At 58.8% G+C, this 57671-nt stretch carries 51 protein-coding genes (1 of these 51 only partly in view); 19 read left to right on the forward strand and 32 right to left on the reverse strand.

What is annotated here, in order from left to right; genetic code table 11:
* The 4 genes in view from CQ009_RS18975 to CQ009_RS18990 are tightly spaced (at most 48 nt apart) and all read right to left on the reverse strand, a layout consistent with a single transcriptional unit that may run on beyond the window.
* Positions 1-728: the 5' portion of a phenylacetate--CoA ligase family protein gene (locus tag CQ009_RS18975; protein ID WP_105708149.1), read on the reverse strand. 574 nt of this gene lie to the left of the window's left edge; 728 of the gene's 1302 nt are visible here — the first part of the coding sequence; the start codon lies at positions 726-728; its stop codon lies off the left edge, out of view.
* A 48-nt stretch (positions 729-776) separates the two neighbouring features.
* Positions 777-3179 (reverse strand): aldehyde dehydrogenase family protein, encoded by a 2403-nt coding sequence (locus CQ009_RS18980; RefSeq protein WP_105708151.1) that lies wholly within the window; start codon positions 3177-3179, stop codon positions 777-779.
* 1 nt (position 3180) lies between these two features.
* The gene (locus CQ009_RS18985) at positions 3181-4311 is read right to left on the reverse strand and encodes an acyl-protein synthase (RefSeq protein ID WP_105708233.1); all 1131 of its coding nucleotides are present in this window, start codon (positions 4309-4311) and stop codon (positions 3181-3183) included.
* A 47-nt stretch (positions 4312-4358) separates the two neighbouring features.
* Positions 4359-5579 carry an MdfA family multidrug efflux MFS transporter gene (locus CQ009_RS18990; protein ID WP_105708153.1) on the reverse strand — a complete coding sequence of 407 codons (1221 nt, stop codon included), beginning with the start codon at positions 5577-5579 and terminating at the stop codon, positions 4359-4361.
* 537 nt (positions 5580-6116) lie between these two features.
* Here CQ009_RS18990 and CQ009_RS18995 point away from each other — a divergent pair.
* The gene (locus CQ009_RS18995; protein ID WP_064391103.1) at positions 6117-6305 is read left to right on the forward strand and encodes a hypothetical protein; all 189 of its coding nucleotides are present in this window, start codon (positions 6117-6119) and stop codon (positions 6303-6305) included.
* Between the two features lie 18 nt (positions 6306-6323).
* On the opposite strand, the gene CQ009_RS19000 is transcribed toward CQ009_RS18995, so the two are convergent.
* Positions 6324-6701, reverse strand: a complete 378-nt coding sequence (locus CQ009_RS19000; RefSeq protein WP_064391104.1) for a fe2+ zn2+ uptake regulation protein — start codon at positions 6699-6701, stop codon at positions 6324-6326.
* 302 nt (positions 6702-7003) lie between these two features.
* On the opposite strand from CQ009_RS19000, the gene CQ009_RS19005 reads away from it, so the two are divergent.
* Positions 7004-9349 (forward strand): acylase, encoded by a 2346-nt coding sequence (locus CQ009_RS19005; protein ID WP_105708155.1) that lies wholly within the window; start codon positions 7004-7006, stop codon positions 9347-9349.
* Positions 9350-9576: 227 nt separating this feature from the next.
* On the opposite strand, the gene CQ009_RS19010 is transcribed toward CQ009_RS19005, so the two are convergent.
* Positions 9577-10578 carry a FecR family protein gene (locus CQ009_RS19010; protein ID WP_105708157.1) on the reverse strand — a complete coding sequence of 334 codons (1002 nt, stop codon included), beginning with the start codon at positions 10576-10578 and terminating at the stop codon, positions 9577-9579.
* A gap of 152 nt (positions 10579-10730) precedes the next feature.
* Here CQ009_RS19010 and CQ009_RS19015 point away from each other — a divergent pair, with 152 nt between their 5' ends.
* Positions 10731-11000, forward strand: coding sequence for a PepSY domain-containing protein (locus tag CQ009_RS19015; RefSeq protein ID WP_064391107.1), 270 nt, complete (start codon positions 10731-10733; stop codon positions 10998-11000).
* A gap of 56 nt (positions 11001-11056) precedes the next feature.
* Here CQ009_RS19015 and CQ009_RS19020 read toward each other — a convergent pair whose 3' ends face one another.
* Positions 11057-15874: a dermonecrotic toxin domain-containing protein gene (locus tag CQ009_RS19020; protein ID WP_105708160.1), complete on the reverse strand. Its 4818-nt coding sequence runs from the start codon at positions 15872-15874 to the stop codon at positions 11057-11059.
* A 234-nt stretch (positions 15875-16108) separates the two neighbouring features.
* On the opposite strand from CQ009_RS19020, the gene CQ009_RS19025 reads away from it, so the two are divergent.
* Complete coding sequence (locus CQ009_RS19025) at positions 16109-17149, forward strand: Ldh family oxidoreductase (protein WP_064391109.1); 1041 nt, start codon at positions 16109-16111, stop codon at positions 17147-17149.
* Positions 17150-17221: 72 nt separating this feature from the next.
* On the opposite strand, the gene CQ009_RS19030 is transcribed toward CQ009_RS19025, so the two are convergent.
* Positions 17222-17539: a YqjD family protein gene (locus CQ009_RS19030; RefSeq protein WP_016982860.1), complete on the reverse strand. Its 318-nt coding sequence runs from the start codon at positions 17537-17539 to the stop codon at positions 17222-17224.
* 154 nt (positions 17540-17693) lie between these two features.
* Here CQ009_RS19030 and CQ009_RS19035 point away from each other — a divergent pair, with 154 nt between their 5' ends.
* Positions 17694-17948 carry a hypothetical protein gene (locus CQ009_RS19035; protein ID WP_007917411.1) on the forward strand — a complete coding sequence of 85 codons (255 nt, stop codon included), beginning with the start codon at positions 17694-17696 and terminating at the stop codon, positions 17946-17948.
* Between the two features lie 6 nt (positions 17949-17954).
* Here the strand turns inward: CQ009_RS19035 and CQ009_RS19040 are convergent, their stop codons facing one another.
* Positions 17955-18863 (reverse strand): LysR family transcriptional regulator, encoded by a 909-nt coding sequence (locus CQ009_RS19040; protein ID WP_105708162.1) that lies wholly within the window; start codon positions 18861-18863, stop codon positions 17955-17957.
* Positions 18864-18947: 84 nt separating this feature from the next.
* Between CQ009_RS19040 and CQ009_RS19045 the strand changes: the two genes are divergently transcribed.
* The gene (locus tag CQ009_RS19045; RefSeq protein ID WP_105708164.1) at positions 18948-19871 is read left to right on the forward strand and encodes a carbon-nitrogen hydrolase family protein; all 924 of its coding nucleotides are present in this window, start codon (positions 18948-18950) and stop codon (positions 19869-19871) included.
* 180 nt (positions 19872-20051) lie between these two features.
* Here the strand turns inward: CQ009_RS19045 and CQ009_RS19050 are convergent, their stop codons facing one another.
* The 3 genes from CQ009_RS19050 to CQ009_RS19065 all read right to left on the reverse strand — a co-directional run bounded on the left by CQ009_RS19050 (position 20052) and on the right by CQ009_RS19065 (position 23174).
* Positions 20052-20525 carry an LEA type 2 family protein gene (locus CQ009_RS19050; RefSeq protein WP_105708166.1) on the reverse strand — a complete coding sequence of 158 codons (474 nt, stop codon included), beginning with the start codon at positions 20523-20525 and terminating at the stop codon, positions 20052-20054.
* 68 nt (positions 20526-20593) lie between these two features.
* A complete protein-coding gene (locus CQ009_RS19055; RefSeq protein ID WP_105708168.1) occupies positions 20594-22060 on the reverse strand; it encodes a nucleobase:cation symporter-2 family protein in 1467 nt (488 codons plus the stop codon).
* 187 nt (positions 22061-22247) lie between these two features.
* On the reverse strand, positions 22248-23174 hold the full coding sequence (locus CQ009_RS19065; protein WP_105708170.1) for a LysR family transcriptional regulator: 927 nt from the start codon (positions 23172-23174) through the stop codon (positions 22248-22250).
* Positions 23175-23273: 99 nt separating this feature from the next.
* Between CQ009_RS19065 and CQ009_RS19070 the strand changes: the two genes are divergently transcribed.
* Entirely contained in the window at positions 23274-24365 is a 1092-nt protein-coding gene (locus CQ009_RS19070) for a polyamine ABC transporter substrate-binding protein (protein ID WP_105708236.1), read from the forward strand.
* Positions 24366-24381: 16 nt separating this feature from the next.
* Positions 24382-25341 carry an agmatinase gene (gene speB, locus CQ009_RS19075; RefSeq protein WP_105708172.1) on the forward strand — a complete coding sequence of 320 codons (960 nt, stop codon included), beginning with the start codon at positions 24382-24384 and terminating at the stop codon, positions 25339-25341.
* A gap of 81 nt (positions 25342-25422) precedes the next feature.
* Here speB and CQ009_RS19080 read toward each other — a convergent pair whose 3' ends face one another.
* A complete protein-coding gene (locus tag CQ009_RS19080; protein WP_105708174.1) occupies positions 25423-26475 on the reverse strand; it encodes an aldo/keto reductase in 1053 nt (350 codons plus the stop codon).
* Between the two features lie 224 nt (positions 26476-26699).
* On the opposite strand from CQ009_RS19080, the gene zapE reads away from it, so the two are divergent.
* The 3 genes from zapE to CQ009_RS19095 all read left to right on the forward strand — a co-directional run bounded on the left by zapE (position 26700) and on the right by CQ009_RS19095 (position 29116).
* A complete protein-coding gene (gene zapE / locus CQ009_RS19085; protein WP_105708176.1) occupies positions 26700-27818 on the forward strand; it encodes a cell division protein ZapE in 1119 nt (372 codons plus the stop codon).
* Between the two features lie 17 nt (positions 27819-27835).
* Complete coding sequence (locus CQ009_RS19090) at positions 27836-28417, forward strand: DinB family protein (RefSeq protein ID WP_105708239.1); 582 nt, start codon at positions 27836-27838, stop codon at positions 28415-28417.
* Positions 28418-28618: 201 nt separating this feature from the next.
* Positions 28619-29116, forward strand: a complete 498-nt coding sequence (locus tag CQ009_RS19095) for a GNAT family N-acetyltransferase (protein WP_064391118.1) — start codon at positions 28619-28621, stop codon at positions 29114-29116.
* A gap of 85 nt (positions 29117-29201) precedes the next feature.
* Here CQ009_RS19095 and CQ009_RS19100 read toward each other — a convergent pair whose 3' ends face one another.
* From CQ009_RS19100 to CQ009_RS19115, 4 genes are all read right to left on the reverse strand, one after another.
* Positions 29202-29411 (reverse strand): hypothetical protein, encoded by a 210-nt coding sequence (locus CQ009_RS19100; RefSeq protein WP_064391119.1) that lies wholly within the window; start codon positions 29409-29411, stop codon positions 29202-29204.
* A gap of 226 nt (positions 29412-29637) precedes the next feature.
* Positions 29638-31884, reverse strand: coding sequence for a TonB-dependent siderophore receptor (locus CQ009_RS19105; RefSeq protein ID WP_105708178.1), 2247 nt, complete (start codon positions 31882-31884; stop codon positions 29638-29640).
* 180 nt (positions 31885-32064) lie between these two features.
* Complete coding sequence (locus tag CQ009_RS19110; RefSeq protein WP_064391121.1) at positions 32065-33813, reverse strand: phosphoethanolamine transferase CptA; 1749 nt, start codon at positions 33811-33813, stop codon at positions 32065-32067.
* A 199-nt stretch (positions 33814-34012) separates the two neighbouring features.
* Positions 34013-34195: a DUF6026 family protein gene (locus CQ009_RS19115; RefSeq protein WP_064391122.1), complete on the reverse strand. Its 183-nt coding sequence runs from the start codon at positions 34193-34195 to the stop codon at positions 34013-34015.
* A gap of 273 nt (positions 34196-34468) precedes the next feature.
* Between CQ009_RS19115 and gnd the strand changes: the two genes are divergently transcribed.
* From gnd to CQ009_RS19130, 3 genes are read left to right on the forward strand one after another with little or no spacing between them, the layout of a single operon-like run.
* On the forward strand, positions 34469-35449 hold the full coding sequence (gene gnd, locus CQ009_RS19120) for a phosphogluconate dehydrogenase (NAD(+)-dependent, decarboxylating) (protein ID WP_008082539.1): 981 nt from the start codon (positions 34469-34471) through the stop codon (positions 35447-35449).
* Complete coding sequence (gene zwf, locus CQ009_RS19125; protein WP_105708180.1) at positions 35446-36969, forward strand: glucose-6-phosphate dehydrogenase; 1524 nt, start codon at positions 35446-35448, stop codon at positions 36967-36969. The genes gnd and zwf overlap by 4 nt, the downstream gene beginning before the upstream one ends.
* On the forward strand, positions 36966-37787 hold the full coding sequence (locus tag CQ009_RS19130; protein ID WP_105708183.1) for an HAD family hydrolase: 822 nt from the start codon (positions 36966-36968) through the stop codon (positions 37785-37787). Before zwf ends, CQ009_RS19130 begins: the two co-directional genes overlap by 4 nt.
* Positions 37788-37911: 124 nt before the next feature.
* On the opposite strand, the gene nhaB is transcribed toward CQ009_RS19130, so the two are convergent.
* From nhaB to CQ009_RS19150, 3 genes are all read right to left on the reverse strand, one after another.
* Positions 37912-39414, reverse strand: coding sequence for a sodium/proton antiporter NhaB (nhaB, locus tag CQ009_RS19140; RefSeq protein WP_105708185.1), 1503 nt, complete (start codon positions 39412-39414; stop codon positions 37912-37914).
* Positions 39415-39488: 74 nt separating this feature from the next.
* Positions 39489-40778: a hypothetical protein gene (locus CQ009_RS19145; protein ID WP_105708187.1), complete on the reverse strand. Its 1290-nt coding sequence runs from the start codon at positions 40776-40778 to the stop codon at positions 39489-39491.
* 282 nt (positions 40779-41060) lie between these two features.
* Positions 41061-41327 (reverse strand): hypothetical protein, encoded by a 267-nt coding sequence (locus tag CQ009_RS19150; protein ID WP_064391127.1) that lies wholly within the window; start codon positions 41325-41327, stop codon positions 41061-41063.
* Between the two features lie 355 nt (positions 41328-41682).
* Between CQ009_RS19150 and CQ009_RS19155 the strand changes: the two genes are divergently transcribed.
* Positions 41683-43008, forward strand: coding sequence for a sigma-54 dependent transcriptional regulator (locus CQ009_RS19155; RefSeq protein WP_064391128.1), 1326 nt, complete (start codon positions 41683-41685; stop codon positions 43006-43008).
* A 104-nt stretch (positions 43009-43112) separates the two neighbouring features.
* Here the strand turns inward: CQ009_RS19155 and CQ009_RS19160 are convergent, their stop codons facing one another.
* The 9 genes from CQ009_RS19160 to CQ009_RS19200 all read right to left on the reverse strand — a co-directional run bounded on the left by CQ009_RS19160 (position 43113) and on the right by CQ009_RS19200 (position 51325).
* Positions 43113-44429 (reverse strand): hypothetical protein, encoded by a 1317-nt coding sequence (locus CQ009_RS19160; protein WP_105708189.1) that lies wholly within the window; start codon positions 44427-44429, stop codon positions 43113-43115.
* 45 nt (positions 44430-44474) lie between these two features.
* Positions 44475-45221, reverse strand: coding sequence for a hypothetical protein (locus CQ009_RS19165; RefSeq protein ID WP_064391130.1), 747 nt, complete (start codon positions 45219-45221; stop codon positions 44475-44477).
* A gap of 43 nt (positions 45222-45264) precedes the next feature.
* Positions 45265-45945 carry a C39 family peptidase gene (locus CQ009_RS19170; RefSeq protein ID WP_064391131.1) on the reverse strand — a complete coding sequence of 227 codons (681 nt, stop codon included), beginning with the start codon at positions 45943-45945 and terminating at the stop codon, positions 45265-45267.
* 63 nt (positions 45946-46008) lie between these two features.
* Entirely contained in the window at positions 46009-46998 is a 990-nt protein-coding gene (locus CQ009_RS19175) for a hypothetical protein (protein ID WP_064391132.1), read from the reverse strand.
* Between the two features lie 73 nt (positions 46999-47071).
* Positions 47072-47647 carry a hypothetical protein gene (locus CQ009_RS19180; protein WP_064391133.1) on the reverse strand — a complete coding sequence of 192 codons (576 nt, stop codon included), beginning with the start codon at positions 47645-47647 and terminating at the stop codon, positions 47072-47074.
* Between the two features lies 1 nt (position 47648).
* Positions 47649-48098 (reverse strand): hypothetical protein, encoded by a 450-nt coding sequence (locus CQ009_RS19185; protein WP_064391134.1) that lies wholly within the window; start codon positions 48096-48098, stop codon positions 47649-47651.
* A 357-nt stretch (positions 48099-48455) separates the two neighbouring features.
* Entirely contained in the window at positions 48456-48980 is a 525-nt protein-coding gene (locus CQ009_RS19190; protein WP_064391172.1) for an AAA family ATPase, read from the reverse strand.
* Complete coding sequence (pnuC, locus tag CQ009_RS19195; protein ID WP_105708191.1) at positions 48977-49540, reverse strand: nicotinamide riboside transporter PnuC; 564 nt, start codon at positions 49538-49540, stop codon at positions 48977-48979. The genes CQ009_RS19190 and pnuC overlap by 4 nt, the downstream gene beginning before the upstream one ends.
* Before the next feature lie 150 nt (positions 49541-49690).
* Positions 49691-51325 (reverse strand): methyl-accepting chemotaxis protein, encoded by a 1635-nt coding sequence (locus tag CQ009_RS19200; protein ID WP_064391136.1) that lies wholly within the window; start codon positions 51323-51325, stop codon positions 49691-49693.
* A 304-nt stretch (positions 51326-51629) separates the two neighbouring features.
* On the opposite strand from CQ009_RS19200, the gene CQ009_RS19205 reads away from it, so the two are divergent.
* Positions 51630-52460, forward strand: a complete 831-nt coding sequence (locus tag CQ009_RS19205; RefSeq protein WP_105708193.1) for an undecaprenyl-diphosphate phosphatase — start codon at positions 51630-51632, stop codon at positions 52458-52460.
* Complete coding sequence (locus tag CQ009_RS19210) at positions 52457-52888, forward strand: DUF1294 domain-containing protein (protein ID WP_105708195.1); 432 nt, start codon at positions 52457-52459, stop codon at positions 52886-52888. Before CQ009_RS19205 ends, CQ009_RS19210 begins: the two co-directional genes overlap by 4 nt.
* Before the next feature lie 118 nt (positions 52889-53006).
* Here CQ009_RS19210 and CQ009_RS19215 read toward each other — a convergent pair whose 3' ends face one another.
* Positions 53007-53366 carry an MmcQ/YjbR family DNA-binding protein gene (locus CQ009_RS19215; RefSeq protein WP_064391139.1) on the reverse strand — a complete coding sequence of 120 codons (360 nt, stop codon included), beginning with the start codon at positions 53364-53366 and terminating at the stop codon, positions 53007-53009.
* Complete coding sequence (locus CQ009_RS19220) at positions 53363-54271, reverse strand: LysR substrate-binding domain-containing protein (protein WP_064391140.1); 909 nt, start codon at positions 54269-54271, stop codon at positions 53363-53365. The genes CQ009_RS19215 and CQ009_RS19220 overlap by 4 nt, the downstream gene beginning before the upstream one ends.
* Before the next feature lie 128 nt (positions 54272-54399).
* Between CQ009_RS19220 and CQ009_RS19225 the strand changes: the two genes are divergently transcribed.
* Together CQ009_RS19225 and CQ009_RS19230 are read left to right on the forward strand one after the other, a co-directional pair.
* Positions 54400-55011, forward strand: a complete 612-nt coding sequence (locus CQ009_RS19225) for an FMN-dependent NADH-azoreductase (protein WP_105708197.1) — start codon at positions 54400-54402, stop codon at positions 55009-55011.
* A gap of 236 nt (positions 55012-55247) precedes the next feature.
* Positions 55248-56285: a dienelactone hydrolase gene (locus CQ009_RS19230; RefSeq protein ID WP_064391142.1), complete on the forward strand. Its 1038-nt coding sequence runs from the start codon at positions 55248-55250 to the stop codon at positions 56283-56285.
* 92 nt (positions 56286-56377) lie between these two features.
* Here the strand turns inward: CQ009_RS19230 and CQ009_RS19235 are convergent, their stop codons facing one another.
* On the reverse strand, positions 56378-57565 hold the full coding sequence (locus tag CQ009_RS19235) for an MFS transporter (RefSeq protein ID WP_064391143.1): 1188 nt from the start codon (positions 57563-57565) through the stop codon (positions 56378-56380).
* Between the last annotated feature and the right edge of the window lie 106 nt (positions 57566-57671).

The following is a 57671-nucleotide window of genomic DNA, read 5'->3' on the forward strand; positions in this document are numbered from 1 at the left end:
CGCTCGAGCATGCGGTGTTCGTCCAGGGCACAGTCACGGCTGCTGAAACCGATAAACCCAGCGTCGACACTGGCGTAACCGATCGAGGCGATTCGGGCGTTGGGAAAGACCCGGCGCAACAACAGCAATTGCCCGCCGAACAGGCTTTCGCCGCCATAAAGCAGGGTGTCGATACCTTCGAGCGTGCGCGATTGGCGCTCCAGCCAGGCGGCAAACGTCAGCAGGTGCGCCGGTACGCCGGCTAAAACGTTGATCCGGTATTGAGCAATCGAATCGGCCAACACTGCAGAATCGACGCTTCCGGTAAACGGAAATTCGGTGACGGCACTTCCCGTATGCGCGAGCGTATCGTGGACGAACACGAAACTGGCATACAGGTCGCCGACGAAAAACAGATTGGCAATGCGGTCGCCGTCATTCAGTTGTGCGGTGAGCTGAACGCCAAAGTCGCTGACCAGTGTCTGCCATTCGTCGCGGGTGAATACCGACAGTTTGCCGTTGCTGGTAGTGCCACCGGTCTTGAACACCAGCGCCTTGGCGAAGTTGCCTGTCAGTACTGGCCATTGATCAAGGTCATGGCTTGATTGCCAGTAAGTGTGCGGATCAATCAGCGGTAATTCACAGAGGCTCGTCAAACAGGACGGAACATTGTGTAAATGTTCGCGATAATAATTCGAATGCGCTCGAGCAAAGCCGACCAACTGGTTCAGTTTTATTGCAGCTGTCATGGTGTTCTCTTTAAGTAATGGCGCCAGTCCGGGTGCGGTGGCTGCACTTCAACGGCGCGCATCAATCAATAAAGGGGTTTTGCCGCTGTGCTTGTTGCGGTGGAATAACGCCGGTGGGCAGACCTCGACCTCCAGCTTCAGCAGTCCGCTGCGCACCAGGGTTGCCAGAATGGAATAGCCTTGCAGGCGTTCGAGCACATCCGCCGGTTCGCGGGAACTGCGAATCAGCAGGCTTTCAACGCCGTCAGGCGCGTGCGCCATCAGCAATTGGAATTCGGTTTGCAGATGCTCGGCCAAGGTGTTCAGGCAAATGAAATCGGTGCCGATACGCACCAGACGGCCATGTCGCTGCAATAGTTCGAAACGCGGCGACGTCAGGCCGCAATCACATGGGCCGGACAACCAGCGACCGCTGTCACCCACGTCATAACGCTGGATCGGCTGGCCTTCACGCGCTTTCGAGCTGAATAACAGTCGGCCGACTTCGTCGCCGACAACCGGCACATCTTCATTGAACGCGACAATTTCCAGCGACTGGATATCGCTCAGCAGATGAAAAATGCCATCGCCCGTCGCGGCGCAGGCGTGGCCAAGCGGACCGGCATCGACGCTGCCATAAACGGCCGAACGCACGCTCTTGACGCCGCAACTTTGCAGCAGCTCACGGCAGGGCTCATTGAGGTGTTCACCGCCAAGGAAGACTTTTTTGATCCCGTCGTAGTCGCGCAACGTTTGCTGCTCGTTGAGGAACAAGCGGTGCAGGGTGCTCGGCATGCCGATCAACACTGTTACACGTTGTTCAACGATCAGTCGGGCAATCTCGCTGTAATCATCATCGGCCGGTGCGCCCATCGGCAGGTGCGTGGCGCCCAGCAATTCCAGCACTTTGGCGAAACTGAAAAAACCGCCGTAGAGGCCGCCGCTGAAGAACAGGTTCATCACCCTGTCGTGGCGTGGATCGAGGCCTGCGGCGAACAAACCGTCGGCGGTCGCACGCATTTGTCGCTGGAAGTCGCGATGACTGAAGCCTGACAATGTCGGCGTGCCACTGCTGCCTCCCGAACGGAAATACAACTGCGCTGCCGCGTTGGCCGGCCGATCGATGAAGGCTTGTTTATCCATGATCGGCAGGCCGCTCAGACCTGATGCCTCAGGCTGCGGATCGAGCGTCGCGTGAGTCGTCAGCAAGGTTGCCGGCAAGCTGACCGAGACGCGGCGGCTCAGGCGTTGCAGGGCATACACGCCGTCATGGGGTTCGCCGTCGTAACCGTCATGAATGGCATTGATCGGCGCAATGCGCGTGACGCCAGCAGCTATCAAGGCGCGCGACAGTTCGCCGATCTGTGCCTGGGGACATATCAGCGCACAGCTCTGCAGCACGTTTCGCCAATCCAGCAGGACGTGTGCCAGGCGTGAACGCGGCAGCGGCTTGAGCAGCAGCGTGCGAAACAGCGGGGAGGGGCTCAGCGCCTGATCGTGAGTCCAGATCACGCGCCAGCCAGGTGCGCTCCAGACTTCGGCGGTCAGCTCGGAAAAACTCTGGCCGAGCCGCGTCATCGCTACACGGCTGGTGATTTCCGAAGCCTCCTGCAGCGTCGGCAACAACACTGGCCAGCGTTCGACACGCCGGACGAATGCTTCAGCCAATGCCGCGCCGATGTGCTTGAGCACGTCCGGCTCGTCACTGTCGACCAATAGCCACTGGGGGCTCGAACACGCCTGTTGATCGAGTCGGCAGACTTCGTCGACGATGGCATCCAGCGCTGTTTCGGAGGCCGAATCGGGCGTCATGTAGACGAAACTGATGCGATGTCCCCAGTCGATCCAGCGGCACCCGGAAGGCAGGTGTTGACGAATGGCCTGCAACGCCGCTGCGCCACCCCATGCGGCAACGCCGTTGGCCCGCTTGCACAGTTGACCGATTTGCGCGGTGGTCACCGGCAACACAGCGAGGTAATGACCAAGCTGACCGCTTGGATCGCATTGCACCAGTGCGTTGAGCAAGCGTGCACTCAGGCCTTGATCGCTGCTGCTGGGCCGCAGCCAGTTGATGTTGCCGGCCAGCAGGCTCTCGATGATTGCACAGAACGCCAGCATTGGCGCGTTCGCCGGGGTGATGTGCACTACCAGCCCGAGCGGGCTCCAGTTCTCGAAACGCGCTTGCGTGTAATCGAGGCGCCGCAGGGAGCCAGGTTGGTCGCCGAGTTCCCGTTCAAGTTTGCTCTGCAGCGCCTGAGGCTGACAAAACCCGATCAATGCCTGGCGCTGTTCTTCATCCAGCACGACGTTGCTGTCGCCGCTGCACAGTCGCTCGGCAAACCGCGCTGCCGCTTCAATTACCGTGCTGCTGTGCAGAGGGGTGGCCAGATGATGCGGCAACGCGTCATGCAGTTGTTCCAGAGCCATGTCGAGAGCGTAATCGGCGTGCAGTTGTCCGTTGATCAAATACATATCAATGCCCTCCGAGCAATTCAGCCGCAGCCATCGCGCAGCTTCTGCTGGCGCTGGTGCCGGCACGTCCGTGCAGTTCGAACCAGTCGGCGCTCAATCCGCAGCCGCAGCTTGTACCGGCATGCAGGGTGGCGAGATCACTCATGACCACCGCATGGGCAGGGCTTGAGGAGATGAAAGGTGAAACGAACCCAAGCAGGCCGCGCCGGCCATAGGGCAAGACGCTGAAGTCGACCGGGTCGCGTACATAGGCTTTGGCATACACCGGTACATGGAAGTGGTGGTGACTGCATTCGATATATGGCACTGCATGTTCGACCGCGCCGTAGCCATCACGGCAATGCGCGCCATCGATGCCCAATTGCTGGTGGATGCGTGCATACAGCTGCGCTTTGGGGACTTCCTCGGTGGCCCGGGTTTTCCAGCCTCCACCAAAAAACGCCAGAGAGCCTGATGGCAATTGCAGGTCTTTCACGGAGGTTGCCTGCATATGCTCGAGGGTCTGCCAAAGGAAGGCGGGGAAACCGAAAATCCGTACCGGCAAACCTTCATCGGCAAACGACTGCAAAGCGGCGGTCACTCCGAACACATCGAATTGATGTCCGTCGCCAGTGTTGCGCAACGCATAGGCGACTCGATTGGTTTTGGCAAAACGACACAGGAACTGGTCGGTGTAGGAGGTTCCCAGGCTGATTTGCCCCTGCGGTTCATAGCTCAACAGCAGGTAGTTGCACGGTGTGTCCGGGGTGTTCCAGCCGTAATGCTGGAAAATTCGCTCGACCATGTATTGCGCACCGGCAATGCTGCGCTCGTCATAGCGCATACGGCTTTTCTGGCCGCTGGTGCCGTAGGAAGTCAACTCCATGGCGTTCTCTCCCGTTGAGCTGAGCAGCAATTTTTGCTTGAAGAAGTTGGCGAAGATCGCCGGCAAACGCGACCAGTCATCGAGACTGTCCAGATCGCTGGCCTGCAAGCCGTTGGCATTCAGCCAGTGCTGGTAGCCCGGTGTCTGCTGACAATGAAAGTGACTGATTTCAGCCATCGCCCGGTCGAACAGACCGGCCGGCACGGAATCGGCGCAATAGGGCTGCGGCAACGCACACAGCGCATCGCCCAGGGGGAAGTGATTAATCATCAATATCCATCATCCAGAAGGAAGCAGGGGTGAGTGCACCCCGGTCAGGTGCGTAGAACCCGCTGCAACAGGGGCAGGCACAACAGGCCACCGATGGCGGCCCACAATCCAAAGAGTTCGAGGCTGGCGCCGCCTCCGAGTGTCGCCATCAACCAGCCGCCAGCGCCCATGACCGCGATCGAAAGCATGCCGATCATGGCTGACACCAGGCCTTTGCTGTCATCGCTGGCAAACAGGGCGATTCGATACAGCACCGCGTTGCTCATGCCCAGGCCGACCGCATACACCGCCAGCGCTGTGACCAGCGCCGGCACGGATTCGTCAGTCAGCATCGAGCCGAGCAGGGCAAGCAACCCCAGGCAGTAAGGCCAGAGCGCCAGGCGAACCAAGCGCGGTAGTGCGTGGGTTGGCAGCAGTCGATCCAGTAGCAGGTTGCCGACAATGACGGCGGCAAACACCGGTATTTGCCACAGGCCATATTCCACGGCAGACAGGCCTTTCCATTGCATCAACAGCAGGGGGGCAAGGCCGATCCAGGCAATCAGTGGCAGGCTCATGAAACCCAGCGCAAGGCTTGCGCTAAGGAAGGTGCGATTGTGCAGTAGCGCTGCGTAGCGTCGTAAGACGTGCCTCAATGACAGCGGCGTTGGCGCCAGGTGCACGCCATCATTGCGCTGCGCGCCAATGGTTTCCGGCATGCACGACAGCAATAACAGCCAGGCCAATGCGGTGGCAAACCCCAAGCCGAAAAACAGCTGCCGCCAACTCAACCATTCCAGCAACAGGCTGCCCAACAAGGGTGCGAGTAGCGGGGACAGCAATGCAACGTTGCCGAGCAACGCCATGAGTCGCACGGCATCGCCCTCGCGAAAAACCTCCTGCAGTGCCGGATAGCTGACGGCGACGACAAAACCCAGGCCCATGCCCTGGATCAGGCGCAATACGTTGAATGCTTCGATCGAGCGCGTTGCGGTGGCCGCCGTAATGGCTACACCAAACAGAGCGCAGCCGATCAACAACAAGCGTCGTCGTCCAAAACGATCGGATAACGGCCCGATCAGCCATTGCAGGCAGACTCCGCCGATCAGGTAAAGATTGAATGCATTTGGTACGTGGCGGGCGTCTGCTTCGAACTCCTGAACCACGCCGAGCATGGCTGGCATGATCATGTCGCTGGCCATGTAGGTCAAAAGTTCGAAGAGAGTAATGGCCAGGCAAAATCCAATGATTTTTACCGGACCAAGGACGATGAGTGTTCTCTGCATTGCAACCTTTTCTCTTCTGTCAAAAACCTGTTGCATAGCCTAGGAGTGCTGGGTTTGGTGGCATAACACTTTGCTGCGACAGAAGATTTCAAAAAGTACCTGCTTGTTTCGGCACTCCTCCGCGCTCGCTGGCGGCTCCTTGATAAAATCTGAAGCAAAAAAAATGCCCACCAGAAGGCGAGCATTTTTTGCTTTTGAATCAATGGGAGCAGCCATCACTCAGCGGGGCGAGCAATCCTGTTCTATCGATGGTAGTAGCCAGGACCACCGCCATAATAGCGATGATGGTCAGCGTGCCACCCGCCGTGGGGAAATATGATGCAACCACTCAAGGTCAGCACGGCAAGCAGGGGAATCAGCCAGGCGATTCGACGGAACATTTCTACAATCCTCATGGTTACGCCGCCATGAAGCCAAAACTCTTCAGCGGCTGTAACATGAGACTCCGGCAATTGCCGCGCATCCCCGAAACAAGGTATGTGCCTGGCATGCAAGCGGATACGAACCGGATACATTCCAACGCTTCAGGAAACTGCAATGACTCAGTCGCAACGCTTGAAATACTCGATTCTGATCGCCCTCATGGTGCTGGCGATCATGCTCGGCCTGTCCTGGCTGCAAAACGCCGGGACGATCAGTGAGAAAACGTTCCAGTACATCGCCATTGGTGTGGCGGTAATCGTGGTAGTGATCAACGGCGTGATGCGCCGCAAGGTCAAACCCTGACGGCGACTGCGCTTTGCATCACTCGTTGTCGAGAATCGCAGCAGCCTGCGGGTGCAGGCTGTAGCTCTTGTCGGCGTTGATGGTGATCACGCCTTCGGCGCACAAACGCTTCAATACTTCGCGCACGCTGAGAAACGACAACGGAATGTCCAGGTCGAGCAATTGGCTGTGCACGCCACGTACGCCAAGGCGACGCTGGCTTTGCGCAGCGCTCAGCAGCGCGTCAATGACCTTCAGACGAATCAGGCTGGTGCGCAGTCCGAAGCTCTTGAGCAGCAGGCGGATTCGCTCATTGCCGTGACGCTCGATCCTTTGTCCGAAATCGCTGGCGCTGGGGCCCATGGAAGCTCCTTGTGGCGCCTGGCTACCTTCCGTTGGTAGTTGCGAGTTGTACATACGGTGACTCCTTTTCAGGACCTGATCAGGAAAGGGTTTTTTAGTGCTCTCTCTAAACAAGACGTTTCAGCACGGCAAATCATGAAGGGCAATATGTATAAAATTTGTCGCTTATTTGTCGTTTCCCCGTAATCACGGCACCACATTGCTGTCGGCCTGCCTAAATTTTTTTTCGCCGATTCGTTTCCTGAACAGCCGCAATGCGCCCAGGCGCGTGCATCAATTTCAGATCGGCTCCGGCGAAACAGGTATTTTCAACGCCATGCCCGGGCCGATCCTTGCCTTATCGATCAGGAGCGAGCGTGATTATTTCCAGGCAGTTAACCGGGTTGGCCCTTGCTGGCATGTTTCTCGGGCTGAGTCTGTCAGCCCATGCGCTCAGTCCCGCCACGCAGGCCAGCGCCGATATTCGTCGCACCGCTTTTGGTGTGCCGCACATTCGCGCCGAGAACGAGCGCGGCCTGGGTTTCGGTATTGGCTACGCCTATGCGCAGGACAACCTGTGCTTGCTGGCCAATGAGATCGTTACAGTGAACGGCCAACGCTCGCGTTATTTCGGCCCGGACCAGTTCACTGTCGAGGAGCGTGAAAACCGGGTCAGCGATGTGTTCTTCACCTGGCTGAACACGCCCCAAGCAGTGCAGGCATTCTGGCAGGCACAACCCACCGAGGTGCGCGACCTGATGCAGGGTTATGTCGCCGGCTATAACCACTATCTCGCCGAGCGTCGTCAGCAAGGGTTGCCGCAACAATGCCAAGGTGAATGGGTCCGTGATATCGCCACCGAAGACCTGGTCAAACTGACCCGTCGTCTGCTGGTTGAAGGCGGTGTCGGGCAGTTCGCCGAGGCTCTGGCCGGCGCCACACCGCCGCAATCCAGTGCGCAGGTCGTGCAGCAATCACACGCCTGGCAACTGGCCGATACGCGTCAACAACGCTTTGCCCTGGATCGCGGCAGCAACGCAGTGGCGGTGGGCAGCGAGCGCTCTTTCAATGGCCGAGGGATGTTGCTGGCCAACCCGCATTTCCCTTGGGTCGGTGGTATGCGTTTCTATCAGATGCACCTGACCATTCCTGGCAGACTCGACGTCATGGGGGCTGCGTTGCCGGGGTTGCCAATGATCAACATTGGTTTCAATCAACATCTGGCCTGGACCCACACGGTCGACTCTTCCAAGCACTTCACCCTGTATCGCCTGCAACTCGATCCGAAGGATTCGACGCGCTATCTGCTGGACGGCAAATCACTGCCGCTGAACAAGCAGACGGTGACCGTGCAGGTCAAACAGGCGGATGGCCAGGTCGTGCCAGTGTCGCGTGATATCTACAGCTCGCAGTTCGGGCCTATCGTACAGTGGCCGGGCAAGCTTGACTGGGATCATCAATACGCGTTCAGCCTGCGCGATGCCAACCTCGAAAATGACCGGGTGCTCAATCAGTGGTATGCGATGAACCGGGCCGCGAATCTCAAGGATCTGCAGGATTCGGTACACAAGATTCAAGGCATTCCGTGGGTCAATACACTGGCGGTAGATGACAAGGGCCAGACGCTGTACATGAACCTGTCAGTAGTGCCGAACGTCAGCGCCGACAAGCTCGCCAAGTGCAGTGATCCGCGTGCCGGCTTGCGGATGATCGTGCTGGATGGTTCTCACAGCGGCTGTGCCTGGGATATCGATCCGCAAGCCGCGCAGCCGGGCATTTATGCCTCCAGCCAGTTGCCGCAATTGCTGCGAAAAGACTTCGTCCAGCATTCCAACGACTCCGCGTGGCTGGCCAACCCGGTGCAACCGCTGACAGGTTTCTCGCCGCTGATCAGTCAGGACAGCCAACCGCTGGGCATGCGCTCGCGCTTCGCCCTGAATCGCCTCGCCTCGCTGGAGAAGAAAGGTCCGTTGGCGGTGCAGGATCTGCAACAGATGGTGATGGACGACAACGTCTATCTGGCGAGCCAGGTATTACCGGACCTGCTGAAATTCTGCGCGAATGACCTTGGTGCGGACGCGAGCAAACTGAAGCCGGTCTGCGCCAGCCTCAAGGCCTGGGACGGCCGCGCGAACCTGGACTCCGGCAGCGGCCTGGTGCATTTCCAGAACATCATGCAAACCCTGCAGGAATCACCGCAGATCTGGCGTGTCGCGTTCGACCCGAAGGCCGCGCAAAGCACGCCGCGCGGGCTTGCCATCGAACAGCCTGACGTCAGCAAAGCCGTGCGCGAAGCGATGTTGGCCTCGCTCGAACTGAGCAGCAAAATGGGCATCAAGCCTGATACCCGCTGGGGCGATATTCAAGTGGTCAGCAGTGGCGGTCAGCAAACCGCGATTCATGGCGGGCCAGGTACTCTCGGCATCTACAACGCCATTCAGAGTGTCCCGCGTGAAGACGGCAAACTCGAAGTGGTCAGCGGTACCAGCTATCTGCAAGTGGTGACCTTTGATGACAAAGGGCCGCACGCTCAGGGGCTGCTGGCCTTCTCGCTGTCCAGCGATCCGGCGTCGAAATACTCGCGTGACCAGACCGAAGCGTTTTCGAAGAAACAATGGAGCGTCTTGCCCTTCACTCAACAGCAGATCGAAGCCGATCCGCAGTATCAGGTACAGACCATCAGCGAAGCGGCAGATAAAGCGGCGAAGGTGGCTGCGCAATAAGCCTCTGCACCGGTATGAGAAAGCCGCCGTCCTCTGATTGAGGGCGGCGGTTTTTTTTACTGACAATTGTCTGTGGCGCCGGACCTGGTCGGCATGCAGTGCACTGTATTTGGGCTGTGCAGCAGCTGGAACATTCGAGGTGGCGAAGGATTTGAAGGGCTGAACCGAGATTTGCATGGGGCTGCTGCGCAACCCATCGGGGATAAATCCCCACGCCACAGGTGCTGTCAGGGCTTCGGTGGATGCTTGGGAATCGAGTTGATTACCGGATTGCCTTCAGCATTGCGGGTCAGGTAGACCGGCAACACTTTGGGCAGGGAGTTGACGAGGCCGTTGATCTCTTTGATGTTGTAAACGCCGCCCACGCGGATCGCGCCGGTGCTGGTGTCGGCGAGCATCAGCGGGTTGTTCAGATAGCGGTTGATCAGGGGGAGCGCTTCGTTCAGTGCGAGGTTGTCGAGGACCAGTTTACCGTTGCGCCAGGCCATTGAGTTGTCATTGGCGTAGGTCTGGCTGATTTGCGGCGTGTAGTCGCCATGCCTGTACTGCGCCCGCATCGACGGGCCGAGACGCAGGCCATCGCCGTGCAATGCCGTGTTGCTGGTGACCAGCACCGAGCCTTCGACCAGATTGACGCGTACCAGATCTTCGTACATCCACACGTTGAAGCGAGTGCCGGTGACGCGGATTCGACCTCCGGCAGCCTTGACGATGAAGGGGTGCGTGACGTCGTGACTGACGCTGAAAAACGCTTCGCCCTTTTTCAGGGTGACCTGGCGCTCGTCCTTGTAGTTGCTGTAGGTCAGCTCAGTATTCAGGTTCAGCTCGACCTGACTGCCATCGTTCAAAGTGACCTGGCGGACATTGTCCCTGGCTTCGAAATGCTGATAGCTGTTGGGCAGCCAGCCCATGTTCCATCCGGTGTAGGCGGCCAGCGGCAGGCCCAGCGCGAATACGCAGGCGGCGACGGCGTATGGATGCCAGGCCGGGGCCGGTTTTAGGGCCGGCAGCGTTTCGACGGGTTCCGGACGCGGCAGATGCTCGGCGACGTCCCAGATTTCCAGCATGGCTTCATATTCGAAGGCATGGAGCGGATGCGCATCGCGCCACTGCTCGAATGCCAAACGCTCCTCGGCGGAGCAGTCGACTGCGTGCAGACGCATGCACCAATGCGCGGCGGCATCGGTGATCGCATCGTATTCGGCTTCCGAGAGGGTGTCTTCGGTCATTGACTCATCCTGGTTTGCTGCATTCTAACCTTGCGAACCGTTGGTCGAGAACAACCGTCATGGCAATTACCCATCAATTTGGAACTTATTTTCCTCGCCGACACCCAAAAACAGGACGTCTGAGGAACATCATCCATAAATGGAGTGAAAAAATGATCAAAAGAACCTTCGCAGCTTTCGTGGCCACTGCCGCCTTGTTGAGTGCCGGCGCGGCCATGGCCGACCGACCGGGTGCGGGATGGATCACCATCGAGAAGGCTATCGAGATTATCAAGACCAAGGCCGGTTACGTCGAAGTGTATGAGATAGAAGCCGACAACAACGGTTACTGGAAAGGCGAGGGGCGCAAAGCCGATGGCGTGGTCTACGAGTTCCGCATCGACGGTGCCTCGGGCAATGTGTTGCGCGATCAGAAAGACTGATATCACCGCGTAATAAAGCGATGCGCAGGCACCCTTGCCTGCGCATTTTTTGTCTGTCAGCTCAGCGCTTCATTCGGGCTGGTAACCGGGTCAAGTTGCCGACCCATTTCGCAGATCAGAAAAGCGATCGAATCGGCGTTGCGCAAAATTGTGTCGATGCGCGGGTGTGGATTGGATCTGCTCAGAAATGCCGTTCGCGCATCCTCGACGGTTGGGCTCTGCGTGACTTTGAGAATTTCCTTGGCGACATGCTCGATACCTGGAATCTCATCGAAGCTGATCCACTCCTGCAGTTCATTGCTCCAGCGTGCAAACAGCTCCTCGCGCGGTGTTTCGAGTGACAGGGCTTCGCGCTGGAATCGCGTCTGGTTTTCTTTCATCGCCGCGCCGTAACCGGTAATGGTGGCAATCAGGTCACTGAACGGCCGCCGGGCTTCGAGGGACGCGATGTCCACTGCCTTGTTGGCCTGATGGGCGAATTCATGGATCAGCGTGGATGCCTGGGCATGCCCCTCGACGTTGAACGGCTGGGTGAGGCCGACCTTGTACCAGTCGAGTTCCTGGTTGAAGAACTTTTCGGTGAAATGCACCATTTTCCGCGAGTCGTCATCAAGCACGAAGGCGATCAGCCCGCTGTTGCTGTATTTGTTCGAGCCGACGACGAAGCGGTCGGTGTTCATCAGGTCTTCGGTAGGGTCGACCAGGGCATTGCAGATCGGCACGATGGTCTTTTTGATCTTGGCGAGAATGTCGGCATCGATGCGTTGCACGCCGAAGAACGATTTGAGGAACGTGTCCAGTCGCGTCCCGGGGGCGTGGTTTTTCAGTTGTGCCATGTTGTGCAGGCTGTTGAGCGCATAGTACCGGGCCATGTCGACGGCCTGGGTCAACATCCGTGCCTTTTCCGGGTGCCTTGCGCGAATCTCGGCCATGCCCTGAGCCTGGATGTTCAACCAGACCCGGGCTTCTCGCTCGTTGGCGTGGCGGTTGTACATTTTGGACAAGGCTTTGCCGAAATGCACGGTGTGCCGGTCGGTATCGATAATCAGCTGTCGGGATGCCGTGTGTTGCAATACCGGGCCTGCCTGTTCGGCTCCCTTGATCTGCCAGACCGCTCCAGGCTTCTCCACTGGATAGACCTTGCCGGCGATCGGCGCATAGAGGGTTTTCGTCGGCAGATCCTCATAGGTGCCATCCGCCACTTTATGCGTCAGGTCTTTCAACGCAACCGTGGGTGTTTCGAACGTTTGCAGATTAGTGCGAGACGCCGCAGTGGGGCGAATCTCCTGCCATTTGGGCGCGCTGGGCGTTGTTGCGACGGGCTCCTGCTGAATCGATGCTTCTTTTGTAATCAATGTCGATTCCAGTGACAGCCGACCGAGAGAGATCATTTCCGCAGCGCCGGCAATGAACGTTTCCAGTGCGCGCTTCCAGTGATGATCCTGTAGCGCCTCGGCGGAGTTCATGGCGTCCTTGAAGGCTTGCCAGAGAAACTGCACATAGGCGAGTTTGCCCGGCAGCAGTCCGCGAACGAGTTTGATGCCGGAGCTGAAAAGGTTTTTCGCCACTTCCCAGTCCTCTTGTGCCGACGGCAACGAATGACTGCTCAGCAAGCGTGGCAACAACGCAAGGTTGTCACTGAACAGTTGCATCAGCGCATTGCCGTCGACAGCTTTTGACGCCAGGGTGATTTCGCTGGTTTGCCCGATACTGTCCTTGAACAGCGCGCCGAATATCGATTGTTCGCTGGCGGGCAACCGTCGCAGCAGCAAGTTCTGTAGTGCCCCCGGAATGTTGAGGGCGGAGATGACAGCAGCTTCATCGGCAAATTCGCTGAACGCTTGTTCACCGTGGTACGGCGTATACAACACTTGTGGCCCGGGTTTGCCGGATGCGGGGCCGATCAGGTACATGCCAAGAGCGGTGACGGCTTTTGCTCCGGCGGTTTTGATCAGCGCCAGTGGACGCAACAGCGCATCGGCCCCCGGCACCCTTGCGCGCGCGGTGGCATCCGGCATGTCGAGTACCTGAGTGATCAGGTCGAAGGCCATAGCGCTCAACCGCTGTTGCAGTTTCAATTGATGAGCGTGTTGCAGCAGTTGCCAGGGCAACTGACGGACATAGCGCTGTTGGCGCGCTTGGGCATCGCTATTTTTGGCTGAGAGTGCGCTGGTAAGCTTGTTGGCGAACGTCGAGCCGATATCCAGCGATAGCAGCAGACTGCGGATTGCTTGCTGGTCGATATTCTTCGGCAGCACGGCGTTCGTACCCGACGTCACCTTGAAGCTGGTTTGCTGGGCGGTGTGGCTATGATTCAGGGCGAAATCGGTGAGGCTCATGGCAGGACCGGCCAAGGCCAGCACCGGGGTGATCGCGATGTGCCGGGGATCAAGGTCCGGTGCCTGGAAACGGCTGGACAACAATGACTGCAGGGTTTGCTGAACATAGTCATGCAGGGTCGGCAGCCCGTGCAGATAGTCTTTGTCATCAGTGACGCTGTTGCACCACTGCTCAAGTATTTCGAGGTGCAGTTGCTGATCGCCAAGTGCGGCCATGCCCAGCCATACCGGCAGCGACTGTTGCCTGCCGAGGGCTTTGGCCAATGCGCTGGCGTGATGCAGATTGCTGTCGATCACTTGCAGGCTCAGGGTCTTGAGTGCTTGATCTTCTACCGATTTCTGCAGTTTCAGGTCACGTAGCCATTTACCTCGCTGGAGAAAGTGTTCGATCGTCGATTGCATGCGGTCATGCAGCACGTTTTCGCTGATCAAATGGAAGTCAGCGAAACGGAAATTCTGGTGAAAACCTTGGCTGAGTGGTGAGAGATTCTCCAGCAATAGCAGACGTTTTTCCGGGCTGAGCAGGCGCTGGTTCAAGGCTTGCCGCGCTGTATCAATCGAGCCGAAGACTTCGAGGCCCAGCGCCGGGGTCCACAATATAGCGTGCCCAGAATGCTGATTATCGAGGCCACCGCGCTCGGTCAGCAGGAGACAGTTCGCCAGTGGCGAAAGCTCGCTCTGGCCGGTGGCCTGCAAGCTGAGTGAAAAGGCATCGGGACGGAAGCCGTTAAGGCCCTTGCGTCGAGCGCGGTCAGGTTGGCCGGGGTTGAACACCGTGTCGACAATTGCTTGCTCATGATGCTGCAGCGTACCGTTGAGTACGCGGACTCTGGCCTCACCGGTCATGCCGACAAACAACGCATGCGCCAGCTTGTCTTTAATGTTGCCCAGGTACTGGGTTTGCAACGCTGACGTTGTTAGCGGCTGTGCAAAAAATTCGTCGCTGATGGCGCTCAGCACACTGGTGAACGTCTTGAATTCGGCCGCCGCCCTATCCGCTGTCACCATCGATGGCAGCAGGCTGCCACTGAGCGCCGGGCGGGTAGTCCAGCGCTCGTCAGTATCGAGTGAGAGCAGGCGATCATGGAGCATCGAGCGGACATCCAGCGCTTTATCGAACAGCGCGCGGATGTCTACTGCACCGTCACTGTGACGAAATACCTGCAAGGCATATTCGATGTTCTGGCGTTGCTTGGTGATGATGCCGGACAGCAGCACGGCAAAGATGTCGCCAGCGATCACTTCACCTGAGACATGAGGTTCGTCGAAGCCAAGAAACTTTTGGCGTTCCTCCAGGCTCAGCAAACCATAAAGTTCCTCCTCATGGCCGGCAGCGCTGAACTTGCTCAGCAGGGTATTTTTCAGATCCTGATAATCCGCGAGCACCTGCAAACCCTGAGATGGGGTGTACAGGCAGGCGTCGGTGTGGCTGAACATCAGCGAACCTGCCAGCTCGACGAAGTTGGGCTGGTATTCCCACAAACGCACGGTTTCCAGCGTGGCTAACCGGGGGGAATCGCTATCGGGTTCGATCCATGCCAACAGGCCGGCGCATTTTTGCGCGTCGATGATGCCCGCCTCGCGCTTGAGCATAATGTCGGTGAGCGCCTGCTGGCGGAGGGCCTGAGTGAAGAAGGCATGGCGCGTATGGCCATCGGCGCTTGCGCCGTTCCAGTAAACCTCCATCTGTTTGTACAGCTGCGCCAGCAGGTTGACGGAGACGTTTTTGACTGCGCTCTCCCAATGTATTTGATCGTCAGCCTCGGCCAGCCGATGCGGATGGGAAAATACATGGGTCTGATCGGCGGGCCATCCGCCATGGCGGTAATACAGGAGCACGGCATCAGCCAGTGTCATTGAATCGGGCCAGCGTCTCGGGCGGGTTGCTTCCGGGCTGTCTGCGCCTGCGTGAAAATCGAGGCGGGTCTGCGTCTGATTCACACCCGGCATCGTTGATGCCAGCAGGTCGGCGAGGATGTTCTCAAGCAGCGTGCCGAGCGCGGGCAGGTGCAACAGTTCGTCGAGCAAGGCCTGGGCATTGAGACTTTGGCAGTGTTCGAGGGCTGCGCGTTGATCATCGAATATATCGCCGTCGATGAGCTGGGGGGTTACGGTTATACCGCGCTTTTCCAACAGATATTTACGTTGCGACAGGGCGAGAAACGCCAGTAACCGATCCTCTTCGTCAGCATCGTTGAGGCGCTGTTCGAGGTGCTCGGTCAGGACCTTGAGGCTGGCGAACTTCTGCAATCCTTCAAACGGCGTGTAAAGCAGGAAAGCGCGGTCTTCGGGGGTGGTGCTGAGGATGAAACTGCCTGCCAGCGGTAGCGCCGGTGATTCTGCGGTGTTGAGCAGCAAGCGATGGACAAGCATGGGCGGCGTTTGCTGACTGCGCAGGGCCTGGGTGGCCAGTTTTACATGCTGCAGCCAGTTGAAGTCCCGGATGGACAGGTCGTGTGCAGTGCGGAGTCCGGCCCATAGGCCAGGAGAGTCTAGAAAAAAGGGGAACAGCAGCGGGGGAACGGAAGCGGGCATTGTCGGGTCTCGATCAGGCGCCGTTGAGTGCGCCGGTGAATTGAGCGGCCAGACTAAAAGCCTTGCGATGAGAGAGGGTGGTACATAGTTACCGCACGTTAGAGGCTCGAATGTGCATGGGCGCTTCGGCGAGCGCTTCGGAACGGTTGACAGCACCCGGGCCTGACGTGGTTAATCGCAGGGCAAGCTATTAGTACGCTGTTGTTCCCTCCAATAATTAGTCTGGAGCTTCAGATGTCTGCGCCACACGATGCTGTGTCTTCTGCTGTCTCGCCCGCGTTGTCGCTCGAAGCGCTGACGCAGTTGCTCGAAAAGGTTTTCCTGCGCCACGGAACGTCCGCGCTCGTCGCCCGCACGCTGGCGGCCAACTGTGCCGGTGCCGAACGTGACGGCGCCCACAGTCACGGCGTGTTTCGTATCCCCGGTTATGTTTCGACACTTAAAAGCGGATGGGTCAACGGTCAGGCCGTGCCGCTGGTTGAGGACGTGGCGTCCGGGTTCGTGCGGGTCGATGCCGGCAACGGCTTTGCGCAACCGGCGCTTGCGGCGGCCCGCCCGCTATTAGTGGAAAAGGCACGCAACGCCGGGATCGCGGTGTTGGCAATTCGCAATTCCCATCACTTTGCCGCGCTCTGGCCGGACGTCGAGCCTTTTGCCGAAGAAGGTCTGGTGGCGCTCAGCGTGGTCAACAGCATGACCTGCGTGGTGCCGCACGGCGCCGACCGGCCGCTGTTCGGCACCAATCCGATCGCATTCGCGGCCCCGCGTGCCGGCGGCGCACCGATCGTCTTCGACCTGGCAACCAGCGCCATCGCCCATGGTGATGTGCAGATCGCCGCGCGCAAGGGCGAGCGCTTGCCACCGGGTATGGGCGTGGACGGCCTCGGTCAGCCGACCTGCGATCCGAAAGCCATTCTTGAGGGCGGGGCATTGCTGCCATTCGGCGGGCACAAGGGCTCGGCGCTGTCGATGATGGTGGAGTTACTCGCGGCGGCATTGACCGGGGGCCATTTTTCCTTCGAGTTCGACTGGTCGAATCATCCGGGCGCGCGGACGCCATGGACAGGTCAGTTGTTGATCGTCATCGATCCGAGCAAAGCCGCGGGGCAGGACTTTGCCGCGCGCAGTCAGGAGCTGGTGCGACAGATGCATGGGGTGGGATTGAAGCGCTTGCCGGGCGATCGCCGCCATCTGCAGCGCACCCGCTCAATGGCCGAAGGCATTGTGCTGGATGAGCAAACCTTGGCGCAGTTGCGCGAATTGGCCGCGGATTGAGTGCGTTCCGGACACGAAAAAGGCGAGCCACGGGGCTCGCCTTTTTCTTGTCTGTTACATGCTCGCGATGATTCAACGACGACCGAGCAATAACCCGACCACCAGGCCGAAGCCCGCCGAGATTGCCACTGTTTGCCACGGATGACCGCCAATGTAGCTCTCAGTGGCATCGACGGCCGGCTTGGTGCGGTCGCGCACGCTGGAAACCGAGTCCAGCGCCTGCTGCAGTTTCAGGGCAATTTGCCCGCGCAGGGTTTCCGCTTCTTCACCGACCAGCGATGCGCTGCTCTTGAGCAGTTTGTCCGACTCTTCGATCAGAGCCTGAAGTTCGCTGAAGGCCTGATCCTTGATTTGGTCTTCGGCCGCTTGAACGGCGGATTTGCGGGCCATTGGGTGACTCCTTACAGGTGAATGGACAGTGATCAATGGAGTGTGACGCAGCGTAAAAAGTTGCACTGAATTTAGGTCATGAATAAAAACCTGCGCAGGAGATTTCCGTCGAGCGTGTAAGATGTCGCCATTTTACGCAGCAGGATAATTCCCCATGAGTTTCAATCTGGCCGACAAATCCCTCGCAGAGCGCGCAGCGCTGGAAGATGAGAAATCCCGTCTGTTCGAACTCTGGCAGAACAATCTGGGCAAAGCCAAAGGCGAGGCCGCGCGGCTGTTCGGCGAGCGCGGCAAGCGTAAAGGCAAGTGGGCCGAGTGGGTGCGTGCGGAGCTGGACGGCATGTCGCCGCCGGAATTCGCCAATATGGTGCGCAGTGAAGTCAATCGCCTGATGGCGGCGAACAAGTAAGGCTTTTTACCTGAAGCTGGCGGCAATCGCCTCGCGCACTTTGACGACCACTGGATCGATCTGCGTACTGGTCCGCCAACCCAGCTCGATCGGATAGCGCGGCAAGTTCAGCGGGCAGGGCAGTATTGCCAGACCGCTGAGCGCGGCGATACCCTCGGCGGCGTGCGTCGGAATCGTTGCCACTGCCTGACTGTCCTTGAGCAGATAGGGCAGCGCCGCGAAGTGCGTCGTCGACGCGCATACCCGGCGGCTCAGGCCCAGCGCGGCCAGGCCTTCGTCGGTGATACCGATAAACCCGCCGGACGACACCAGAAGGTGCTCGCGAGCGACAAACTCCTCCAGAGTGATTTGCTGCTGCCCCGGCGCAAGGCTCGCCGGGTCGACCAGGCAGGCGTAACCCCCTTCACCCAATACCTGCCGGCTGAGCAAGCGTTCGGCAAAGCCGCCGGCGGTGATTGCCAGGTCGATACTGCGTTCCATCAACGCCCGCGCGACGATCTGACTGTGGGTCTGGCGGAAGATCAGCCGCAGTTTCGGTGCACTGCGGGCGATTTCCTCGATCAAGCGACGACCATAGGCAATTTCAAAATCATCCGACAGGCCAACCGTCACCGAGCGACCTTCGTACTGATTGGCGGCCGGGTCGACCATGGCCAGGCTTTGCCGACATTTGTTCAGCGCCTCACTGACCACCGGTTTCAGTTGATTGGCCCGGAGTGTCGGCGCCAGACCACGGCCGGTACGCACGAACAACTGATCATCATAGACCTCGCGCAATCGACGCAGCGCCGCGCTGACCGCCGATTGAGTCACGTTCAGACGCAGGGCCGCGCGGCTTGCGCTCGATTCCTCGTGCAGGGCTTCGAAGACTTTCAGCAGGTTGAGGTCGACGTTGGCGATATTCATTTGGCTCATATCATTCAGCAGTGATCAGGGCTTTATTCATGATCCCTTGGCGCCGGAGAATCAGCAACCTCTCAAGCTGATGGAGTGATCGCGATGCCCAGGTCAATTGTTGCAGCCCTGCAAATCGGCGCCTTGCCCGGCGGTAAAGGCCAAACCCTGGAACAGATTCTTGGTTGGGAAAACGCAATCATCGAAGCCGGCGCGGCACTGGTGGTGATGCCGGAAGCCGTGCTCGGTGGTTATCCGAAAGGTGAAAGTTTCGGCACGCAATTGGGCTATCGATTGCCTGAGGGGCGTGAGGCCTATGCGCGTTACTTCGCCAACGCCATCGATGTGCCGGGCGCGGAAACCGAAGCACTGGCCGGTTTGTCCGCACGCACCGGCGCCAATCTGGTGATCGGTGTGATCGAGCGGGCGGGCAGCACCTTGTATTGCACGGTGCTGTATTTCGCCCCGCAAACCGGATTGCTGGCCAGACACCGCAAACTGATGCCGACCGGCACCGAGCGGCTGATCTGGGGCAAGGGCGATGGCTCGACCTTACCGGTGCTCGACAGCCAGGTCGGCAAGCTTGGCGCGGTGGTCTGCTGGGAAAACATGATGCCATTGCTGCGCACGGCGATGTACGCCAAGGGCATCGAGGTCTGGTGCGCGCCGACCGTGGATGAGCGCGAGATGTGGCAGGTCAGCATGCGTCACATTGCGCATGAAGGGCGCTGCTTCGTGGTCAGTGCGTGCCAGGTGCAGGCGTCGCCGAATGATTTGGGGATAGACGTTGCCAATTGGCCGGCGGATCGGCCATTGATTGCCGGCGGCAGCGTGATTGTCGGGCCGATGGGCGATGTACTGGCTGGGCCGTTGCGCGGTGAGGCCGGGCTGTTGACCGCCGAGATCGACACCGATGAACTGGTGCGCGCACGGTATGACTACGATGTGGTGGGGCACTATGCGCGGCCGGACGTGTTCGAGTTGACTGTGGATGAGCGCGCGAAACCCGGCGTACGCTTCAACACCTGATCGTTGACTTGCAACACCCTGTAGCTGCCGCAGGCTGCGGCAGCTCCTACTCGTATCGCCTGGGCGTCGGCCAATTTCAACGGACGCAGGATCAGCCGCTCGGTGTCCAGCGTGGGGTGCCTTCCATAAACCTGCAGCCTCCATGAGTGTGAGTAATAAACGTTGGAGACTACGGCATTTTTACCAGGTCGCGGCAGTCGCCTTGGGCAGGCTCAGGGTGCCGCTGTCGACAAAGCGCATGGTGCCGAACACGCCACCGGCGAGCTTGCCGCGCAGCACGTAAGGCAGGTTGTCGAGGGATTGCGTCTGGCTCAGGCCGAGTGTCTGGCGCAGTACCGAGAACGCCGAAACGCTGACCGGGACGCTGACGATGGTTTCCGAAAAACGCCCGATCGAGCCACGCTGATCGCTGACACCGGACGCCAGCGAATGGCCGTTGACCTCCAGATCCAGCGCGATGCCGTTGTAGTCGATAGCCGTTTCATTGGGGTTCTGTACGCGAATCTTGATCGCGAAGCGAACTTCCAGATCCTGGCTCGGCAAGGGTTCGAGGCCGACCACGTTGATGTTCACCGGATCACGGTTGGGGAACAGCGCACAGGCGCTGAGCGACAGCAGAAGCATTGACAGCATGACGGCGTGTAGGCGGCGCATGAACGGTCTCTCAACTAAAAAGGGCTGAACCGTTGCCGGTGCAGCCCTTTCTATCAAAAGGCCAGACGTTATCGGTTCAACTGTGCGACAGCCGCTGGCCGGGCAGGTTCACCCTTGGCCGGCATCTCCGGGTTTTCCATGACCTGAAGAATAGAGGCTTCCGGATCGAAATCGTCCTCTTCAAGCTCGATGAATTCTTCCGGCAGGAAGATGTTCAGCACGATAGCGCACAACGCCCCGACGGTGATCGGCGATTCGAAAATGTTGCGCAGCGCTTGCGGCAGCTCACGCAGGACTTCCGGTACCGCCGCGATGCCCAGGCCCATGCCCAGCGAAATGGCAACGATGAGCATGTTGCGCCGATGCAGACCGGCTTCAGCGAGGATCTTGATGCCGGCGACGGCGACGGTGCCGAACATCACCAGTTCGGCGCCACCCAGCACCGGTTTTGGCATCAACTGCAACACCGCGCCGATCATCGGGAACAGGCCCAGTATCACCAGCAGACCGGCAATGAAGAAGGCGACGTAACGGCTGGCCACACCGGTCAACTGAATCACCCCGTTGTTCTGCGCAAAGGTCACCATCGGCATGCTGTTGAACACCGCAGCCATAGCCGAGTTGAGGCCGTCGGCGAGCAGGCCGGACTTGATGCGGCGGATGTACAGCGGGCCTTTGACCGGTTGCCGCGAGATCATCGAGTTGGCGGTCAGATCGCCCGCAGCTTCCAGCGGCGACACGAGGAAAATCACCGCGACCGGGACGAAAGCCACCCAGTCGAAATTGAAACCGTATTTGAACGGCACCGGTACGCTGACCAGCGGTACCTCAGGCATCGAGGCGAAATCCACCGTGCCCATCAACCAGGCCACCACGTAGCCAAGCGTCAGCCCGATGACGATTGCGCCCAGGCGCAGGAACGGCACGTCGACGCGGTTCAGCACAACAATCGTGCCGATCACCAGTGCCGCGAGAAACAGATGGCTGGATGCGCCCAGATCCGCTGCGCCAAAACCGCCGGCAATGTCGGTCATCGCCACTTTGATCAACGACAGGCCCATCAAGGTGATGATTGTGCCAGTCACTACCGGCGTGATCAGCATGCGCAGTTTGCCGATGAACTGGCTGAGCACCACTTCGATGAACGCGGCGAAGAAGCACACACCGAAGATTGTCGAGAGAATCTCGTCAGTGCCGCCGCCGCGAGCCTTGACCATGAATCCGGCGCTGAGAATCACGCTGATAAAGGAAAAACTGGTGCCTTGCAGACACAACAACCCCGAACCGACCGGGCCGAACCGCTTGGCCTGGACGAAAGTACCGAGGCCAGAGACGAACAGCGCCATGCTGATCAGGTAGGGGATTTCGCTGTGCAGGCCGAGGGCGCCGCCCATGATCAGGGTCGGGGTGATGATGCCGACAAAGCTGGCCAATACGTGTTGCAGCGCGGCAAACACGGTGGCGGTCAGGTGCGGACGGTCGTTGAGGCCGTAGAGCAGATCGTTGTTGCGTGGGACTTTTTCAGAGGCGGTCATGGTGTTTTGCGCGCCGTGAGGCGGGGCCGGGTCAGAAAATGGAGGCGCAGAATGCCGGAAGAGGGCAGCGAGGGCAACGAGCAATAATTGCCTGAAAGGTCAGGTTTTATTGGGGTGAGGAGCCGAACCCATTCTGTAGGAGCTGCCGGAGGCTGCGATCTTTTGTTTTTGTTTTTTTGGATCAAGATCAAAAGATCGCAGCCTCCGGCAGCTCCTGCACAGGTTTGAAGGCGGCCAATAAGTCCTGTTCAAACGCTTTTTGCGCATCCCCCGGCACCTGCGCCCGATGCCGGGCCAGATGAAACGCCACCTCAAAGCTCAACGCACCTTCACGCACGGTGCGCAACAACCCTTTGTCCTGCCAGCCCCGCGCATAGTGATCGGGCAGATAGCCGACGTGTTTGCCCGACAGGATAAAGGCGAGAGTGCCTTCGACTTGTTCCGAACGCGCCGAACAGACCTTGCCCTGAAACGGCTCGTCACTGCGTAGAAAACGGTAGGGATGATCGACCCGGTCGCACGCGTCAAGCGCCGCATCGTCCGATGCCGGATCGCTGAATAACGGATGCCCCGGCGCACAATACAAATGCTGGGTTTCACTGAATAACTGGCAATAGTCGAATGCACTTTGCACCTGCGAAAAATATCCGATCGCCAGGTCCAGCCGCTGTTGCAGCAGCAGGCGCTCCATCTCACCGGGCATCGCGCTGATCAGCTCGATGCGTACCGACTCGTCACGCTCGCGAAACCGCCGGATCGCCTCGGCGACGCGCTGCAGTACCGATTGTTCGACCGCCTCGGAAATGCCCAGACGCACTTCGCCGATCAAGCGTCCAGCGACACCGTTGGATTGATGGCGAAACGTTTCGATCGATTCAAACAGACTGCGTGCCGCCAGCAACAATTGCTCGCCTTTGGGCGTCACGCTGAAACCTCCTTTGCCCCGGCTGCACAGGCGATAGCCGAGGCGGGTTTCGAGTTTGGCCATTTGCTGGCTGATGCTTGATTGACTCAGACCCAGATCACCCTGTGCGGCGCTGAAACCGCCGCATTCAACCACGCGGACGAACAGGCGCAGCAACTGCAGATCGACATCGTGGAGTTGACCGAGCATCACATTACTCCGGGGTAAAGTCAGGATAATTATTCGGCTATTTTTCTAATGTATGCGACGGCGCATTCTGCCACCACTTTCTCCGGTCAGGTGTTCGTCATGGCTCCCGTGTTCAAGCTGTGTTTCCCCGCGCTGTTGTTGTCCGTGGTCATCAATGCTCAGGCCGAGGAGAAAACCCTCAATCTCTATAGCTGGGCCGATTACGTGCCGCCGCAAACCCTGCAGCGTTTCGAGCAGGAAACCGGCATTCACGTGCGTTACGACACCTTCGATACCTCTGAGGTACTGGAAACCAAACTGCTCACTGGCGGCAGCGGTTACGACGTGGTGGTGCCGTCGTCCAGTGTGCTGGCGCGCGGTTTGGCGGCGGGGGCCATGAAGGAGATCGCCCGTGAGGGACTCAAGGGCTACGCCAATCTTGATCCGGATCTGCTGGAAAAACTTGCCGCTGTCGACCCCGGCAACCGTTATGGCGTGCCTTATACCTGGGGCACTCTGGGCTTGGGCATCAACGTCGAAGCGGTGCAGCAGCGGCTGCCCGATGTGCCGCTGAACAGCCTTGATCTGCTGTTCAGGCCCGAATACGCGATCAAGCTCAAGGACTGCGGGATTGCGATCCTCGATTCGCCTCAAGAGGTCATCGGCCTGGCGCTGCACTATCTGGGCAAAGATCCCTACAGCACCGACAAGCATGATCTTGCCGCCGCCGAGGCGTTGTTGCAGAAACTGCAACCGTCAGTGCTCTATGTCGCCACCGGTCGGCAGATCAATGATCTGGCCAGCGGCAATGTTTGCCTGGCACTGACCTACAACGGTGACGCAAGCATGGCCGCCGACCAGGCGCGCAAGGCCAACAAACCGTTCGAAGTGGCTTATCGCATTCCGAAGGAAGGCACGCTGGTCTGGCAGGACAATCTGGCGATTCCCAAGGATGCGCCGCATCCCCAGGCCGCGCGCGCGTTCATCGAGTTCATGTTGCGCCCCGACTCGGTGGCCGAGCTGACCAACACGCTGTTTTTTGCCACTGCCAACCAGGCAGCGACACCGCTGGTGGATGAGGCGGTGCGCAATGACCCCGACATCTACCCACCGGCCGACGTGCGTAATCGGCTGTACGCCGACCGCAGCATGAGCCTCAAGGACATGCGTCAGCGTACGCGTCTGTGGACCACTTTCCGTAGCCATCAATAACAAAAGGAGCGCCGAGATGGACGTGCCAATGCAGAACGATCAGGCGATGACTCGCGATAGCCTCTACGGCACCGCCGCCGAAAGCACCTACGCCGGCATCACCAGTTTCATGCGCCGGCGCTACAGCCGGGATTTGCGCGGCGTCGATGTCGCTGTCAGCGGCGTACCGTTCGACACCGCCACCAGCAACCGTCCCGGCGCACGTTTCGGGCCACGCGGGATTCGCGCGGCGTCCACCGGGATTGCCTGGGAGCGCCACTGGCCGTGGGCGTTCGACCCGTTCGATCATTTGGCCGTCGTCGATTATGGCGACTGCAATTTCGATTACGGCTCACCGCACAGCATCCCGGAAAGCATCGAAGCTCATGCCGAGCACATTCTCAATGCCGGCAGCGCCATGCTCACCTTCGGCGGCGACCATTTCATCAGTTACCCGCTGCTCAAAGCCCATGCGCGCAAATATGGCACGCTGTCGCTGATCCATTTCGATGCGCACAGCGACACCTGGCCGGACGAGGAGGGCAAGCGTGTCGATCACGGCACCATGTTCTGGCATGCCGCGCGTGAGGGGCTGGTTGATCCGGCGCGTTCGGTGCAGATCGGCTTGCGCACCACCAATGATGATCACATGGGGTTTCAAGTGCTCGATGCACGACAAGTGCACCGGCGTGGCTGCGAGGCGATTGTCGAAGCGATTCGCGCACGGGTCGGCGATAACCCGGTGTACCTGACGTTCGATATCGACTGCCTCGACCCGGCCTTCGCGCCCGGCACCGGGACGCCGGTGTGCGGTGGTCTGAGTACGGTGCAGGCACTGGAGATTCTCGGTGGTTTGCGCGGAATCAATCTGGTCGGCATGGACGTTGTCGAAGTCGCCCCGGCGTACGATCACGCCGACGTCACCTCACTGGCCGCCGCCACGTTGGCGATGGAAATGCTCTGCCTCTACGCCGCCCGACACAAAGTCGATCACTGATTGAGCCTGCTCGCAAAGACGCCAGTTCAGCCAGTCTGTTTCTAACTGACCTAGCGCCTTCGTGAGCAGACTCCCACCCTCTTACGCCACCGGAACCTTAGGCAAATCCAGTATCTGCGAGCCGGTAAAACGCGGTGTCGAGCTGACAATCGTCTCGTGGGGAACACCCGCCGCCGTGCTGCTGACGACATCGAGTCGGGCCAGTTGGTCATCGCTCAATTGCACGTCGAGTGCACCCAGGGTGGCATCGAGTTGTTCACGGGTGCGCGACCCAAGGATCGGAATCAGCGCAGTGGTCGAGCGTTTGGCTTTTTCCCGCAGCCAGGCAATGGCGACGTGGGTCGGGCTGGCGTCGAGTTCTGCGGCGACGGCAAGCAAGGTGTCGAGGAGGGCGGTTTCCCGCGCGCTTTTTTCCGCATGCACCAACATGCCGAGTTTGGCGGCACGGTTGTTGTCATCGCTGTTGCGATATTTGCCGGTGAGGAAGCCGCCGCCCAGTGGTGACCACAGCGTGGCTGCCAAACCCAGGGCTTCAGCCATGGGCAGCAATTCGCGCTCGGCGCTACGTTCGGCCAGGCTGTATTCGACCTGAATCGCCGCAATTGGCGCGAAGCCGCGGATCTCCGCGAGCAGGTCGGCGCGAGCAATGCGCCATGCCGGAAAGTTTGACAGTCCGGCGTAATGAATTTTCCCCGCGCGTACAAGGTCATCAAACCCACGCAGGATTTCTTCCATGGGCGTCACGCCATCGCTGATATGCGCCCAGAACAGATCAATGTGATCGGTGTTCAGGCGTTTCAGACTCTCTTCGACCGCGCGCACCATATTTTTACGGCTGTTGCCGGTGTGGGAAATGCCGTCTGCCGGTGTAGTACCCATGCTGTATTTGGTGGCGATCACCAGATGATCACGCTCCGGGGCAATGAATTCACTGAGCATCGATTCCGATTGCCCACCTTGATAGCCATTGGCGGTATCAATGAAGTTGCCCCCGGCATCGAGATAGCCATCAAAGATGCGTTTGGCTTCATCACGTTCCGCGCCATGGCCCCAACCGGTGCCGAAGTTGCCGGCGCCCAGCGCCAATTCTGAAACGCGCAGGCCGGTTTTACGGCCAAAAACCTTGTAGTGCATGGCAACGCCCTCGATGAAGATCGCTCAGTGGAAATAAAATTACGAGCGAAATATGAGGTCAATATGATGCTGGTAATATTTGCTGTCAAGACGCATGCCGCTCGACGGTCAGTCATCGCAGTGCAAGCTTGCGCTGTCGCCATTGCCGGCAGGCCAGCGTAACCAGCAGGGGAAAACCGCACGGCTGGATATCTCCCTGTGAGCATCGTGGCATACTGCCGCGCATGACTTTCGACTCCCCTTTAAGTGCCTGGCAAAACGCTGTTCAACACAAGGGCTTCATCCAGGATGAAGCCCAGGAACACGCGGTCTGGGTGTTACAGAAATGCCACGAAGCCTTGCATGCCGGTGACCGTTCGGTCACCGGCGTTTATCTGTGGGGGCCGGTCGGGCGCGGCAAGACCTGGCTGATGGATCAGTTCTATCAGAGCCTGCGGGTGCCGGCCCGGCGTCAACACTTTCATCATTTCATGGGCTGGGTGCATCAGCGTTCTTTCCAGTTGACCGGCATCGCCGACCCGTTGCGCGCGCTGGCCAAAGAACTGGCGAATGAAGTGCGGGTCCTGTGTTTCGACGAACTGTTCGTCAATGACATCGGCGACGCGATCATTCTCGGCCGTTTGTTTCAGGTGATGTTCGACGAGGGCGTCGTCGTGGTTTGCACCTCCAATCTGCCGCCAGATGAACTGTATGCCGATGGTTTCAATCGTGACCGCTTTACCCCGGCGATTACCGCGATCAAGGCGCATATGCAAGTTGTCCCGGTCAATGGCGCCGAGGACCATCGCTTGCACCCTGGCGCCATCGAGCAACGTTACTTTGTCACCACGCCGGATTCGGCCAGCGCACTGAGCGAGGTGTTTCAGGCGCTGACACAGGGACAGAGTTCCAGCAGCGAACCCGTGCCGGTCGGCCATCGGATTCTGAACGTGGTTCAGGCCAGTGAGTCGGTGCTGTGGTGCCGCTACGCTGATCTTTGCGAACAACCGTTTGCCGCCATGGATTTCATCGCGCTGTGCGATAGCTACCGGGCTATTCTGATGAGCGACGCGCCCAATCTCAGCGCCCGGAAACGCGAAGGCCGCATTGCCCGAGGCACCGAGGACGGCGCTCAGCGGGTGATCGCCGGGGATCGCGAGCTGCCGCAATTGTCAGTGCATGACGACGGCGTGCGCCGCTTCATTGCGCTGGTCGACGAGTGCTACGACCGCAAAGTGCCGCTGTACATCGAGGCGCAGGTGCCAATGGACGCGTTGTACACCGAGGGTTATCTGGAATTTCCCTTCCGCCGGACCCTCAGCCGCTTGCAGGAGATGCAATTGCAGCGTTTTGCCAACGCTTGAGTGAAGAGGGCGCCACCATGAGTCAACCGCTATCCCATCACTTGCTGACCATGGCCTATCAAAACGCCTGGGCCAATCACCGCTTGGCCAAGGCCTGGTCGCAACTCGACGACGCCGAGCTGGCCGCGCCCCGGGTGAGTTTCTTCCCGAGTATTCGCCTGACCCTCAATCACATCCTGACCTGCGACTGGTTCTACGTTGACGCATTGGAACGCGAACGGCGCGGCGCCGAGCCGCATCCTGACTGTTATGTGTTTTTCAATCAGGACGAGCCGTTCTCCGCAGCTGCCCCGTTGCGTGAACAACAGGCGCACGTTGATCGGCGTCTGATCGCCTATTGCGAGCAATTACGCGATGCGGACCTTGCCCGCATCGTCACCATCGCCCGCGACACACCGCAGCACGACAGCCGACTGCGCATGTTGTCGCACCTGTTCGAGCACCAGATCCATCACCGTGGCCAAGTGCACGCGATGCTTAGCGGTACGTCGGTGAAGCCGCCGCAACTGGACGAGTTTTTTTGTGCCGGTGAAAGTGCCCTGCGTGCGCAGGACTTCGTCGAACTCGGCTGGACTGAAGCGTTGATTTGGGGGCATTGATAACAGCAAAAGATCGCAGCCTTCGGCAGCTCCTACAGAGAGTACGGTATTTCAATGTAGGAGCTGCCGAAAGCTGCGATCTTTTGATCTTTTGATCTTTTGCTTTTGCGGGTTGCCCGGCGGATCACGCCCGCGCTAAGGTCGAGCGGCCTATCAGCGTGCACTTTGCGCGCCGGGGCATTTGTGTGTTCGGGGATGGAAATGGATTCCGCAGAGATTCTTGTGCTTCAAGCCAGCTACACCAATCCACTGCACGCCGAGGCCATCGGCATCGTGCTCAATCATTACGCCGAAGACCCTATGGGTGGCGGTCATTCGCTGGATCCCGATCTGCTACGGCGCTTGCCGGAAGAATTGGCCCGTCGACCGCACGCGTTCAGTGTGCTGGCCTTTGTCGGTGGCGAGCCGGCAGGGTTGGTGAACTGTTTCGAGGGGTTTTCGACGTTTGCCTGCAAACCCTTGGTCAACGTGCACGACGTAGCGGTGGTAGGCAAATTTCGTGGACTTGGTCTGAGTCAGAAAATGCTACGCAAAGTCGAGGACATCGCCCGCCAGCGCGGCTGCTGCAAGATCACCCTCGAAGTGCTCGAAGGTAACGCCGTGGCGCAGAACGCCTACGGCAAATTCGGCTTCGCGCCAGGCATGTTCAATCCGGAGCACGGGCGCATGCTCTTCTGGATCAAGGAACTGCAGGCATAAAAAAAGGCGCCCGAAGAGGGCGCCCAACTGTCTTCTCCCAGGCCAGAGCGGAGACTTGGGAGGTCCATCGGTTGCTCGGTGAATCTCAGTTGCGATAGGACTCGGTCACCTGCGCAGTCTGATCGGCGGGAACGCGAATTTCTTTCGCGTTGGCGTCGCTCTGCTGCTCGCTCGGGGCGTGGTGAACCGGGAAGTTGTCGTAGTAATAACGCATGCGCTCAGCGCCGCCTTCGGCAAAGACGCTGGCAGAACCCAGAGCGAATAGCCCGGTAAGGATTGCGGTAGTGATTTTCATGGTGCCTCCTACTGAACAAGTCGGAGCCGTTCGTCCATGAAGCAGAACTCGGGGGAGATTTTCTCCCCGCGCAATTAACTCGGGGTTAAGTGCACCTGTGGCGAGAGGGCTTGCCCCGTCGGGTCGCGAAGCGACTCGCGCTTTTGATGGCAAAAAGCACGGGCCTGCTGCGCAGTCCAACGGGGGCAAGCCCCCTCGCCACAGGGTTAGTGGCTTGTTGAAGGGATCAGAGCTTCCAGTCGAGGCTCAATGTCACTGTGCGTGGATCACCCCAGTACACGCCGTTGTAGAAGCCGACGTTGTCGTAATATTTCTTGTCGAACAGGTTGTCGACGTTCAGCGATGCCGAAAGGTGCTTGTCGAACTCATAGCGCGACATCAGGTTGACCACGGTGTAGGCGTCCTGATTGATCCGCGTACGTTCGGTGGTGATCCGCCCGTTGGCGCCGCGCCCGACCGGGCGGTTGGCGGTGCGGTAGACGTCGCTCTGCCAGTTCACGGTGCCGCCGACAGTCAGGGCGTTCCAGTTGCCCGGCAAACGATACGCCGTGGACAAACGGAACATGTTCAATGGCTGGTTGGTGTTGCTGCGTTGCTTTTCGCCATCGGCGGAGTGGGTGTAGGTGTAGCCGGCGGTCATGTTCCAGCCATTGAGAATTTCACCCGAGACCTCGGCTTCGAAACCATTGACCTTGTTACCCTTGCCGCCGCTCTTGTAGAACTCCTCGCCGGTGACGGGATCCGGTGCGACCGAATCGTCGATTTCGGCAACGTTGTCCTGTTTGCTCCAGAACAACGCTGTCGACAGGTTCAGGCGCTCCTCCAACAGGCTGCCCTTGAGACCCAGTTCGTAATTGCTGCCAACGACCGGATCGAGGTAGTTGCGACTGCTGTCGCGATTGCTCTGCGGTTTGAAGATGTCGGTGTAGCTGACGTACGCGGTGTATTCCGGTGTCAGGTCATAGAGCAGGCCGGCATAAGGTGTCCAGACGTCGTTCTGGCTCTGACTGGTGGCATCGACCCTGGTCAACTGCAACTGACTGTTGTAGTAGCTGTCCCGACTGGATTCCTCCCAACTGCCGTAGCGGCTGCCGAGCACGGCATGTAATCGGTCAGTGAAACTCAGGCGTGTTGCCAGATAACCGGCCTTTTGCCGGGTTTTGCCTTTTGAGCCGCTCAGGCCGGTAACGGTATCAGGGAATTTGGCGATATCGCCCATGTACTTCCAGTCACGGATGCTTTCGTAATCCGCTGCACGCGGGCCGTCGTAGGCATAGGGCGAATCGGCGCGGCGCTCGGCTTCGCCATAGCCGAACATCATTTCGTGTTCGCGTCCGAGCAGTGAATAGGGGCCCGAGACGTTGAAGTCATAAGCCTTCATGCTCTGCTCGCCGATCATGTGCCCCATGTAGGCGCTCATGCCGCTGCGGTCGGCTTCGGGGAAGCCGCCACCGCCGTAGTAAGTCTTACCGTCGCTGTCACTGTTGCGATGGGTATACGCGGCTTTCAGATGCCAGCCCGCTGCCAGTTGCTGGTCGAGCGTGGCGAAAGCGGTCTTGTCGCGCAGCGGCCAGGAACTCCACGAAGTCGCCATGTTGGTCGAGCGACCGAGTCCGGCTTTGCTGCCATCGGCATTCCAGTACGGTACGGTGCCCCAGGCGGTGCCTTGCACGTGTTTGTCCTGATAGTCGTAACCGACGGCCAGCACAGTGGACTCGCTCAGGTCGGCTTCGAGAATGCCGTAGCCGACTTCGCGTTGCAGCGCGTATTTGTCGCGGATTGACTGGCTGTCGCGATAAGCCAGTACCGTCCGTCCACGCAAGCGGCCGTCGAAGGCCAGCGGGCCACCGACGTCGACGTAGCTGTAGTAATCGTCGTAGCTGCCGCCGCTGACGCCGGCCAGCGCCTGTAACCGGGTGGTCGGTCGTTTGCGCACCATGTTGATGGTCGCCGAAGGGTCGCCTGCACCGGTGGTCAACCCCGTCGCCCCGCGAACCACTTCGATGCGGTCGTAGATGATGGTGTCGGAATCGGATTTCATCCGGTCGAAGGTGTTGAGCATGCCGTCAATCTGGAAATTGTTGATTGAATAGCCGCGCGAGGAATAGTCGACTCGGTCCGAGTCAAGGTGTTGTACGACAATACCGGTGGTCTGTTTCATGGCCTCGGACAATGTACCGAGTTTGAAATCATCCATCTGTTGGCGAGTCACCACCGACACCGATTGCGGTGTTTCCTTGATCGACAGGTTCATCCGTGTCGCGGTGCTCATCGCACCAGTGGTGTACGCATCGGTGTTTTCGGTCGTGGTGCCCAGGCCTTGAGCAGTGACATTGGTTGAGGCCAGTTCCAGTGCTGAACTGGCGGGCTCTGGCGATTTTTCAGTCGCGTTTTCAGCCAGCAGTTCGGCGCTCAAAGCAGCGCTGCACATGCCAAGCGTGAGGGTCATGGAACGGGTGATGGGCGCGAACATCGCAGCCGACTCCTTGTCTTCGAGGGAAAAAATCCGTTTGTTCAAAGACGAAGCGAGGACCTGCGATTTAGTGTCAAACGAGAAATATTATTATTTGAAAGCGTTTTCGTACTTGCTGGGCGCTGCCGCAGATCAGGGGGTGTGCAATAAAAAGGGGCCGATGTCTGGCCCCTTTTGTGTTTACTGCTCGGTAGCCTCTGCTATGGACGTATCGGGCTGTTTCGGCTTCATCAGACTGAAGTCGATCAGCGGCCGCTGTTGGCGTTCGTAAGGATTGCCGATCATCAGCGGACGCGGCTTGAAGCTGTCACTGACCAGGCTGCGGCTGCGATCCAGCTCGTCAGCGCTCAATCCGGCCAGATCCGCCCAGGTATGGATGAACTGGGAGCTGCTGTACGGCCGGCTCAAATCCCCGGCGAAGTTCCAGTCATGATTCTCGCGCCATTTCGGCGACGCCCAGGCCATGAACGGAATGGTGTACATCGGCGCGGTCGGTTTGTTTTCGTTGCGCCCCAGGGTGTTGTGGCCGACCGAGTCGAAGACGTCTTCACCGTGGTCGGAGAGGTACAGCAGGAAGCCGTTCGGATCGGCTTTGGCGTAATCCTTGATCAGGCTCGACACCACGAAGTCGTTGTACAGCACGGCATTGTCGTAGCTGTTGTAAGTCGGCACCTGGTCGTCGCGCACACCGGCTGGCACACCGTTGCGATCCTGGAACTTGTCGAAGCTCGGCGGATAACGATATTGATAGCTCATGTGTGTACCCAGCAAGTGCACCACGATCAGCTTGCGCGGCGCCGCATCGGCCAGCGCCTTGTTGAACGGCTCGATCACGTCGCCGTCGTACTGGGCGGCATTCTGGTTGCGGTTGTTGTTCAGGTACACCTGCTCGTCCGCCTGCTCCGAGAAGGTCGTGAGCATGGTGTTGCGCTTGGTCATGGTCTGCTGGTTGGTGATCCAGAACGTCTTGTAGCCGGCTTGTTTCATCACGCTGACCAACGACGGGGTCGACAGGTACAGGTCGGGATTTTCTTCGTCGGCGAACGTCAGCACCTGCTGCAACGCCTCGATCGTGTAAGGGCGTGGCGTGATGACGTTGTCAAACACCGCCAACTGGTCTTTGAGCTTGTCCAGTTCTGGCGTGGTTTTACGCGGGTAGCCATAGAGGCTCATGCGCTGACGATTGGTCGACTCACCGACGACCAGCACCAGCGTTGCCGGCTGATTGGCCGTTGCGTCCTTGAGGTTTTTCAGCGGCGCGATCTTGCTCGCGTTGTGCAGCATGCCCTGCATGTCGGCGAGGGTTTCCTGATAGCGATGATAGGCCACTGCCATCTGCCACGGTACCGCCGGTTCGATACGGGTTTCGAATTTCTCGAAACCTTCGGCGAAGCTGCCGGTGCGCAGGGTTTGCTTGATCAGCGGGTAACCGACAACGGCGACCACGATGGCCGTCGCCGCCACCAACGCACGGCCACGGGGCAGGTACACCGGGCGCAGACGGGTCCACAGGAAATAGGCGAACAGGGTATGGGCGAGGAACGCCGGAACCATCCACCAGGCAAAGTACTGGGTCATGTACTCGCCGGCTTCGGACACGTTCGACTCGAACATGATGAAGATCACGCTCTGAGAGAACTCCTGCTGGTAGATGAAGAAGTAACCCAGGCTGGCCATGGAGCAGGCCCAAAGCACGACGCCGATCACCGCGGCGAGCAGTTTGGTGCGCTTGGGAAACAGCAGCATCGGTGCCAGCCAGATGGCGCTCATCACGAATGCCTGCCGGAACCCGGTGAAGCCGGAGGTACCGGTGAGCTGGATCAGCAGTTGGGTAATACCCGAGAAGTACCAGAAGAAAACGAACAGCCAGAGAAAACCGGCCCAGTCGAAACCTGTCGCAGTCGTTTTGCTGCGTTTGAACAATGCCATTCAGCACTCCAGCTCGATCGTCACAACCACCGCCGGAAAGCTTCCATGAAACCGACGAACGGAGGCCGAACGCGTACGCCCGGCCAGAATGCGCCGGAGTATCGCCAAGCTAATGTGAAAACTTTGTTAGTTGCAGATTACACAAAGGGCTGGATCATGTCGGGAACGACACGGGTCGCTCCCGAAGCAGGCGGGGAGATCAGGCGTGCGGGTGACGCTGGACAACCGGCAGAGGCTTGGGCTGGGCGCCCTGAGTCAACGCGCGCAGTTGGGCCAGCTCCTGCTTGAGTTGGTCACGCTCGTCTTTCAACTGGCGCAATTCATCGCGACGGATTGTCACGTACAGGGTTTGTGGCGGCATTGCTGTGTGTACTGTGCCCATTGCTCACCTCGCAAATGGCGTGCATCAACTGTAAGTCGCTGCCGTTTTTGGCTGCTGACTTACTATCGGCGCCAATTTTGATTTCTTTTGCCTGTGAATGGAACTTTTTTATTTTTCATGGTCGGTGTGTCTTCGCCACGTTTCGGGGCGTTATCAGTCTGATTCGGGCACAATGCACGGAAACTTCATCGCAACGCTCTGGACTAACCTCCATCAGTCGCGTTGGGCTATAACCCATGACACACATTTATTTGTAGTAAGGAGCATCAGCACATGCAACTCGGGATTATTGGACTGGGCCGCATGGGCGGCAATATTGCGCGACGTCTGATGCTCAACGGTCACACCACCGTTGTTTACGACCGCAATACCGCTTTCATCGATAACCTGGTCGCCGAGGGCTCCACCGGCGTCGCAGACCTGCCAGCACTGGTTGCCGGCCTGGCCAAACCGCGTGCGGTCTGGGTCATGCTGCCGGCCGGCGCGCCGACCGAAGACACCATCAACACCCTGAGCACACTGCTTGAAGCCGGCGACACCATCATCGACGGCGGCAACACCAACTATAAGGATGATATTCGCCGGGCCAAGACCCTGAACGAGAAGGGCCTGCACTACATCGACGTCGGCACCTCCGGCGGCGTCTGGGGCCTGGAGCGCGGCTATTGCATGATGATCGGCGGCGACGCTGAAACCGTGCAGCGCCTCGACCCGCTGTTCGCCGCACTGGCGCCGGGCATGGGTGACATCCCGCGCACCAAGGATCGCAAGTCCGATGACCACCGTGCCGAGCACGGTTACATCCATGCCGGTCCTGCCGGTGCCGGTCACTTCGTGAAGATGATTCACAACGGCATCGAGTACGGCATGATGGCTGCGTTCGCCGAGGGCTTCGACATCCTCAAGACCAAATCCAGCGAGCGCCTGCCGGAAGATCAGCGTTTTGATCTGAACGTGGCTGACATTGCTGAAGTCTGGCGTCGCGGCAGCGTCGTTTCCTCGTGGTTGCTCGACCTGACTGCCGACGCACTGGCCAGCGATCCGAAGCTCGACGGCTTCTCCGGTTCGGTTGCCGACAGCGGCGAAGGTCAATGGACCATCGAAGCGGCCATGGAGCAAGCGGTGCCGGTACCGGTGCTGTCGAACTCGCTGTTCTCGCGCTACCGCTCGCGCGGTCAGGGCACCTTTGGCGACAAGATCCTTTCGGCCCAGCGCTTCGGCTTCGGCGGCCACGTGGAGACACCGAAGAAATGACCCATACGATCCGCAGGAAATCCAAGGCAGAACCCGCACCACCGACCACGCTGTTCCTGTTCGGTGCCCACGGCGACCTGGTCAAGCGCTTGCTGATGCCGGCGCTGTACAACCTCAGTCGCGACGGCTTGCTTGACGAAAACCTGCGGATCGTGGGCGTTGACCACAACGCCATTACCGATGAGGCCTTCGCGCAGAAGCTCGAAGACTTCATCCGTACCGAAGTGGCGGCGAAAGTCGGCAAGGGCGATCAGATGCTGGATCCGGCCTTGTGGGCCAAGCTCGCCAGAGGTATCAGCTACGTCCAGGGCGACTTTCTGGACGACAGCACCTATTCAGCCCTGGCGGCGAAAATCGCCGACAGCGGCACCGGTAATGCGGTGTTCTACCTGGCCACCGCGCCGCGTTTCTTCAGTGAAGTGGTGCGCCGACTCGGCAGCGCCGGTTTGCTTGAAGAGAATCCAGAAGCGTTCAGAAGGGTGGTGATCGAGAAGCCGTTCGGCTCCGATCTGCACACTGCCGAAGCGTTGAACGCCTGTTTGCTCAAGGTGATGTCCGAGAAGCAGATCTATCGGATCGACCATTACCTGGGCAAGGAAACCGTGCAGAACATTCTGGTCAGCCGGTTCTCCAACAGCCTGTTCGAAGCGTTCTGGAACAACCATTACATCGACCACGTGCAGATCACCGCCGCCGAAACCGTCGGCGTCGAAACCCGTGGCAGTTTTTACGAACACACCGGCGCCCTGCGAGACATGGTGCCCAATCACCTGTTCCAGTTGCTCGCCATGGTTGCCATGGAACCGCCGGCCGCATTCGGCGCCGATGCGGTGCGCGGTGAGAAGGCCAAGGTCGTCGGTGCGATCCGCCCGTGGACGACTGAAGAGGCGCGGGCCAATTCGGTTCGCGGCCAGTACAGCGCCGGCGAAGTCGATGGCAAGGCGTTGAACGGCTACCGCCAGGAGCCCAACGTATCCCCTGACAGCACCACGGAAACCTACGTGGCGTTGAAGGTGATGATCGACAACTGGCGTTGGGTCGGCGTGCCGTTCTATTTGCGTACCGGCAAGCGCATGAGCGTGCGCGACACCGAGATCGTCATCTGCTTCAAGCCGGCACCGTACGCGCAGTTCCGTGATACCGAAGTCGATGAGTTGCAGCCGACCTACCTGCGCATCCAGATCCAGCCGAACGAAGGCATGTGGTTCGACTTGCTGGCAAAGCGGCCGGGGCCGGCGCTGAACATGGCCAACATCGAGTTGGGTTTTGCCTACAAAGACTTTTTCGAGATGCAGCCATCGACCGGCTACGAAACGCTGATCTATGACTGCCTGACCGGCGACCAGACGCTGTTCCAGCGCGCCGACAACATCGAGAACGGCTGGCGCGCCGTTCAGCCGTTCCTCGACGCCTGGCAACAGGATGCGAGCGTGCAGACTTACGCCGCCGGTAACGACGGCCCGCAAGCCGCCGAAGATCTGCTGACTCGCGATGGCCGCGTCTGGCACGGCCTCGGATGAGTGACTTGTCGAAACAACCTGTCCGTTTTCTGCTCAGTGACATGGACGGCACGCTGTTGCTGCCGGATCACTCGCTGAGTCAGCGCACTATTGATGCTGTGCGTTCGTTGCGCGAAGCCGGCGTGTTATTCAGCCTCGCCACCGGGCGGCCACCGAAAGCCATGTTGCAGCAGATCGAAGCCTTGGGTGTTGATCTGCCGACGGCGGCGTTCAACGGTGGCACCATCGTTAACCCGGATGGCAGTTTGCTGGTCGCGCATTACTTGCCGGCCACCACGGCGTTGATTGCGCTGGCGACGTTTGCCGATCAGCCTGATGTCGAAATCTGGGTATTCAGCGGCGGCGACTGGTTGCTCAAGGATCCGCACGGACCGATGGTGCCGCGCGAACAGCATGGCCTCGGTTATCCGCCGGTGGTGGTCGAGAGTTTCGAGCCGTATCTGGAGCACATCGACAAGATCGTCGCGACCAGTAACAACACCGAGCTGTTGATTGAATTGGAGGCGCGCTTGCTGCCGAAGGTCAACGGCATGGCGCAAGTCTCGCGCTCGCAACCGGTGTATCTCGACGTGACGGCACTGGAGGCTAACAAGGGCACGGCGCTGGCGACCTTGGCCGAGCACTTGGGGGTGCCGCTGGAACAGACCGCCGCAATCGGCGACGGCGGCAACGACCCGGCGATGTTCCATTGCGCCGGACTGTCGATCGCCATGGGTCAGGCCGAAGAGGCGGTAAAGCGTCAGGCCGACGTGGTCACCGCCCCCAATACCGAAGACGGCGTCGCCCAAGCGATCGAAAAATACATCCTCCCTCACTGACTCCACCCAAAACCAAATGCAGGAGTGAGCCTGCTCGCGATAGCAATTTATCAGTCACCATTTCTTGGGCTGACACACCGCTATCGCGAGCAGGCTCACTCCTACAGTTTTTACGCGGTATTGGTCAGAGCCAGTAACTTACTGCATACCAGCCCAGCAATCCCATCACGACGGTGTACGGCAACGCCATCCACACCATCCGCCCGTACGACAAGCGCACCAGCGGTGCAATCGCCGACGTCAGCAGGAACAGAAACGCCGCCTGACCATTCGGCGTGGCTACGCTCGGCAGGTTGGTGCCGGTGTTGATTGCGATCGCCAATGTCTCGAAATGCTCACGGCTCATGTGCCCGGCGAGGAATGCCTGCTTCACTTCGGTGATGTAAATGGTTGCGACGAACACGTTGTCGCTGATTGCCGACAACAAGCCGTTGGCAATGAACAGCATGCCTGGTTGTTGCTCCACCGGCAGCGCCAGCACCCATTGAATCAGCGGCGCAAACAACTGTTGATCGTGAATCACCGCCACCACCGCAAAAAACACCACCAGCAACGCTGTAAACGGCATAGCGTCCTTGAAGGCACTGCCCAGACGATGCTCATCGGTGATGCCGGTAAATGCGGTGATCAAAACAATCACCATCAGACCGATCAGACCGACTTCAGCAATGTGAAAGGCCAGGCAGCCGATCAGGATCAATGCCGCCGCACCTTGCACCAGCAGCGCAGCGCGTTGGCGCGGCGTACGCTCGGCGTCGTCTTCAGCGGCGTAGTTGGCCAGCACGGCGCGCACGTTATCCGGCAGCAGTGTGCCGTAACCGAACCAGCGCAATTTCTCCAGCAACACACAGGTCACCAGGCCAGCTGCCAGTACCGGCATCGACACCGGTGCGACTTTCTGGAAGAACTCGGCGAAATGCCAACCCATTTCATGGCCGATCAGCAGGTTCTGCGGCTCGCCGACGAGTGTGCAGACACCGCCCAATGCCGTGCCGACGGCACCGTGCATCAGCAGGCTGCGCAGGAACGCGCGGAACTGTTCCAGATCGTTGTGATGCAGTTTGGGCAGGTTCTGGTCGTCGCCAAACTCACTGTCCTGACGCGGGTCATTGCCCGACGCCACCCGATGGTAGACCGAGTAAAAACCGACAGCGGCGCTGATAATGACCGCCGTCACCGTTAGTGCATCGAGGAATGCCGAGAGGAATGCCGAAAGAAAACAGAACATCAGCGATAACATCGCTTTGGAGCGCACGCCCAACAACAGGCGCGAAAACAGATATAGCAGCAGATCCTTCATGAAGTAGATGCCCGCCACCATGAACATCAGCAGCAGGATCACCGGAAAATTGTGCAGCAACTCATCGTAAAGAGCCTGCGGCGTGGTCATCTTCAGCAGCAGTGCTTCGATCAACAACAAGCCGCCGGGCATCAATGGATAGCACTTGAGCGCCATCGCCAGGGTGAAGATGAATTCGATGACCAGCAACCAGCCAGCCGCGACGGGGCCAACCGTGAACAGGACCAGTGCATTGAGGATCAGAAAACCGACGATGGTCGCCTTGTACCAGCGCGGCGATTGACCGAGAAAGTTGTGCGCAAACGCCTGGACCATTGAACCGGACATCGGTTGCTCCTTGTCTTTTAGAAGCGCGCAAGTTGCCGGATGCGTTGCCGAAGATCAAGTACAGTCCGTGTTTTTCAATCGTTAAGGTATCGCGCCACCATTGCCCGATAGTTGCCATCCAGCGAGTAGCCGCCCACGAGGATCGCATCATCCGCTTGCACGGCCAGTGAATTGGCCATGTCCAGGCTGCGACCCAAACGCGTACGTAGCCAGCCGTTGCCATCACCGAACGTTTGATCGAGGTGGCCGTCAGGTAAATAGCGCGCGACTACGAAGTCTGCCTCGAACCCGCCAATCGTCGCACCGACGGCGATAATCCGGCCGTCTTGCATGCGCTTGGCGGCATTCCACTGGCAACCGCTATGGCCGATGTCCAGCAGTTGCGGCAGGCCTGAGTTGCAATGTAGCTGCGCACGACCGTTACGATGCAGGTTCAGGGTCATGCAGCGAATCGGATCACGGCTGCTGCCGAAGCAGTGAAGATGCTCCGCCGACTCAACCACCTGATTGACCAGCGCGCCGTGTCCGTGGGCTGTGAAGGCCATGAAGCCATCGATAGCGAAGGTTTCGTCGAGCCGGCCATCCGCCAGGTAGCGCGCAAGCAGACCTTCCTGAGGGAAGCTCATTGAACCACCGACCAAAATCCGTCCGTCCTGTTGCAACGACAGACTGCTCAGCCAGGTGTTGAGGAGCAGATGACGAACCATGACAAAACCGCGACCGTTGAAAGTCTTGTCGAGTTGGCCATTGCCTGTGAGGCGAATCAGCATGCCCGCGTGGTCAGCGCATTCGAAGTGATGATTGGCAACCAACAGGATATGGCCGTCGTCCTGCACCGCCATGTCACACGCTTCGGCGCCCGGAATGCCCGGTGGCAGCCACTCGTCGAGTGTGCCCATCGACAGGTCGCCGGGCAGGCGTACCACCAGATAACCGTTATCGCCGAAATCCGGGTCCGGGCAACCCCGATCATCGAAAACGGCAAGGCCGGGCAGGGTGCAATGGTCGGTCTCGTAGTGCAGGCCAGCCAGCAGAATTCTGCCGTCGGGCAGCAGCTGGACTTTGCCGGCCATGCTGCCGAACCCGGATGAAAACATGCCGATGACGCTACCCTGCCGACCGAAGCTCAAATCTGCGGAGCCGTCCGCAAGCAAGCGCGCCAGCCCGAAACAGCTACCGTTCCGGGTTTTGACTTTCGCTGCAACCAGCACGCGACCTTGTCGATCAACCGCGACACCGTGGGTCATGCTGGAAAGACTGTCGGCAAAATACACTTGAGCGATACCATTGCCGGCAAAAGCAGGGTCCAGTTGGCCGGCCTGGTTTATTCGCTCCAATCGGGTGCAAGAGCTCTGGGTCGACATGCACGCGTCTCCTTGCGAGTAGACCAATACCCTGGATTGGGAGGTTTACTGCATGAGCGGAACATTCAATCCCTGAAGCGGAAGAAGTACAACTGTTAGAACTAACAGGCGGAGGGTCAGACTGTGCCAGAACAGTGTCTTTTTGTACCAATAGCAAGTGTGCCAAGCAGTCGCGCCGAAAGCTCACGCTGAAAGTTGTACAAAAGTAAGCAGTGGGTAAATAGATAGTGCAACTAAGAAAACACGGGCGGATGACTCGAGGTCATCCGCATTGTTCCGGTATTAGTGCGGCATCGACCACGATTGCAACAGATGGCCTTCTTTGCTCAACTCGGCGCGAGCTTGTTGCAGCAGTTGCTCCAGTTGTGCCGGATCGGAATAGGCACTGCTTGGAATCTGCTTGCGACCAATGTGCGAGTTGGTGCGGTCGACGACGGTCAGGCTCAATTCGCCGTTGCCGTCTTGTGGCGCCCAAGCCACACATTGAAAGGGTTTGAAGGCGTGGTTGGCAATCAAAAGAGCTTCGTTGATACGGAGCGGGGCGGTCATGGGATCGTCTCTCTATAGTACCCAATCAAATGATCTGCCGTCGGTTGGGCTTACCGTTCGGCTGGTTACTTGTACTGATGCACGCAACCCCGGGGCGGGTCACACTCGAAACAAAGAAATTTCAACTTTCTTACAAAAGCCTGGCTCACAGACGGGCTTTGAAAGCTTGTTGAAAGCTTTTCCGTAATGAAATAGTCGATAGCTAACTAACAACCGGGCTTCTTATAACGCGTTTGTTTGTACACCTATAAGCAATTGATACAAGGCGCTGTCAAAATCTTGCTAATGTTACAGTCGGGTCTGCCAAATGACTGTTTTTACAATCATTTCTAATATTTGGCGCCAAGGAACAGTCATGAGCGAAGCGCCTGCGTTAAGACGTTTATTGGTGGTCGACCCGTGCGACGACTGTCACCGCTTATTGCCCGGTTTGCGCGCGATAGGCTGGGATGTCGACAGTTGTACGCTGGAAAATGCCACCGACCGCAGCTGCGATGTCGGCTTGCTGCGTTTGCAACCTTTTCACCTGGAACGGCCCGAAGCGGTCAAGGAACTGATCAGTCGCAGCGGCACGGAATGGATCGCTGTACTGAATCAGGAAGTGCTGCGCTTGCAGAACGTTGGCGACTTCGTCTGCGAATGGTTTTTCGATTTCCATACCCTGCCGTTCGACGTGTCGCGGGTGCAAGTTACCCTCGGCCGGGCATTCGGCATGGCCCGCCTGCGCGGGCAGGGCACGATTCACGTCGACCAGCCAGAACATGAATTGCTCGGCGACAGCAAACCGATCCGCGAACTGCGCAAATTGCTCAGCAAGCTGGCACCGACTGAATCGCCCGTATTGATCCGTGGCGAAAGCGGCACGGGTAAAGAGCTGGTCGCGCGCACCCTGCATCGGCAATCGCAGCGTCACAGCAAACCGTTTGTGGCGATCAATTGCGGGGCAATTCCCGAACACTTGATCCAGTCCGAGCTGTTCGGTCACGAAAAAGGTGCGTTTACCGGCGCGCATCAGCGCAAGGTCGGCCGTATCGAAGCGGCCAACGGCGGCACCTTGTTCCTTGATGAAATTGGCGACCTGCCGCTGGAGCTGCAGGCCAATCTGCTGCGTTTTCTTCAGGAAAAACACATTGAGCGCGTCGGTGGCAGTCAGCCGATTCCGGTAGATGTACGCGTGTTGGCAGCGACCCACGTCGATCTTGAGTCGGCGATCGAGAAGAAGCGCTTCCGCGAGGATTTGTACTACCGGCTCAATGTTCTGCAAGTGGTCACTGCACCTTTACGTGAACGGCACGGTGACTTGTCGATGCTGGCCAACCACTTTTCGCATTTCTACAGCCACGAAACCGGTCGACGTCCGCGCAGCTTCAGTGAAGATGCGCTGATTGCGATGGGTAAACACGATTGGCCGGGCAACGTGCGCGAACTGGCTAACCGCGTGCGGCGCGGCCTGGTGCTGGCCGAAGGGCGGCAGATCGAGGCCCGCGATTTAGGGTTGATCAGCCAGCATTCGATCGCGACACCGATGGGCACGCTGGAAGATTACAAAACCCGTGCTGAACGCCAGGCACTGTGCGATGTGTTGAACCGGCATAGCGACAATCTGAGCATAGCCGCGAAGGTGCTTGGCGTTTCCCGCCCCACGTTCTATCGCCTGTTACATAAACATCAGATTCGCTAGTTGGCTGAAGATCAAAAGATCGCAGCCTTCGGCAGCTCCTACCGGGATTACCAACATCCGATGTAGGAGCTGCCGAAGGCTGCGATCTTTTGCTGTTGCGCTGCTTAGAAGTAGTACGGGAATTTCAGGCTGAAGGAAAAATCCGGAGCATCGTCGGTCATGCCGATCGACAGGTTGGGTACGATGGTCAGGTTGTCGGTGGCCGCAATGGTCATGCCGACGTTGAAGTAACCGGCGTTGGCGTCGCTGGACACCACCGATTCCCAGTCCCCGCCATCCTGTTTCAGCTTGCTCTTGCGTTGCACCAGGTCAGACACCGAGAACGACATACTCATCTTTTCGTTCAGTGCAAAGGCGATACCGGCGCCGATCTGGAAGCTGTCGCCGATCTTCACCTTGCCCGGGTTCTTCTGGTTGACGGTGGAGCTGATGTCGTCAAATGATTCCTCAAGGTTATGCGTGTAGGACAGGCTGCCGAACAACACGGCCGGGTCAAACGTCTTGACCAGCGAGATGCCGGGAGTGATCGACCAGACGCCATTGCCCGTCGGTAGCGTGTCAGGCACGAAGAGGTTGGAGTTGGCATCGGTCTGACGCAGTTTGATCCCGAACGGGTCCTTGCCGGTTGGCGCCTTGACCCGCAAGGTGACGACCGCATCCGGCGTGTTGACGGACTCGTCGAGGAACTTGTACGCAATACCGAAGTTGACGTCGCCAATGGTTGGATCCTTGGTGACGGTTTCCTCGGTGGTAACGCCTGCCGCGCCTTCGTTGCCGCCACCCGATTGATACGTCGACTCGCGATATACCACGGGCACGTTCAGGTCAAACTGCCAGCGATTGTCGAAGTTGTAGCGGCCCGTGAGGTCGAGGGTCCAGGTATCGGCCTTGATTCGGTCCAGGTTGATGTTGCCGAGGAAAATCGAATCAAGGGCCAGGAATCCGTTGAGAATCAACTGACGGGTGTCGTAGCGCGAATAGGTGATGCCCGTTTCGACGCTGAACTTGCCCCCGCCAAAGAAACCGCTGGCTTCGTCGTAAAGGTTCGACACGCTCTGTGCCGGTTGTGAATCGTCGGCCAACGATTGACCGTAAGAAGCGCCACTGCCCCCAGCTGCGCCTCCCGATGCGGCGGCCGCGCCCGTGCCTGTGGCGGCCCCGCTGGCAACGCGATTTCCTTTCATGTCTGACGGCGATTTGGCCAGCCTTTTTGGCGGTGGGGCGGCCGGCTGTTCTTCCACTTGGCGGACCCTTTGTTCAAGTACCGCCAGTGCTTGTTGCTGTACTTCGTACCGTTGTTTCAGTTCCAGAAGTTCCCGTTTAAGGGCTTCTACGTCGGCATCGGGAGCTGCTTGCAGCATCGCCGCCGGGAGAAGGGTACTCAAACACACTGCAGCACGCAGTGATACTGATCGATACATGAATAAGCCGTCCCTTTAAGCCCAATGATCGAGACTCAGCGTAGTTCAATATCCGATATTGCGTAGGGCCCCGAGTTGGGTCAGGTTGCAGTCCAGTGCACCGGCGCTTCTGCCGTTATTGTTTAATACGACGTTGAGTTGCGTGAGGTTGTTGACCACGTTGGCACTGCCCAGCAAGCGAGTATTTTGCAGCAGGCCGCCCTGAGCGACTTGTTGCAGCGCTGTGCCTTGATTGCCGCTGGCCTGAATGGCCATCTGTACGCCGCCACTGTTGGCCGAAACCTGGACGCTGCCTGCGCCGTTGCTGCCGCTGATGGTTTGCCCGGCAACCAGCGCCTGGCCTTGCGACGGCAGCAGCGCCGGCGCCTGACTGGCTTCACTGACGTTGATCGCGACGTTGTTGCTCGCGGTGTTGCCATCGCCCGCCGCGCGCACGCTTTGCGTCACACCCTGCGTGCTATTGAGGCCGGCGCCACCGATCACGGTGCCGTTGCCCAGTGTGGGAACACTGCCATTGCCCGACTCCTTGATGGTCGAGACGTAGAATTCCGGTTTGACGGTAGACGCTTGGACCTGCATCGAGGTGGCAGCCCCGATCAAGTCGCCGCTGGCATTGCGCCAAGTGCTACTCATGACGATGCCGAAGCTGATAATCCGCCCCGGCATGACATAACGACCACGCAGCTCTGCAAGCTCTTGGTCTTTGATTTCGATGGGTTTGAATCCGGCATGTGCAAAACCCGACGCACTCGCTGCCAGGCAGGCGGCGGCCAGCCAGTATGAGCTTTTCATCTGCTGCTCCCGGGACATCCAGTCCCACTCTCTAACTCGGCGATTAAAAGAAGTCGCTCTGAATGAACCCGAAATCCATCAATTCCGCATCTTTGACAGGGTTGAAACCATCCAGCTTGTTCTTTGCTGTCAGTGGCACCGGAGGACTGCGCAAAGCGTTAGCCTTGTCGTAACCGGGGCCTACGATGGCAAAGACAATGCCGTTCCAACCTTTGACAAAGTCATCGTGTTTGTAGCGTTTGTGGCCGAGAACCGGGTCTCCGATGTACACCCAATCCTTGTCTGAACGCTGCAGTACGACGAAATGCTTGTAGCCGCGAATGTCCATCAGGACCACCACCGGAATGGTCACCGCTTCGAGTTTCTCTGGCGGGATCCGGTAGCCTCGGGCACGCATGCCGATGCTTTCTACGTAGCGCTTCATGTCGAGCATGGAGAAGCCCTGGGTACGAACCAGGTCCTGGTCAGCGTTGACCAGCATGCCTTTGATGATGTGCTCCTCATCGACGTCGAGCCAGTAGGCTTGGCGCAGGACCGTTGCCAGTGCAGCAGCGCCGCAACTGAAATCGGTCTTTTGTTCGACGATGTCGGCAAACTTGCGCTCACGCAAGCTTTGCACGTCCTTGTAAACCAGCACGCCGCCGGGTAGGGCAGCCACTGGCATCTGCGCCGCCTGAGTCAGGCCACACAGACAAAGCAAAGCGAGGAGGGCGGGAGTTCGCATGATCGATACGCCTTGTGGAACCGAGGAAAAGCCCCGTTGCCGGGGCTTTCGTTTCGATCGCGATTACAGGCAGGCTCTGCAACCTGCGGCGATGGACAGCGAGTTGCTTTGTTGGTTGCCCACACCAGACGAGACGTTGGCTCCACCGTTGCCGGAGAAGTTGTTCATCGAGTTGGTCATGTTGGCATTGTTGACCACCGGCGCTTTCCAGCCGTCTTTGGTCATCACTTGCTGAGTGGTTACGCCAGCGAGGCCAAAGGTACCCACGGCTTCGAACTTGGCTTTCTGGTCATCGTTGCCACCATGGCCGCCGCCACGATTGCCGTAACCACCGTGATCATCGTCTTCGATGGTTGCGGTGCCTTTGGCCTTAAACACGCCAGCAGCAGCATATGTACCGGTGAGGGTGTCGGTTTTGTAGGTTTGCACGCCTTTGTTTTCTACCACCAGGCCAGTCGAGGACTGGTTGGCGGAAGCGGCGGCCTGAGCTACGCGGCCACCCGAAACGGCGATCGCCAGGTTGTTTTTCTGCTGGTTGAAGTTGCCCGCACTGACGTTGATGCCGATGTTGCCGGAACCATTGTTGCCTGCGTTGTTGAGGTTGGCATTGTTGAAGGTCGACGAGTTTTTCACGTAGTTGTTGTTGTTGACCTGAGTCGCGCTCGAGGCTGCAACAGCGTTACCGAAGATGAAGCTCTCGTCAGCAGTGGCCAATGCAGCAGCGTTGTCCTGCTGGTTGCCGTCGCCGGCTGCAACGTTGGCGCCCATGTTGCCGTTGGAACCGTTGAGCGAGTCACTGGCGTTAGCGTTGTTCAGCGTGCCCTGGTTTTTTACCACGTTGCCGTCACTGTCTTGCACATCAAGCACAGCGGCGCCGGCACCCGCAGTGATTTGCAGCAGTTGTTCCAGGGTTGGACCTTTAGGCTGGTTATTGCCGTGGCCGTTGCCGTGCCCATTACCATGATCGTCATCACGACCGCCTGCCTGTGCTGCGATTGCCATCACTGCTGCAAGTGCGAAAACCAGTGGTTTGAGAGCCATTGTAGGTTTCATGGTGTTTCTCCATCGTGCTTATTAGTTGGTTAAGTGTTGGTACTTTCTAATTGCACTGCTTTTGTTGTTTGGGTCAGTCAGCGACCCGGATGCTCAGGGTGTTAGCCATTCGGTTCCCCACCCCGGCACTCTGGTTCACCTGGATTACCCCGCGGCTGCCGGTGAAGGCCTGATCACTTGTCGTGACCTGGCGACTGCCGGGTGAGGTACCAGTTGCTCCTGAGCTCGGTAAAAACGCCACGTTCTGTTGCGAAAGGGCGCTGTCGTCAACGCTCTGCGGGGCAGCACTGATGCTGACGCGCGTCACGTTGGCCATCTGGTTGTTGGCCCCGGCGCCCTGGTTCACACCCAGGATCCCGTTGCCGTTACTGAAAGAGTTGCCGCCGATGTTGGCGCTGGCGTTGATCGAGCGACTGGCCGGCGTATCGATTTTCTGCATTACGCTGGTGTTGGCGTGGGATTCGGTGCCGATGGCAATCGCCTTGGTATTGGCCTGTTGCATCTGGTCACCAGCGGCCTGGTTGACGTTGAAGTTGCCGCGGTATTGCGCCCCGGAATCCTGAATGTTTGCGCTATTGATCGAGCTTGGGTCGGCAGCCATGGCGCTGGTGCAACCGAGCAGGGCGAGCAGAAGAAAAGTGCGATTCATCTTATTGGCCTCCGGCCATTCGGGTCAGAGGGGCAAGGCCGGTGCTCATGGCGCGGTTGACCGTATTGGAGATCGAGCCTCCCGCGCCGCCGCCACTGCCGGTTCTCATGCCAGGCAAGCCGTTGGTATTGGTCAGAGTGTTCATGCCGGGAAGGTTCGAGCTGGGCGTGGTCATGTTGCCGCGAATTGATGAGCCACTCGCGACACTGGCGAAGTCACCGTCACTGAGTTCGGTGCTGCTCAAGGTCTGATTGATGCGTGCCGACGGGTTGGCATTGACGGTGGTCGGGTAGGGGTCTTTGCCACCGTTGCGACCGATAGGAATAGGTTGAACGTCGCGATTGAGGACGATGACGCCATTACCTTCCGCCTGCACATTGAGGCTGATCAATGTGCTGGCTGCTGATCCGATCAGCAGGAGGCAGGTCATGCTCTTTTTGAAATTCCCCACGGCAGCAATTCCTTCTTCAGTGGGCTGGCCCTAGTCAGCGTTGTGAAGGAGAGAGCGAAAGCTGTGCCGCTTTTTAAATGTTTCGTGATTTCAAATGCTTACATGAATTGAACAAAGATTTGATACACGAACTGTTTCATTGTTGAAACACGCACAGTGACACCGACCTGTCTATTGGCTGAACAAAGCTCTGGAACGAGGGTTTGCGGCGATGTGTTTCAACTACGTAACAGGCCGACCGACAAAACGGTCAAGACTGTTGAAACGGCCACTTTGCCGTCAGGTGTGTGTTTCAGGAATGGACACATTTCCCCCAGAACAGGGGAAAACGGTGGGGCAGGAGCCTCTTGATCGGGGTTATTCGGCCAGCAGTTGCGCAACAGCTGCAAAAGCTTGCGCCTGGCGCCCGGCCCAATCGCCCTGAATGATTTGCACGGATTGGTGATGTTGCTCAAGCCAGGCGCGCGTGGCGTTGAAGAAGGCCAGACGCTGCTCCGGATCCGGCTGGCAGCGTTGACCGTCATCGGTCCAGTCGATGTGCTCCGGAGATAGCAGCAGGTGCAAGTCGTATTGGCGTGCCAACAGCTGGGGTTCGAGCCAGGCCGGGCAGGCACCGAACAGCGTCTGGCTCCACAAAATGTTGCTCAGCAGGTGCGTGTCGAGAATCAGCAGCGCCGGTCTTTGCGCACGAGCCTGATCTTCCCATTGCAACTGACCCCGGGCGATTTCGGGGATGTCTGCCAGGCAAGTGTCGCGCGGGTTCTGCTCAATGAACCAGCGCACGTATTCGTCCACCCGCACGCCGCCGAATTGTTGCTGAAGGCCCGCCGCCAGCCAGCTCTTGCCGGTGGATTCCGGCCCGGTAAGCACCACGACTTTCATGTGCGCAACGCCGGGTCGGCGCGCCATTCACGATAGCCTTGCACCGCGATCAAGGTGAACAGGCCGTACAAGGCTGCCGTCAGGTACAGATCCTTATAGATGAACAGCCCGACAAAGATCACATCGAGGACAAACCACAGCGCCCAGCACTGCAGACGTTTCTGCGCCATCCACAACTGTGCAACCAGGCTGAACGCCGTCAACGCTGCGTCGAGCCAAGGCTGCGCGGCATCCGTCCAGTGCGCCATGGCCGCGCCCAGCAGCAGGCTGCCGACAGCGCCGACGCTGAGCCCGATCAGAATTGAAAGCTGATCGAGACGTGTGACCTGCCGCCCGTCGTGCATCGTCCCGGCCCGCGTCCATTGCCACCAGCCGTAGACCTGCAGCGCGGCGTAAATGACTTGCAGCAACATGTCGGAATACAGCTTCACCTCAAAGAAGATCCAGCTGTAGAGCAGGACCATGACCAGCCCGATCGGCCAGCACCATGGATTCTGTTTGACCGTCAGCCAGACGGCGATCACGCCGAGGGTGGCGGCAAACAGTTCAAGCCCGGACATGGAGGTTCCTTGGGGGGACATAAAGAAGGGAGCGGATTGTACCCAAAAAACTGTAGGAGTGAGCCTGCTCGCGATAGCGCTCTATCAGCCAACGTTAGTGTTGTTGACAAAACCGCTATCGCGAGCAGGCTCACTCCTACAGGGGGGAGGTCAGACGCGGAACTGGCGTAGCAGGCCGTTGAGTTGTTCGCTCAGTTGGCCGAGCTTCACGCTGGCGGCACTCGACTGTTCGGCCGCAATCGCCGTGCTGTGCGAGAGGCCCGCCGCCTGGGTAACGTTCTGATTGATGTCCTCGACCACATGCGCCTGTTGCAGCGTGGCGCTGGCAATCGACGCGTTCAGACCATTGAGGTTACGCAGCGCCTGGCCAATCGCATTCAAACTGGCACCGGCCAGTCCGGCTTGCTCGATGGTCAATTGCGACGCCTTGCTGCTGTCGCCGATGACCTTCACGGCGGCTTCGGAATGGTTCTGCAGACGTTCGATCATCGACTGGATTTCCGCTGTCGACTTCTGCGTCCGCTGTGCCAGCAGGCGTACTTCATCCGCCACCACGGCAAACCCGCGACCTTGCTCACCGGCCCGCGCCGCTTCGATCGCGGCGTTGAGCGCGAGCAGGTTGGTCTGTTCGGCAATCGAACGGATCACTTCCAGTACGCTGCCAATCTGAGTGCTTTCGGCCGCGAGGGTGCGAATCACCTCAACCGCTTGATCGATGGTCCCGGAAAGCTTGTCGATCTGTTGCAGGCTGCCGTCGATGTTGATCTGGCCTTGCTGCGCCTGCGCTTCGGCATCGCGCATTTCAGCGGCGGCATGCTCGGCGTTCTTCGCCACGTCCTGTACGCCGTAGGTCACCTCGTTGATCGCGGTGGCCACCAGTTCCATCTGCTGCGATTGCTGTTGGCTGCGTTGCTGCGCCTGCGAGGCGTCGCTGCCCAGCTCGGTGGACGATTGGCCCAGTGCGCTGGCCGAGACCTGCAAGTCACCGATCACCCGGCGCAGTTTGGCGGTGAAAGCATTGAAGTGATGCGCCAGTTCGGTGACTTCATCCTTGCCGTGGGTATCGAGGCTACGCGTCAGGTCGCTTTCGCCGCTGGCGATGTTGGCCATCGCGTTCACGGTTTCCTGCAACGGACGCACGATGCTGCGGGCGATCAGGATGACCAGCAAGGCCATGATCATGGCAATCGCCAAGCCGATGATCGTGGCTTTGATCACCTGGCCCTTGAATTCCGCCTGCACATCGTCGACGTAAACGCCTGAGCCGATCACCCAGCCCCACGGTTCGAACAACTTGACGTACGAGGTCTTCGCCACCGGCTCACTGGCCCCGGGTTTTGGCCAACGGTAGTCGACCATGCCGGCGCCCTTGGCGCGGGCGATGGCGACCATTTCGTTGAACACCGCAAAACCATCCGGATCACGGATCGCCGAGAGGTTCTGGCCTTCGAGTTTGGGGTTGGTCGGGTGCATGACCATCACGGGCGTGAGGTCGTTGATCCAGAAATAGTCACTCTGGTCATAACGCAGTCCGCGAATCGCTGTCAGCGCCTGCTTCTGCGCCGCATCTTTGGTTAAAGTGCCGGCGGTTTCGAGGTCGTGGTAATAGGTCAGCAGGCCGCTGGCGGTTTGCACCACATGCTGGGTTTTCTGCGCTTTGGCGTGATACAGGTCATCGTGGATCTGCTTGAGCATCAATACGCCCAAGGTCAGCAACATGACCACCGCCACAATCAAAATGAGCCACAAGCGTCGGCTGATCGACACACTGCGCAAGCTGTTCATAACGCTGTCACTCCGGATTCTTGTTTTTGTAATAAACGATCGCCAGCATCCAACCACGTTTACGTGGGCGGGCATACGCGACCCAAGTCGTATAACGCAGCAGCGCTATTAAGGCTTGTCTGATAGGATTTCGGCCCCGCGCGTAAAAACCTGAATCCAAGTTGATATTTCACGGAATTTTGACTGTTTGGTCTGGATCCTGTGCGCGCGGAATCGGTACAGCATTTACCAGCTACGCTGATCGCAGTGAACGTAAAAAAATACTATCGGGGCATGCCGGCGCGCATCGCTCTTTGGGGGATTGATGGATCTTTGGACGGCCTTGCAGGCACTGATACTAGGAGTTGTAGAGGGGCTGACGGAGTTTTTGCCCATTTCCAGTACCGGACACCAGATCATTGTTGCCGACTTGCTCGACTTCGGTGGTGAGCGGGCCATGGCGTTCAACATCATCATCCAGCTCGGCGCGATCCTCGCGGTGGTCTGGGAATTTCGACGCAAGATCTTCGACGTGGTCATCGGCTTGCCGACTCAGCCCAGCGCACGGCGTTTCACTGCCAACCTGCTGATCGCCTTTCTGCCCGCCGTGGTGTTGGGCGTGATCTTTGCCGATCTGATTCACGAATACCTGTTCAATCCGATTACGGTGGCAGCGGCATTGGTTGTCGGCGGCGTCATCATGTTGTGGGCGGAAAAGCGTCAGCACGAGGTGCATGCCGAAACCGTTGACGAGATTACCTGGAAAGATGCATTGAAAGTCGGCTTCGCCCAGTGTCTGGCGATGATTCCCGGCACCTCGCGTTCCGGCTCGACCATCATTGGCGGCCTGCTGTTTGGCCTGTCACGTAAAACCGCCACGGAGTTTTCGTTCTTCCTGGCGATGCCGACCATGGTCGGCGCAGCGGTCTATTCGGGTTACAAGTATCGCGACCTGTTTGTACCGGCAGACTTCCCGGTCTTTGCCATTGGTTTCATCACGGCGTTCATCTTTGCGATGATCGCCGTGCGCGGCTTGCTGAAGTTTATTGCCAGCCATAGTTATGCGGCGTTCGCCTGGTATCGGATCGTTTTTGGCCTGCTGATTCTCGCGACCTGGCAGTTCGGCTGGGTGGACTGGGCGGCGGCCAAGCCATGAGTGATTCCCGCGCACGCCGGCCTGAAGGGCGACCTTCGGGCGGTAACAACATCCAGAACCTGAAACTGAAACTGGTCGTTCTGCTGATCGTCTGTGCGCTGCCATTGTTCGGTTCGCTGTCGATGTGGCTGCGCGGGATTTCGTGGGTGCCGTTGGCCGCCTATGGGGTCATCAGTGTGCTGGCGTTCTTCATGTATTGGGCCGACAAGCGCAAGGCCCGCGCCGATGCCTGGCGCACGCCGGAGAACATCCTCCACGCCGTGGAACTGGCCGGCGGCTGGCCCGGCGCGTTGATCGCCCAGCAGGTGTTCCGGCACAAGACGCGCAAGGTGTCGTTTCAGATTCTGTTCTGGGTGATTGTGCTGCTGCATCAGGTGTTCTGGATCGACCAGCTGTTTCTCGGCTCGAACTTGCTGGCGTTGTTCTAGTCGCCTGCACGAGTCCCTTTGTAGGAGCTGCCGAAGGCTGCGATCTTTTAACTTTGATCTTCTAAAAAGCAAAATCAACAGATCGCAGCCTTCGGCAGCTCCTACACAGGGATCGGGTTTACAGCAATAAACCGATTTGGGTTTTCTTGGGCAATTTGCTCACCACCAACTGGTGCGATCGCTGCAACAACCCCTGCAATTCCTCGGCACCCAAAGGGTAGGGCGGGTGCATGATGATCCACTGCGCCCGTGCCAGATACGGCGCCGGGTGAATGCCCGGGCGGTCGCAATGACCGAGAAACAGATCCTTGTCGACCTTGAATGCCAGTGAATCGCCGCGCAGTCCCTGCAAGGCAAACATCTTGTTGCCGGCAATCGAAAACACCCGCACGCCGCCCCACTTGTAATCTTCTCGCGCCCCCGGCAATGCCAGGCAGAATTCAGCGACGTCCGCTTCGCTCATCTTTCCCTTCTTCATAACAACCGCTCCCCACAGGCATTGAACGATTCGACCAGGTGATCGATCCATGCGCGCACCGCCGGCATCACTCCGCGCCGATGCGGATACACCGCTTGCAACCAGCCGCCGGGGAGTGACCACTCGGGCAGCAATTGCACCAGCGTGCCGTTTTGCAGTTCCTCTTCGCAATACATCATCGGTAGCAAAGTAAAACCCTGACCGGCCAGTACACAGGCTTTGCGCACAATAAAGTCATCAATGCCCAGTCGCGCTTCCATGTTCAGCTCGAAGCTTTCGCCCTGTTGATCGAGCAAGCGCACATGCACCAGGCGATCTGCCTCAAGCGCGCCGAGCACCGGCAGATTTTTCAGGTCTTGCGGATGGTTGATCGATTGGCCCTGTACAAAATCCGGGCTGGCAACCACGACCATTTGCGCCTGACGCAGGCGTCGGGTGACCAGCAATGGATCTTCATCACCGTGTTCGCGTACGCGCAGCGCAACATCAAAGCCTTCGCCGACCAGATCGACCCGGCGATTGAGCAATACGACTTCCAGTTGCACCTGAGGAAATTTGCCGAGGAATTCGCTGATGACCCACGGCAACATTTCCCGGGCCAGGCCGGTGGGGCAAGAGACGCGCAGTCGACCACGTGGCTCGCTGGACATGCTCGCGACCGCCTCATCGGCCATTTCCGCTTCCAGCAGCATCGCCTGGCAGTGACGCAGATAACGTTCCCCCACCGCCGTGAGGTTGAGTTGACGGGTGGTGCGTTGCAGCAAACGTGCCCCGAGGCGCTCTTCGAGTTCGGCAATGCGCCGTGACAAACGCGATTTGGGAATGCCCAGCAGACGCCCAGCGGCAGCAAAGCCACCGGCCTCGACGACTTTGGCGAAATAGTAGAGATCGTTGAGGTCTTGCATGAGTGAATCCAGACTGTTCTATCAATGGGACAAACTATCGCATTTCAGGCGGCTAATCATCCATTGGTTTCTTGCGTAGGATTGTCTCCATTCCATCGCCACCGGCGATTCCTTCCAGGAGATTCCACATGAAACTGCTGCATATCGATTCGAGCATTCTGGGCGACAACTCGGCTTCCCGTCAGTTGAGCAGCCAAGTCGTCAAAGCCTGGCAAGTCGCCGAGCCGAGCGCTGTGGTGACTTACCGTGACCTGGCCGCCGACGCCATCAGCCACTTCTCGTCGACCACCCTGGTCGCCGCTGGCACCACCGCTGAACTGCGCAACGCCGCACAACAGCACGAAGCCGAATTGAGCGCCTCGACGCTGGCCGAGTTCCTTGCTGCCGACGCCGTCGTTATCGCTGCGCCGATGTACAACTTCACCGTGCCGACTCAACTTAAAGCGTGGATCGACCGCGTTGCCGTCGCCGGTCAAACCTTCCGTTACACCGAAGCCGGCCCTGAAGGTCTGTGCGGTGGCAAGAAAGTGGTGATCGTATCCACTGCTGGCGGCATTCATGCTGGTCAAGCGAGCGGCATCGCCCACGAAGAATATCTGAAGCTGGTTCTCGGTTTCCTCGGCATCACCGACATCGAGATCGTTCGCGCCGAAGGCCTAGCCTACGGTGATGAAGTGCGCAACAACGCCATGACTGCCGCCCAAGCGAAGATCAGCGAGCAACTGTTTGCCGCAGCGTAAGGCCTGCGCAAAGAACAGCTGAGGTTCAGGTAACACCCAAAAAACTCTGTATTCTGGTTCCGCAAGGGCCAAATACGGAGTTTTTTGTTTCTGGCTGTTACATAATCTGGCCCGGGTTATGCAATCACAGAATCAGCGTCTGAATGCATTGTCGTACCGAAACGCCGAATCCCCGGCATTTCAGGCCCGCAACGCAACGGATCTTTCGATTGAGTAACAACAGGGTGGGGCATCCCATGATGCGTCTTTGTGCAACGTTACTGATTTGCCTGCTCGGCAGCCTGAATTCAGTGCAAGCGGCGCCTGGACGTCATCCTGTGTGGAGCGTCGGTTATCACGAGATGACCTTCCTCGATCCACTGGACCTGCAACCCATGCGGGCCATCGCGTTCTATCCCTCCAGCGACCGTGAGCACATGAGCCTGCTTGAGGGCTATTCAGTGGAGGCCGGCGAAGACACCAAAGTCGCCATTGGCCGCTTTCCGATGCTGATGCTTTCCCACGGCAACACCGGCACGCCGCTGGCGCTGCACGATCTGGCGACGTCGCTGGCGCGCAAAGGTTTTGTCGTGGTGGCGGTGATTCACCCCGGTGACAACTCCAAAGACCACAGCCGGCTGGGCACCCTGAGTAATCTTTACGGGCGGCCGATCCAGATTTCCGAAGCGATTACCGCGACCCTGGGCGACCGCATGCTTGCGCCGTACGTCAACGCCAATCAGGTCGGTGTTATCGGTTATTCGGCGGGGGGCGAAACCGCGTTGATTCTATCCGGTGCGCAACCGGATCTGGATCGCCTGCGGCGTTATTGCCAGGAACGGCCGGACGACCATGACGCCTGCAACACCCAAGGGGAACTGATCGTCGATCGCGATGACCTGCAACCGGTGGCCGATCCGCGTGTCCACGCCTTGCTGTTGATGGCGCCGCTTAGCCTGAAATTCGGCCGTCATACCCTGGCCGATGTGCACGTGCCGGTGCTGCTCTATAGCGGCGATGGCGACAAACTGGTGGCCTTCGACAAGAACGCGGCGGCGCTGGCGCGCAAACTGCCAACAGCGCCGGATTTCAAATTACTGGCCGGGGCGGGGCACTTCGTCTTTATGGCGCCGTGTAATGAAGAGCAGATTCGCGCCATGCCGGCGTTGTGTACCGACGCTGATGGCGTGGATCGCGAGGACATTCACCGTAATCTGATCTCCGAGGCCGGACGGTTTTTCTCCCATGCGCTGGGCCAATCAACGCGTGCGGGTATGCAAACGGCGGATCAATAGATCAAAAGATCGCAGACTTCGGCAGCTCCTGCAGGATGTACGCCATTCCCATGTAGGAGCTGCCGAAGGCTGCGATCTTTTGATCGTGTTTTTCAATCCTTCGCGCGACGCATCAGCAGCAGGGTCAGCCCCAACCCAATCACCGACAACAACGCTGCACAGAAGAAAATCCACGCATACCCAAGATTCAACGCCACCGCGCCCATCAATGGTCCGGCAATCGCCAGCGCCAGATCGAAGAACACCGCGTAAGCGCCCAGCCCGGAACCACGGCTGGAGCTGGGCACTTGCTTGATCGCTTCTACACCCAAAGCTGGATACACCAGCGACAAGCCAAACCCGGCCAGCCCCGCGCCGATCAAGGCAAAAGCGGTGGACGGCGCCAGCCACAACAGCACCAGCCCCACGGTTTCTATAGTCATACATGCAATGGCTGACTTGAAGCCACCGAAGCGACTGATCGCCGAGATAAACATCAGCCGTGACAGGATGAAGCACACGCCAAACACCGTCAGGCAGTACGCCGCACCGGTCCAGCCACGGTTGAGGTAATAAAGCGTGATGAAGGTGGTCAGCGTGCCGTAGCCGATTGAGGCGAGGGTCAGGCTGGCGCCATACGGGGCAATCCGTCCGAACACCGCCCAGAATGGCAGCCGTTCGCCACGGATCACCGGCACCGACGGTTTATTGCGGATCAGCAGCAGTGCGCCGGCCGCGAGGACCGCCAGCGCGATGCCGAGGCTGGTGAAACCGTAATCGGCGACCATTACCACACCCAGCGGCGCCCCAATGGCAATCGCGCCATAGGAAGCGATGCCGTTCCAGCCAATGGATTTTGCGGTGTGCTCGACGCCGACCTGGCCCATGCACCAACTGATCGTGCCGACGCCAATCAGCCCTTGCGCGATGCCGAGCAGCAAGCGCCCGATAATCAAAATGATCAGGCTGGTCAGCGGAAAGTCTTGCAGCAGCGTAGAGACCAAGGTCAGCAAGCCGCTGAGGACAATCCCCCACAAGCCATAAATGATCGCCCGCTTAGTGCCGACCGTATCCGACATGCGCCCGGCCATTGGCCGGCTGAGCAGGGTGGCCAGGTATTGCGAGCCGATCACCAGCCCGGCAATGACCGCGCTGAAACCCAATTGCTCGTGCACATAACCGGGCAACACTGCGATCGGCAAACCGATGCAGAGAAACGCAATAAAGGTATAGAAAACGATGGAGACGATCTGCAGGGTGATCGCCATGGAGCTTTGCGGTGGCTGTTGCTGCGCAGACATGAGAACTCGTTCGCGGGCGGCGGTGGGAGAGTTCGAGCATCATGGCGTGGGCTTGCGATAAAAGAAAGCAGGCTAACTACTTTCCATCCCGCCGATCGTTCCCACG

It is taken from the genome of Pseudomonas sp. MYb2, assembly GCF_002979955.1.
Taxonomy (GTDB): Bacteria; Pseudomonadota; Gammaproteobacteria; order Pseudomonadales; family Pseudomonadaceae; genus Aquipseudomonas.

Bases quoted from the DNA above. Each gene is read 5' to 3' on its own strand.
- CQ009_RS19070 (WP_105708236.1), top strand. From the start codon at position 23,274: ATGGCTCCCGTGTTCAAGCTGTGTTTCCCCGCGCTGTTGTTGTCCGTG.
- CQ009_RS19110 (WP_064391121.1), bottom strand. From the start codon at position 33,813: ATGGCATTGTTCAAACGCAGCAAAACGACTGCGACAGGTTTCGACTGG.
- CQ009_RS19040 (WP_105708162.1), bottom strand. From the start codon at position 18,863: ATGAGCCAAATGAATATCGCCAACGTCGACCTCAACCTGCTGAAAGTC.
- speB (WP_105708172.1), top strand. From the start codon at position 24,382: ATGGACGTGCCAATGCAGAACGATCAGGCGATGACTCGCGATAGCCTC.
- nhaB (WP_105708185.1), bottom strand. From the start codon at position 39,414: ATGTCCGGTTCAATGGTCCAGGCGTTTGCGCACAACTTTCTCGGTCAA.
- CQ009_RS19215 (WP_064391139.1), bottom strand. From the start codon at position 53,366: ATGAAGAAGGGAAAGATGAGCGAAGCGGACGTCGCTGAATTCTGCCTG.
- CQ009_RS18995 (WP_064391103.1), top strand. From the start codon at position 6,117: ATGACTCAGTCGCAACGCTTGAAATACTCGATTCTGATCGCCCTCATG.
- CQ009_RS19165 (WP_064391130.1), bottom strand. From the start codon at position 45,221: ATGAAAAGCTCATACTGGCTGGCCGCCGCCTGCCTGGCAGCGAGTGCG.
- pnuC (WP_105708191.1), bottom strand. From the start codon at position 49,540: ATGTCCGGGCTTGAACTGTTTGCCGCCACCCTCGGCGTGATCGCCGTC.
- CQ009_RS19045 (WP_105708164.1), top strand. From the start codon at position 18,948: ATGCCCAGGTCAATTGTTGCAGCCCTGCAAATCGGCGCCTTGCCCGGC.
- CQ009_RS19015 (WP_064391107.1), top strand. From the start codon at position 10,731: ATGATCAAAAGAACCTTCGCAGCTTTCGTGGCCACTGCCGCCTTGTTG.
- CQ009_RS19155 (WP_064391128.1), top strand. From the start codon at position 41,683: ATGAGCGAAGCGCCTGCGTTAAGACGTTTATTGGTGGTCGACCCGTGC.
- CQ009_RS19225 (WP_105708197.1), top strand. From the start codon at position 54,400: ATGAAACTGCTGCATATCGATTCGAGCATTCTGGGCGACAACTCGGCT.
- CQ009_RS19130 (WP_105708183.1), top strand. From the start codon at position 36,966: ATGAGTGACTTGTCGAAACAACCTGTCCGTTTTCTGCTCAGTGACATG.
- CQ009_RS19150 (WP_064391127.1), bottom strand. From the start codon at position 41,327: ATGACCGCCCCGCTCCGTATCAACGAAGCTCTTTTGATTGCCAACCAC.
- CQ009_RS19020 (WP_105708160.1), bottom strand. From the start codon at position 15,874: ATGCCCGCTTCCGTTCCCCCGCTGCTGTTCCCCTTTTTTCTAGACTCT.
- CQ009_RS19145 (WP_105708187.1), bottom strand. From the start codon at position 40,778: ATGTCGACCCAGAGCTCTTGCACCCGATTGGAGCGAATAAACCAGGCC.
- zwf (WP_105708180.1), top strand. From the start codon at position 35,446: ATGACCCATACGATCCGCAGGAAATCCAAGGCAGAACCCGCACCACCG.
- CQ009_RS19200 (WP_064391136.1), bottom strand. From the start codon at position 51,325: ATGAACAGCTTGCGCAGTGTGTCGATCAGCCGACGCTTGTGGCTCATT.
- CQ009_RS19175 (WP_064391132.1), bottom strand. From the start codon at position 46,998: ATGAAACCTACAATGGCTCTCAAACCACTGGTTTTCGCACTTGCAGCA.
- CQ009_RS19160 (WP_105708189.1), bottom strand. From the start codon at position 44,429: ATGTATCGATCAGTATCACTGCGTGCTGCAGTGTGTTTGAGTACCCTT.
- CQ009_RS19105 (WP_105708178.1), bottom strand. From the start codon at position 31,884: ATGTTCGCGCCCATCACCCGTTCCATGACCCTCACGCTTGGCATGTGC.
- CQ009_RS19115 (WP_064391122.1), bottom strand. From the start codon at position 34,195: ATGGGCACAGTACACACAGCAATGCCGCCACAAACCCTGTACGTGACA.
- CQ009_RS19050 (WP_105708166.1), bottom strand. From the start codon at position 20,525: ATGCGCCGCCTACACGCCGTCATGCTGTCAATGCTTCTGCTGTCGCTC.
- CQ009_RS19035 (WP_007917411.1), top strand. From the start codon at position 17,694: ATGAGTTTCAATCTGGCCGACAAATCCCTCGCAGAGCGCGCAGCGCTG.
- CQ009_RS19170 (WP_064391131.1), bottom strand. From the start codon at position 45,945: ATGCGAACTCCCGCCCTCCTCGCTTTGCTTTGTCTGTGTGGCCTGACT.
- CQ009_RS19030 (WP_016982860.1), bottom strand. From the start codon at position 17,539: ATGGCCCGCAAATCCGCCGTTCAAGCGGCCGAAGACCAAATCAAGGAT.
- CQ009_RS19000 (WP_064391104.1), bottom strand. From the start codon at position 6,701: ATGTACAACTCGCAACTACCAACGGAAGGTAGCCAGGCGCCACAAGGA.
- CQ009_RS19210 (WP_105708195.1), top strand. From the start codon at position 52,457: ATGAGTGATTCCCGCGCACGCCGGCCTGAAGGGCGACCTTCGGGCGGT.
- CQ009_RS19025 (WP_064391109.1), top strand. From the start codon at position 16,109: ATGTCTGCGCCACACGATGCTGTGTCTTCTGCTGTCTCGCCCGCGTTG.
- CQ009_RS19080 (WP_105708174.1), bottom strand. From the start codon at position 26,475: ATGCACTACAAGGTTTTTGGCCGTAAAACCGGCCTGCGCGTTTCAGAA.
- CQ009_RS19095 (WP_064391118.1), top strand. From the start codon at position 28,619: ATGGATTCCGCAGAGATTCTTGTGCTTCAAGCCAGCTACACCAATCCA.
- CQ009_RS19230 (WP_064391142.1), top strand. From the start codon at position 55,248: ATGATGCGTCTTTGTGCAACGTTACTGATTTGCCTGCTCGGCAGCCTG.
- CQ009_RS19065 (WP_105708170.1), bottom strand. From the start codon at position 23,174: ATGCTCGGTCAACTCCACGATGTCGATCTGCAGTTGCTGCGCCTGTTC.
- gnd (WP_008082539.1), top strand. From the start codon at position 34,469: ATGCAACTCGGGATTATTGGACTGGGCCGCATGGGCGGCAATATTGCG.
- CQ009_RS19220 (WP_064391140.1), bottom strand. From the start codon at position 54,271: ATGCAAGACCTCAACGATCTCTACTATTTCGCCAAAGTCGTCGAGGCC.
- CQ009_RS19055 (WP_105708168.1), bottom strand. From the start codon at position 22,060: ATGACCGCCTCTGAAAAAGTCCCACGCAACAACGATCTGCTCTACGGC.
- CQ009_RS19180 (WP_064391133.1), bottom strand. From the start codon at position 47,647: ATGAATCGCACTTTTCTTCTGCTCGCCCTGCTCGGTTGCACCAGCGCC.
- CQ009_RS19235 (WP_064391143.1), bottom strand. From the start codon at position 57,565: ATGTCTGCGCAGCAACAGCCACCGCAAAGCTCCATGGCGATCACCCTG.
- zapE (WP_105708176.1), top strand. From the start codon at position 26,700: ATGACTTTCGACTCCCCTTTAAGTGCCTGGCAAAACGCTGTTCAACAC.
- CQ009_RS19205 (WP_105708193.1), top strand. From the start codon at position 51,630: ATGGATCTTTGGACGGCCTTGCAGGCACTGATACTAGGAGTTGTAGAG.
- CQ009_RS19190 (WP_064391172.1), bottom strand. From the start codon at position 48,980: ATGAAAGTCGTGGTGCTTACCGGGCCGGAATCCACCGGCAAGAGCTGG.
- CQ009_RS18990 (WP_105708153.1), bottom strand. From the start codon at position 5,579: ATGCAGAGAACACTCATCGTCCTTGGTCCGGTAAAAATCATTGGATTT.
- CQ009_RS19010 (WP_105708157.1), bottom strand. From the start codon at position 10,578: ATGACCGAAGACACCCTCTCGGAAGCCGAATACGATGCGATCACCGAT.
- CQ009_RS19090 (WP_105708239.1), top strand. From the start codon at position 27,836: ATGAGTCAACCGCTATCCCATCACTTGCTGACCATGGCCTATCAAAAC.
- CQ009_RS19100 (WP_064391119.1), bottom strand. From the start codon at position 29,411: ATGAAAATCACTACCGCAATCCTTACCGGGCTATTCGCTCTGGGTTCT.
- CQ009_RS18980 (WP_105708151.1), bottom strand. From the start codon at position 3,179: ATGTATTTGATCAACGGACAACTGCACGCCGATTACGCTCTCGACATG.